The following is a 50,243-nucleotide window of genomic DNA, read 5'->3' as shown; positions in this document are numbered from 1 at the left end:
CGGGGGGGGGGGGGGGGGGGGGGGGGGGGGGGGGCGGGGGGGGGGGGGGGGGGGGGGCGGGGGGGGGGGGGGGGGGGCCGGGGGCCCCCCCCCCCCCCCCCACCCCCGATCTGTGCGGACTGCCCCCTCAGTGGGTCACCAGCGGATCTGCCGACCAACAGGCTCGGCCGGCGTGCCGCGCGGTACATGGGCGGTTCGCCGGGACGCACGGTGCCCGGAAACGAGCGGCGGACCGCCGGCGCCGGTGGCACCTCTCGTCAGGCCTCCGCGTCCCGTCCCGCGTCGCCGGTCCCCGCCAGCGTGAAACAGGCGACGTGAATGGCCAGCCGGTGCTCCGGATCGTCGAAATCCACCCCGCGGGCCCGGACCCGCTCCAGCCGGCCCGACACGGTGTTCCGGTGCACCCCCAGCCGTGCCGCCGCCCGGGTCGTGGACCCCCCGCAGTCGAGCACCGCGCCCAGCGTCTGGACCAGCACGTCGCCGTCAGGCGCGGACAGCAGCCCGGACAGCACGGAACGGGCGGCCGAGCCCAGTTGTTCCTGGGGGAGTGAGGCCAGGACCACGCGGGGACCGAGCGCGCCGAAGTACTCCACGGTTCCCGGTCGGCCGCGGACGCCCACCGATGCGGCGAGAGCGGCCTCGTGCAGCGAGCCACGCAGGTCTCCCGGCTCGCCCAGGCCCGCGTTCAACGCCAGCGCGCAGCGCACCTTCGGCAGCCGCCGGCGCAGCACCGCGCACACGCGTCGGGCGTCGGTGTCGCCGAACCAGCTGACCCATCCGTCCTGATGCGGTACCAGGGGCTGGTCGCCGAACTCCTCGTACCACCCGGCCAGTACGCCGGCCGTGGCGACTTCGGGCGCGACCTCCGGCGCTCCCAGGGCGGGGCGCACGAAGACGGCGATCACCTTCTGCGCCAGGTGCCAGCCCAGCTCCTGCGCCTGCCGCTCGGCCTCGTTGCCCGGCTCGTCGGTCAGCAGGGCGTCCAGGAGCAGTCGCTCCTGGGCGCCACGGCGTGCCAGCGACAGCCTGGGCCGGGCGGCGTTGGCGGCGAGCTGCGTCCGGGCGAGCCGCAGGATGGTGGTGACGGTCTCCTCGGCGGAGGCCGAGGGCGCTCCCAGCCGGGCCACCAGCCGCGCCCACGGCCTGCCGTCCACGTCGGGCACGGGGACGGACACGTCGCCGTCGACCGCGGCGGACCTGCCCGCCAGCAGCCGTCCGTCCTCGCCGACCAGGGCGACGGTGGCGCCCGGGAGTTCCGTGTTGATCACGCCGACGATGCCTCGGAGACTGGACTGCTCGCTGATGGCCGCCGCACAGCGGGCCGCGAGCTGGGCGCGTGCCGCGCCGGGCGCCGCCACCGCCGCGGCCAGGTCGAGGGCGTACTGGGCCGGGTCCTCGTCGACCATGAACAGCGGGATGCGGAGCCGCTCTGCGAGCGCCACGGCGGAACGGTTCACGGTGGCCTCGGCCGGGCCGATGACGCAAGCGGCACCTCGCTCCCAGGCGGTGCGCAGCGCCGACTCCAGAGCCCAGCCGCCCTGCGCGGCGGGCATGTGCAGGACGAGCGCGGTATGCGGCCGACAACCGCCCACCTGTTCGAGGTCGGACACCAGAGCGACGTGGTGCACCGGCCCGTCCGGTTGGGCGGCCGCGAGCATCCGGGCCCGGCCGAGCGGGCCGTGGTGGGCCAGTTCGGCGACGGTGAGGACTTCCGGCAGGCGCGGGCGGTTCAACTGCGGGCCTCCCCTGGGTGGCGGACGCGTCCTTCCCGCGGGTGGCGGATCGGGAAGCCGAATGCGCGCGGGCCGACCAGCGCGAGCCCCTGCGGGGTGTGCCACACGGGTGCGGCCGGCACCGTCACGACCTGGACCTCACGGCCGACCGTCACGGCTTCTATGTCGATGACGGAGCCGTCGTGCGGGTCGATCAGACAGATGACGTCCGGGACGGCCGCCGCGAGGGCGCCGTCCACAAGGGCGAGCAGCAACTCGTTCTGTGCCTCCAGCCGGATGGAACGCACCGGTGGGGCATGGGTGCGTACCACGATGCTCGACGGGTGGGCCGGGTAGTGCGCGTCCGCGGGCCGGGTGCGGTGCTCCAGGTCGACGACTCGGCCGGTACCGAGCACCCGGCTGGCGGTCTGCGCCGCCAGCCGTACGGCGATGTCGTCGACGTCGGCGGCGTCCAGCAGGGCCCGGCCCACCGCCAGGGCGCGGCTGACCGCCCCGACGATCCCGGCCCGGGGCAGGGTCCCCGTGGTGGTGGGGTACAACGCGGTGAACAGCCAGCCGCCGGAGACGTTGACCGCCGCCCGCAGCAGGCGTTCGGCGCGTTCGTCGGTCGCGTCCAGCACCACCGTGTCGCCAGTGGCACCGACGGCCGCCAGCGGGGTGAGGGGCACCCCGGCCAAGGCGTACGAAGTCTGGTGGATGAGCGGGAAGACGCGGCCCATCCCGTCGCAGTCGACCAGGGGCAGCCCGAGCAGGGCCGCGGCGGCCACCGGCAGCAGTGCGTTGACGGTGGCGGCGTCCAGGACGGTCACGGCTCCCAGTTGCGTACCGAGCCGGGCCTCCAACGCTCGTACGGCGCGCTCCGGTTCGTCCCCGGCCATGGGCAGTTCGGCCTGCGCGGTCACCGAGCCGACCAGTCCGACCGCGGCGCAGACGGTGTCCTCGGGGACGTCGTCCGGCCGGACCAGGGGGACCGGACCGTGCTGGGCCAGCAGCGCGGACACCCAGTGCAGCACTCCTTCGATGTCGGCCTGTCCGGCACCGGACACCAGGAGGTGGGCGCCGGCCGCGAGCGCCGGCAAGTCCTCGATCGTCACCTCGCTCATGTGGCGGCCCGGGCGGTGGCGCGCACCCGCAGCCGGTACGTTCCGGCGCGTACGTACGACAGGGCCGTGGCGGTCGATTCGGCGATCCGCTCCGAGCCGGGGGCGGCGCCGCTCAGGGCGAGCATGCCGCGGGCCCGCTCCTCGGTGTCGCGCTGCCGTCGACGCATGTCGTCGGTGGTGTCGGCGTGCACCACACTGTCGAGCCAGGCGGTCGGCGGGCAACAGGCGGCGCCGACCGTGGCGGGGTCCTCGTCACCGTCCGTGAAGACCGCGGGGATCTCGGGCGAGCCGGGCAGCCAGCGGGACCGGTGGGCGGCGAAGGTCTCACGGCCGACGAGAGTGAGGACCGGCTGCGGCGCTGCGAGCCGCACGCCGAGGCTGCCGGGGAGATCCGCGGCCACCTGCGGCAGCCCGTCGCGCACCTCGCCGATGGTGCACACCTCGTCGCTGCGGGCGACGATGGCCGCGGTGTGGTGTCCGTGCAGCGCGGCCGCGCCCAGCAGAGTCATGGCCCACTTCGCCTCAAGACCGAGCACGGGCAGCGCGCGCAGCCGCTCGGCCGAGACCCGGCCGCCGTCGCTCGTGGCGAACCAGCAGGGTACGGAGCCGGCGGCACGGCGGCAGCGGTCCACGAGCCGTCTGGCGGCGGGCAGCAGTACGGCGTTGAACACGGCGGCCGTCTCGCGCATCAGCAAGCCGACTCCGCCGACTTCGTGGGAGAGGCAGACGCGCAGTTCGGGGACTGCCTCCAGGACCGCTTCGGCGACCGCCCGCTCATGGCCGGCAGCCCCCACCGCTCCGGTGGCGATCACCGCGACCGCGCCGAGGCCGAGTTCCCGGGCCCGGTGCGCGGCCTCGACGGCGGCGGGCAGGTCCAGCGGCGCCAGGGCCGTACCGAACAGGTCGTGGCCGCCGCGGACAGCGGCCCGGTGCGCGACGAACGACCGCAGGGTGGGCGAGGGGTGACCGGCCAACGCAGCCGTGTGCGCGGGACGCGGCAGCACCCGCAGCACGGAGACGGGGGCGGCGTCCCGGCGGGCGGCGTCCAGCAGTGGATCACTGATGTCGAAGGTCACCGACCGCACGGGGGCCGGAGCCAGCCCGCTGAGTTCACGGACCACGCTGCCGGGCGCGCGGGCTCCTTCGCCGGTGCTCCGGGCGAGCACCTGACCTTCGTCTACGAGGACGGCCCGGACCCCGCGACCGCTCAGCCGTGCACCAATGCGCAATGCAACCTCCGGCCGCAGCATGCCACGTGATCCGGGCCTCTTCGATCAGTGAGTGACCGAGATCACCCGCGAGGAGGCCAAAGCGGGGATGAACCGTTCGATGTCGGCCTGTTCCGGTCCTTCGTAGCCGACCAGGCTGCTGTGCCTCCAGCCGAAGCGGCCGGCGAGATCGGCGAGGAACTCGGCGTACTTCAGCGGCGCGACGGTGGCGTCGACGACCGGCACGCCGATGCGTTCCTGGACCTCGCGGTAGAAGCCGAACTCGATGGTGCAGCCCAGCACGACCACGTCCGCTCCGTCGTTGGTGACCGCGGCGGCGGCCTCCTCCAGGATCCGCCGCTCGGTGACCGCGGGGTCGGTCTGGAAGTCATTCACGCCCATGCCCAGCACCCGGAACGAGGCGAGCCGATCGGTGAGACCGTACTTGTGGACGTTCTCCGTCATCTCCGGGATCCACTTGCGGCGTCCGACGAGCACGGAGAACTTCTCCCCGACGGTGGAGGCGACCTTCAGGGCGGCCTCGGCCGGGGCGGTGACGACCATGCGGTTCGCGATCTCGCGGGCGGCCCGCAGGAAGGGGTCGTAGAAGCAGCCGACGACGAGCGCGTCGTACCCGCTCTCCTCGGCCCAGCGCACGGTACCCAGCAGGTCGGGGGCGACCAGCGCCTCGTAGCTGCTGTACTCCAGGTGTGTGGGTCCGGGACGGTCGAAGGAGACGACGTCGACGGACGTCTCCGGGCCGACGGTGTCGGAGAAGGATTCGGCCAGCGCCTTGTCGTAGGCGTCGGTGCACAGCGGGTTGACCCAGAGGATGCGGCTCACTGGAGTTCCTTTCCTTCGGTCTCCGGCAGCGTCAGCCCGAGCAGGGCGGTCGCCACCAGGAACAGATCGATGAAGACAACGGTGGTCGAAAAGCCGCCGGCGTGGGCGAGCAGGAAGCCCACCAGGCTGGGGGCGACGGTGTTGGCGGCGCGCTGCCCGAAGACGCCCAGGCTGTACCCCATGCCCCGAACGGGTGACGGATACAGCTCGCCCATCCAGGTGTCCCACACGCCCCAGGCGCCGAGGCTGAAGAACGACAGCAGGAAGCTGCCCGCGTACAACTCGGTCAGGGAGCCCGCGCTCGCAAAGTAGAAGCCGCCCAGCGCGGCCGCGGCCACGTAGACGATGAAGACCTTCTTGCGCCCGAACCGTCCGGTGAGCACGGAGGCGCTGACGTAGCCCGGGATCATGAACACGGCGCTGATGGCGACGAATCCGAGGCTGGAGGAGGGTGAGAGTCCACGGTCGGCGAGCAGCGTCGGCAGCCAGGTCTGCAGGCCCCAGTAGCCCCAGGAGAAGAGGAAGTTGACGGTGGTCTGGATGATAGTGACGCGCTTCAGGGAGCCGCGCAGCATCGTCGTGAGCGACCCGGGCCGCAGGTCCGGCACCGTGAGGGTGGCGCGGCGGTCCAGGCCGGTGACGCCGAGCCGGGCGAGCACTTCATGGGCCTCGTCGGAGCGCCCCTGCTGGGCCAGCCAGTACGGCGACTCGGGCACCCAGCGGCGTACCACCAGCATCCACAGGCTGGCGCCCGCGCTGACGGCCACCACCCAGCGCCAGCCGTGAGCGCCGACCAGCGCCGCGGTGCCGACGGCACACAGCACACCGAACGGCCAGCCGGAGGCCAGGAACACCGCCGCACGGCCCCGGTTGCGCACCGGAAGCATCTCCTCGAAGTACGGGAAGGTGATCGTGAAGACACCGGCGAAGGCGAATCCCGACAGCAGCCGGGTGGTCATCAGCAGTTCGTAGTTGGGCATCATGCTGCCGGCCAGTGTGAGCACTCCGTAGCCGGCGAAGCTGTACATGCAGGTCCGCCGCCGCCCGATCCGGTCGGCGATCGACCCCCAGACCAGCGCGCCGGGGATCATGCCGAGGAAGAGCGCCGAGATCACCAGGCCCAGCTGGGAGGTGCTGATGCCCAGGTCGCGCTCAATGTCGGCGGACACATAGGTGAGGGTGAGCATCTCCCAGGACTCGATGGCGAACGCCACGAACAGCGCGATGCCGATCTTGACGTGGGAGGCGCCGAGGGTCATGTCGGCGAAGGCCGCGCCGACGGGCAGCGTCGGCGTCGCCGACGGAGCGGGACGGGACTGCACAGCATCATCGGTGCTCATCGAACACCTCCATTAAGGGCTGGACGGGATCGGGTACCCGATGAGTCGGGGACTGTAGGCAGCGCCGCGCGGGAGGCATTGTGCGCGGTGAACAGTTCGCGGCGTGGAAATGTGCGGGCCGCAGCATCTAGGCCGCTTCTGGACCGCCCCCTTCCGGACCGCCCACTTCCGGCGCTCGGCCCCGTGAAGCCCTCGGGCCAGCCGGGTTCCCGCTGCGCCGCGGTGTGCGTCCGTCGCGCCGGCGCATCGAGCACGATGGGCGCGACCTCAGCGGCGACGGTCACGATCGCAGTCGCTTTGGCGTGCGCCCGGTCCCGGCTCGGCGACACGCGTCTCAGGTGGTACTGGCCGCGCTCCCCCGCTTCGACCGGGCCGGGCGGGACTGGTCCCTGCGCTTGCCGAAAATCCCATCCGTGCAGGTCATGCACGGCATGCCGGTATTCATGGAGGATGCCGCCGAGGCGATCGCGTCTTCGTATGTCGAGGCCAGCGATTTGGCCCGGATCGGTGATCGGTGCGGGTAACGGGTGCAGTGGCCGGGCGTTCGCGAAGCTCTGGTGGGGCCGGTGAACGTTGTAGAACTGCTCGGACTCCCGAGTGCATGGAGCAGGTGCCGCTGGTTCCAGATCAATGTCCGGTCCAGCAGTTCGCGCCAGCAAGTCTGCACCCACCGCTCCATGACCGAGTTCATTCTCGGCATCCGAACACCGCTGAGAACAATGCAATCCCCGCATCAGTAAGGACAGCATCGAACAAGGCGGGGAACTTCCCATCGCGGTCACTGATCAGGAACCGCGCCTGGCAGCCGACATCATCGAGGTCCATGGCCAGGTTCTTCGCCGTCTGCGCCACCCAGGAGATGGTCGGGTGTGAGGTGGCACCCAGGATCCGGATGCGACGGCTGCTGTGCTCGATCACCGCCAGTACGTACACCGCGCGCCGGACAAGGTGACCCTCTCAAAGAAATCGCAGGCCAGGAGGGCGTTGGCTTGGGAGCGCAGGAAGCCGGCCCACGTGCTGGAGCTCCGGCCGGGCGCTGGTTCGACGCCGGCATCCTTCAGGATCTTCCAGACGATCGAGGCGGCCACCTTCACTCCCAGCACGAGCAGTTCGCTGTGCAGACGTCTGTAGCCCAGTCCGGATTCTCCCTCGCCAGACGCAGTACCAGAATCCGGATGGAGCCCACCGTACGAGGCCGACCGGGTCGCTTGGGCCGCGATAAGGCGGCATGACGACGCCTGACGAGATCGCGATGCGAGCGCAGCAGCATGTCAGGACGTACGAGCAGTCGCACACGTCGCAAGGCGGGCAACGGCATCAGGCGCAGCAGCGCCGTTAGGAACACCTGGTCGCTCGGGCTGAACCGGGCTTTTTCTTGCCGAGTTGGTGTTCCAGGACCGTGATCTGATGGCGCAGGGCCAGGATCTCCGCGTCCTTGTCCCGGTCGCTCATCGGCAGCAGACGCAGCAGGGCGAACGCGTTGGTCACGGCCAGGTAGGCCAGTCGCAGCAGCACGGTCGATCATCATGACGCGTCGACTACCGGCTACGCGAGAGCACCGACTCGAGCGACGAGGCTGACGACCGCCAGTCCAGGTGCAGGCCTCCGACCAGGGCGGATGACATTCTCGGCACGGGCACTCGTCGGCTGGCTGGTTTCAGGACCGGAGGTGGTTGTTGGTGGGCCTGGGGAGGTAGTTGGTGTCGGGCTCGGTGGGGGCGGTGTGCGTTGTAGTGCCTCTGGTATTCGGCCAGGACATGGCGGGCGTGAGCTTCGTCGAGGATGAGTATGTGGTCGAGGGCTTCTCGGCGGAGGGTGCCGATCACTCGTTCGCAGTGGGCGTTGGCTTTCGGTGCGCGGACCGGCGTCTTGATGATCTCGATGTCCTCGGCTTGGAATACGGCGTTGAAGGCGTCGGTGTACTTGCTGTCGCGGTCTCGGATGAGGAAGCGCAGTGAGTCCATGCGTCTGCCGAGGTCGGTGGCGAGGTTGCGGGCTTGCTGGGTGGTCCAGGCCGCGGTCGGGTGTGCGGTGACGCCGCCGATGTGCAGGCGCCGGGTGTGGTGCTCAAGGAAGATCAGGGGTACAGGCGTTGCAGGCTGATGGTGTCGATGTGGAGGAAGTCGCAGGCGATCAGACTGGTGGCCTGCGCTGAGAGGAACGCGCGCCAGGTTGGGCCGGTGCGGCGTGGTGCAGGGTCGATTCCTGCGGTGTGGAGGATCTGCCAGACGGTCGAGGCGGCGATCGGATGTCCGAGCCGGGCAAGTTCACCTTGAATCCGGCGGTGGCCCCATTGGCTGTTCTCGCGGGCAAGGCGCAGTACGAGGTCCTTGACGGCGGCCTGCGTGGGCGGCCGTCCGGGACCGCGGCATTGTCGGGAGTAGTCCCAGCGGTGGGCGACGAGTTTGCGGTGCCAAGCCAATAGCGTTGTAGGTGCCGGGAAGTACGTCCGTGCAGGTCATGCGGCGTGGTGGTACTCGTGGAGGACGCCGCTGAGGCTGTCCCTGCCGAATACTTCATCCGTGCAGGTCATGCTGCATGTTGGTATTCGTGGAGGATGCCGCCGAGGTGGTCGTGGCGGCGTACGTCCAGACGGCTCAACTTGTCCCGATCGTTGATCGGTGTGGGCAGTGGGTGCAGCGGTCGGGCGCTGGCGATGCCCTGGTGGGGTCGGCGGGCGTTGTAGAACTGCCCGTACTTGTGCAGGGCGTGCAGGAGGTGGCGCTGGTTCCAGATCAAGGTCCGGTCCAGGAGCTCACGTCTGCAGGTCTGTACCCACCGTTCGATGAGCGAGTTCATTCTCGGCATCTGGATGCCGCTGAGAACGACTGTGATCCCCGCGTCCGCGAGGACGCCATCGAACAGGGCGGGGAACTTCCCGTCCCTATCTCGGGTCATGAATCGTGCCCGGCAGTCGACGTCTTCGAGGTCCATGACCAGGTTCTTCGCCGCTTGTGTTACCCAGGATGCGGTCGGGTGTGCGGTGGCGCCAAGGATCCGGATGCGGCGACTACTGTGTTGGATCACCACGAGTATGTACATTCGCGCGCCGGACAGTGACCGTCTCAAAGAAGTCGCAGGCCAGGAGGGCCTGTAACGCATCGGTGTCCGTGCAGTGATAATTTCGCCTTACTGCTCCTCCGTGTTGGCTCGGCGCGCTGTGCTGAAGCGGCGCTGATAGGCGGCGGGGCTGAGTGACAATTCTCTAACGAAAACTCTCCGCATACTCTCGTAATTCGGGAATCCGGCAAGGGGTGCCGTCTGCGTCGCAGTATGACCTTGGTCGAGTAGAGCTTTGGCCATGTCGAACCGGATCATTTCCACGTACCGGGCTGGCGTGGTGGACAGCTCGTCGCGAAAAAGCCGCGTGAGATGCCGAGGGCTCACATTGAGGTGCTTGGCGAGTTCGCCGAGTGAGTGGTTTCCCCCAGGATTCGCCGTGACCAAGTCGGTGATTCTGCGGAGGGCCGGAGATCGGGGCGGCGGTCCTTGCAGTGGGGCGGAGAACTGTGACTGGCCGCCCGAACGCTGCAAATAGACCACCAGGGCGCGGGCGACATCGCGGGTTAGATCAGGTCCGTGATCCTCCTCGACGAGTGCCAGTGCCAGGTCGATGCCGGCGGTCACGCCCGCCGAGGTATAGGTGGTGCCGTCACGGACGTAGATCGCGTCGGGTTCGACGCGGCTGGCCCGGCAGCGGGCGGCGAGCTCATGGGCGACCTTCCAGTGCGTGGTCGCGCGCTTGCCGTCCAGGAGGCCGGCGGCGCCGAGGATGAATGCTCCGGTGCAGATGGACGCGACCCGGTTGGCCCGGCCCGCCAGCGTTCGCGTGGCCTCGATCAGATCACGGGGCACAGGTGTGCGCGGGTAGAGGTCAGCGCCGGCCACCAGGAACGTGTCAGGAGCAGGCTCCTTGGCGGCGGCGTCGACCGCGATCCGGATACCGATGGACGAGGTGACATCGGCACCGGTCGGTGACACCAGCACGATCTTGTAGTCGGCACCGAGCCGGTTCGCTTCCCCGAATACCTCCGCGGGGCCGACGATGTCCAGGAGTTTGACCCCGTCATAGGCGAGGATCGCAACCCGATGTGTGGCAGAGCCCACAATCCCGCTGCCCGCCTGTCCGGATTCGGGTGACTCATGGCCGGACCGAGGGAGCGCCGGGCGCCGGGTGGTTGGCAGTGTGGAAGACGGATGCACCGTTCATTCGTAACACACTGATATCAGAAGGAGCAGAGGTCATGAGCGAGATCATCGCGGGGGTAGAGATCCCTGAAACGGCGGCGGTCGCCGAAGCAACCCGCCTCATGCAGGAGATGACCAACCCCCTCATCTACCACCACTCCCGGCGCGTTTTCGTCTTCGGCGTCATTCATGCTCACAGGCTCGGCTTGGAGCCCGACCCGGAGCTTCTCTACCTGTCCGCCATGTTTCATGACACCGGCCTCCTGACGCCGTTTTCCGACATAGAGCAGCGCTTCGAGGTCGATGGAGCCGACCACGCACGTAAGTTCATGCTCGATCGCGGTTTCCCGGCCACGGCCGCCGACGTGGTGTGGACGGCGATCGCGCTGCACACGACCCCGGGAATTCCCGGGCGGATGGGCCCGGAGATCGCCATCACGAATTTTGGGGTTCTGACCGACGCGCTCGGCTTGGGCCTGGATGAGCTGGATCGCAGCCAGGTGGACGAGATCACCGCCGTCCATCCGCGGGGTGACTTCAAGAACGAGTTTTTGCAGGCCTTCGTCGAGGGACTCAAGCACCGCCCGGAGACCACGAACGGAACCGTGAATTCGGATGTGCTGGAGCATTTCATTCCCGGCTTCCAGCGCACAACCACGGTCGAGCGCATCATGGGCGCCCCCTGGCCGAGCTGATCAAGGCGCCATAAAAGGCAACGTGATGAGACGTGTGAGTGGCCCTCGCGACGGGCGTCGTCTCGGGCGAGGTGCGACCTTCGCCGTGCTGGCCTGCGCAAATGTGGTGGTGATGGCCACAGCAAGCGCACCGTCGCCGCGCGCGAACGCCTCCTCACCGTCTTCCGCGCCGCCTACGAGGCCGGAGACCTGGCCGGCCTGGTCAGGCTCCTGCACCCGGACGCCGTCTATGTCACCGACGGCGGCGGCAAGGTCCCCGCGGCACGCAAGCTCATCCACGGCGGCGAGCGCGTCGCCGAGGTCATGGTGCGTACGGGGCGCCAGTGGCACCCGGACCGCATCGACTTCACCGAGGTCGGCGGCGAGCTCGCCCTCGTGTTCCGCCGGGAAGGCCGGGTCTACTCCGTCGACACGATCCAGATCACAGACGGCCGGATCACCGCATACCGCAGGGTCCTCAATCCCGACAAACTCGTGCGCGTCTGAGCTGTCACACCCGAAGGGGCTACCTCGTCTCCCTGGTGAGAACGGAAAACGGGCGACGAAGGAAGACGCCACAGCAGGTTAGATCGATCATGCGGCACGGCATACATCCGCCTGCAGCCGCTATGGGCCTTGCGCGCGAACGGGCTGTGCGCTCGGGTCGCGCCTCCCCAAGTAAGGACGATATGCAAGCCGTCACTGTGCGAGACCGTAACGCCGGTCTTGCCGGGATGCCCCTGACAGACATGCCTTACCCTCGTGCGGCCGAGAACGACGTCATCGTGCGGGTGCACGCCGCCGGGTTCACCCGTGGCGAGCTGGACTGGCCCGCCACGTGGACCGATCGTGCCGGTCGCGACCGGACGCCGAGCGTGCGCGGGCACGAGCTGTCCGGTGTCGTCGTAGAGCTGGGGTACGGCACCACCGGCCTGAGCGTCGGACAGCGGGTGTTCGGCCTGGCCGACTGGACCCGTAACGGCACGCTCGCCGAGTACACCGCGGTGGAGGCCCGCAACATCGCCCCGCTGCCTGCGGACATCGACCACACCGTGGCCGCCGCGCTGCCGATCTCCGGGCTGACCGCCTGGCAGGGCCTGTTCGACCACGGTCGCCTCACCACAGGCCAGACCGTCCTGATCCGTGGCGCCGCGGGCGGCGTCGGCTCGATCGCGGTACAGCTCGCCCGCGAGGCCGGCGCCCGCGTCATCGGCACCGGCCGGGCCTCCGACCGGGACAGGGCACTCGCAATTGGCGTCGACACCTTCATCGACCTGCAGACCGAGAAGCTGGAGGACGCCGGCGAGGCCGACGTCGTGTTCGACGTGATCGGCGGCGACATCCTCGACCGCTCGGCCGCCCTGGTCCGCCCCGGTGGCACGCTGGTCACCATCGTCATGCCGCCCAAGGTCCAGCCCAAGGACGGGCGGGCAATCTTCGCTGCTCCAGCAGGCCCTTCCGAATGTGAAGGGCAAGGCGTTCATCTCGGTGATCGTCGACTTCCCGCCCAACGCACGCGCGATGCCGCACCGGCACGGCCAGGCGTTCCTCTACGCCTACGTCCTGGAAGGCACCGTGCGCAGCCAGCTCGCCGGCAAGCCCGTTCGCACCTACCACCAGGGCGACAACTGAGTCGAGCCGCCGGGTGCCCACCACGTGTTCACCGAGAACACCAGTCCGACCAAACGGCCAGGCTCTTGGTCGTCTTCGTCTCCAACACCGGAGAAAAGCTCAAGGTCGACGACCCGGCGTCGTAGCACGGGGCACGCAGTGGGCGGACCGCCCCGCCCACCACTCGACCCCTGGCGCAATACACCCGACCACCACCCCGAGCCACGCGAAGTGCGCGGCGCAGGCCACACGAAGGAATCGAAGGAATCATGACCGACCCCCAGCGCGTCAACATCGGCATGCAGCACCCGGCCGCCTACAAGACGCTCATCGCCCTGTCGTCACAGGTGGAAGAGGCCGCCGCCGCAGCGGGCCTCGACCCTCTCCTGGTCGAGCTGCTGAGGATCCGCACTTCGCAGATCAACGGATGCGCGTTCTGCCTGCGCATGCACACCCGCGACGCCCTCAAGAAGGGCGAAAACCCGGACCGGATCGCCGTGCTGCCCGCCTGGGCAGAGACCGGCTACTTCTCCGAGACCGACCGCGCCGCCCTCCGCCTGACCGAGGCGATCACACGGGTGCCGGACGGACACGTCAGTGACGAGGACTTCAACGCCGCCGCGGCCGTACTCACCGCAGACCAGGTCTCCGCGGTCGCCTGGCTGGCAACCGTGATGAACGCCTTCAACCGGGTCGCGATCACCAGCCGGTACCCCGTCGGCAACTGACCTCGACGGTGACAAACCGGCGGGATACGGGCTGCCGAAGCCTCCACCGTCTGCCCCGGCCCACACGGGCGCGGAGGCGTCCGACGGCGTACGCGCAGGAACGGTCAGGGGGTCGAGCTGCTTGTCCATGTCGAGGCGGAAGGTGCCGTATGGGCTGACGTTGGACCAGAACAGGGCGGCCAGGCCGCGCCGGTTCCGTCCGATCTTGAGCAGTGGTAGTCGAACGTGGTTCCCGGTGAGGTGATCCTGGTCGGGCGAGAGCATGGAGACGGGGCCTCCTGAACAGCTCGTGGGTGTTGAATCCATAGAGCATCAGGAGGCCCCTGTGCTGCAGCCTTCAGTGTCGGTTGTTGGGCGGTCCAACTCAGCTCCTCCATCGTGTGATTGCCTCGCGCACGAGTACGGCAACGCGGGTCGGCCCGCGCGTCCCCGCGGGCACACTGGCCAGCCTGGCTGCGACCACACCGCGACCACCCGAACAGGCCCCGGACACGCCTCACACTGCCCTACTCCACCGCCCCAGCCGCCAGTTCACCCAGCGCCTCCACACCCCAAGGCGCGCATGCGACCACCATGCGACCACCACCCCGCACAACACGAAGAAGGCCGCCTTCTCATCTCTGGAAAAACGGCCTCCGACCTGCGAAAACGCTGGTTGGGACGACAGGGTTTGAACCTGCGACCCCTTGACTCTGCTCCGCTTGGCAACAAGGAGACATAGCCGATAGGCATGATCGCTGTCGCCGGTCAGCGGCAGATGCGCTCCCCCGCTGCTCCATCACGCCCAGCGGCTAGACCGCCGTGCCCACACTTCGTCGCAACGTCCGCGATATCAGGCGAGGTCAGGCACTCAACTCTCAACCCGCCCACGTGGAGCGACATCTCCCTTGCCTTGATCGATATCGACGTGTTAACGCAGATTGTCCGCCACTCCTCGCGCCCTGCACGCGTGACCGAGAGGAGCGGACCCTTCAGTTGGTTACTGACCGCTAACGAATCTGGCCTCACTCTCGGGCCTTGACCTCGCTCGGGCCCACCCCATACGTTATTGCCGAATAACATTCGACGGAAGGGTAGGTCGGTATGGCCTTCATCCTCGTGAACACCTGCAACGCCCCTGCCTCCCAAGCTGCCCGCGAGGTGTGAAATGACTGAGCAACTGCAAGGGGTGGACGCAGCTGCCTTCCGCTCGGCGCTGTCCCGCTTCCCCTCAGGCGTGACAATCGTGACGACTCGCAGTGCCGGGGGCACGTTGCACGTATTCACCGCGAGCTCCTTCGCGGCGTTGTCGCTGGATCCGCCGCTTGTTCTCGTGTGTCTGGGCCAGGGAGCGGACCGCTTCGCTGCTTTCATAGCGGCTGAGCAGTTCGTCGTGAACATCGTTACGCCCGCACATGCGAAGTTGGCGAAGAAGTTCGCCACGAAGGGCGCGGACAAGTTCGCCCGCGGAACCTTCGAGTCTGACGAGGGCGGCTACCCGGCCCTGCCCGACGCAGCAGCGGTCATCCGCTGCGAGCTGGAGCAGGCTGTGCCCGGCGGAGATCACGTAATTCTTATCGGCCGGGTCCACGGCGCACAGATAGGCAGCGGCGAGCCGGTGACACGGTACAAGGGCGACTTCCTCCGCCTTGGGAAGAGTGCTACATGAAGTACACCGGGCAGTGCGACCCTCCGCTCGGCCCGGTGAATGATCCCGTGAAGATCGGGAGCGTGCTGCGCCCGGTAGCCGACGTCGACGCCGCTATGCGCTTCTACATCGAAACGTTCGGATTCGCTATGAAGTTCGTTGATGGCGACCGCTACGCCGCACTCGACGCTGGCGGCACAACCTTGGCCCTGGCCGGCCCGACCGAGGACGTTACGGGCGGCATGCCCGCCGCATCATTCAAGGTTCCCAATGTGAACTCCGTGCTCGGCGCCCTCGTCCAGGGCGGCGGGGCCATTGTTCGGGAACCGGAGCAGGGCGCCCACGAGGTTCGGGCCGTGGCTCGAGACCCATGGGGCAACACCGTGGTGATCTACGGGCCGCGGTAGGCGGTCAGTTCCGGTCCCGGGGGCCCGAGCGTGCGAAGCCCAACGCGCTCAGCATTTCGTCCTCATGCATCTTCCCTGCGCTGATCTACACCTTCTTCTGGCCGAGGTTCAATCGCAGAGTGCTTCTCTGGTCGGTCTATGGAGGGCTGGCACTGTGTCCCCTGTTCACGATTGGCTCACCGGCCGTCTCAGGGACTGAGAGTTCGCTATGGCCGACACTGGACCTCAACTGGTACCCCTATTGCAACTATTACAACGCAGGATTGTTTTCCACGCCAGCGGCACTCTTTCTCGGATGGCTCGGAACTCTCACCTCGTCGAGGCGCAACGGAACAAAATCGCGTGAAGCGTATAGGGCAGAAAGGGGTGTCGGGTCCGTGGCCACGGCTAGGAACTATTGATTCAACTCCGGGCTTGCGCGGATACGCGCTGCCCCAAGCAGCAAGAAGATCACGCCCTACTAGAGGCCGAACACCCTCCCTCATTACGGGAGGGCAAGTTGGCCTAGTCATACGGGATAATTGTTGTCTGCATGTCGGGAGAGCCATAAAGTGAACGAGCATCCGTCAATCGCCAAACTCAAGGAAGAGCGCAGGTTCGCACCCCCCGCCGACCTGGCCGCAGGCGCCAACGTCACCGCGGAGGCGTATGAACAGGCCAAGGCTGACAGGCTCGGCTTCTGGGCCGAGCAGGCCCGCCGGCTGACCTGGGCCAAAGAGCCTACCGAGACGCTGGACTGGTCGAACGCGCCGTTCGCGAAGTGGTTCAAGGACGGCGAGCTCAACGTCGCGTACAACTGCGTGGACCGGCATGTGAAGGCCGGACACGGCGACCGGGTCGCCATCCACTTCGAGGGCGAGCCCGGCGACAGCCGCGCGATCACCTACGCCGAGCTCAAGGACGAGGTCTGCAAGGCCGCCAACGCCCTGCTGGAGCTGGGTGTCCAGAAGGGCGACCGGGTCGCGGTCTACATGCCGATGATCCCGGAGACGGCGGTCGCGATGCTGGCCTGCGCGCGTATTGGCGCGGCGCACTCCGTCGTCTTCGGCGGCTTCTCGGCGGATGCTATCGCCACCCGGATCCAGGACGCGGACGCCAAGGTCGTCATCACTTCCGACGGCGGCTACCGACGCGGCAAGCCGACTGCGCTCAAGCCGTCCGTGGACGACGCGGTGGCGCGCGTGGAGAACGTCGAGCATGTACTCGTCGTCCGGCGCACCGGTCAGGACGTGGCCTGGGACGACAGCCGCGACGTGTGGTGGCACGAGATCGTCGAGCGGCAGAGCGCCGAGCACACGCCTGAGGCGTTCGAGGCGGAGCACCCGCTGTTCATCCTGTACACGTCCGGGACGACGGGTAAGCCGAAGGGCATCCTGCACACGTCCGGCGGCTACCTCACCCAGACCGCATATACCCACCACTCCGTCTTCGACCTCAAGCCGGAGACGGACGTTTACTGGTGCACCGCCGACGTCGGCTGGGTGACCGGGCACTCGTATGGCGTGTACGGGCCGCTGGCGAACGCCGCGACGCAGGTCATGTACGAGGGCACGCCGGACGCACCGCACCAGGGCCGGTTCTGGGAGATCGTGCAGAAGTACGGCGTGACGATCCTGTACACGGCGCCGACCGCGATCCGTACGTTCATGAAGTGGGGCGACGACATCCCCGCGAAGTTCGACCTCGGCAGCCTGCGGCTGCTGGGTTCCGCAGGTGAGCCGATCAACCCCGAGGCGTGGATCTGGTACCGCAAGAACATCGGCGCCGACCGCACCCCGGTCCTCGACACCTGGTGGCAGACCGAAACCGGCGCAATGATGATCTCGCCGCTGCCGGGCGTCACCGAGACCAAGCCCGGCTCCGCGCAGAACCCGCTGCCCGGCATTTCCGCGACCGTCGTCGACGACAAAGGCAACGAGGTGCCCGACGGTGATAGCGGCTACCTTGTGCTGACCGAGCCGTGGCCGTCGATGCTGCGCACCATCTGGGGCGACGACCAGCGGTTCCTGGACACGTACTGGTCGCGGTTCGAGGGCAAGTACTTCGCCGGTGACGGGGCGAAGAAGGATGACGACGGGGACATCTGGCTGCTGGGCCGGGTCGACGACGTCATGGTGGTGTCTGGGCACAACATCTCCACCACGGAGGTGGAGTCGGCGCTGGCGTCGCACCCTTCGGTCGCCGAGGCGGCCGTCGTCGGCGCAACGGACGAAACGACCGGGCAGGCTATCGTCGCCTTCGTGATCCTGCGCAGTACGGCCGCCGAGACAGAAGACCTGGTCGCCGACCTGCGCAACCACGTCGGCGCCACCCTCGGCCCGATCGCCAAGCCGAAGCGGATCCTGCCGGTGGCCGAGCTGCCGAAGACCCGCTCCGGCAAGATCATGCGCCGGCTGCTGCGGGACGTCGCCGAGAACCGCCAGCTCGGTGATGTCACCACGCTGACCGACTCGACCGTCATGGACCTCATCCAGGCGAAGCTCCCGGCGGCGCCGAGCGAAGACTGAGCGAGGAACGCGTCCGGAGGGCACCCGGCGACCGCGCCAGGTGTCCTCCGTGAACGTATGGCGGAGCCCGCCGATATAGCGAGTTGGTGCGTGATAGCGGGTGAGGCGTCGTACCTGGCCGGTGGCATGATCCGTCTGTGGCGATCGGGCGATGCTGGCGCACCGGCTGTTCACGGGGATCTCTCGGCGTCATCTTGCGTGTCTGGTCGAGGAGCTGGCGGTGCCGTGGCAAGCCGGGGTCGAGGGTCGCCGTCATGCTGCACGAGGTGGGGCCAGAAGGCGGGCCGCGGGAGCCGGCGCCCGCCACCAGCTGGTCTTCGTCGACCGGCTGGTGGCCACGCTGATCCATCTGCGGCACGACCTGCCGCACTCGGTACTGGGGCTGCTGTTCGGCGGCGACCGCTCCACCATCACCCGTGCGATCGCAGAGATACGTACGCTTCTGGCCGAGCGGGGGTGCGCAGTCCCCGGCCGCCCCGACTTGCGATTACGGACTATGGCCGACGTGTTCGCCTACGCCCGGACCGAAGGCATCGAGCTGCGGCTGGATGCCACCGAGATCCAACGCCGGCCACCGCGACGGACGGACATGGCAATCACGATGGAACCTGTGCTCTCGTCCCGAAACCGGATCCCTGCGGCCTCCTCGGCTCGAGGGCAGTACAGCGACGGATACGCGTTCCTGAGCCCCCTTGTGATAGCCGGCTTGGATTGGCAGGTGCGGGAAGATTCGTCAGTAGGCGATGAGGAAAGGTCGGATTCAGCACCGCTTGCCGGGGTACGACGACCAGATCGTCGGGCCATAGAATGGCCATAGGCAGGCCGCTGGAGGGTGTTCGGTTCTTTGCTTGCACATCGAAGTGGAACGCCCTCCTCCAACGCCTTCAAGATCGCCTCCAATCAAGCGACTGTCATGAATGAGCCAGCTAATTCGACTTTGAGTGCACGTGGTTCGCGATCGCCGCATCGTCGTTAGCGCCGTACATTTCGTCGATCAGTGCTGCGAAAGAGCGGACGACGGCATTACGCTTGATCTTTCCGTTCGCAGTCCGCTCGCCATGCTCGACTTGCAGGGACCGTGGTAGAACGCGAAAGTCCTTCAACTGCTCGACACGCGAAAGGTCTGCGTTGACCCGAGCAACCTCTGCTCGCAGAAGCTCAGCCACCGCCTCTGTCGACTGGCCGTCTGCTGATGTGCTCGGCTCAATTAGGACGGTGAGGTACTTACGGGCGTCTCCGACGACGATGGCTTCGTTGATGAGCGAACTTTCCCTCAACCGGGTTTCGATGGGCTGAGGATTGATCGTTTTGCCGCCCCGAGTGATGATTACGTCCTTCTTCCGGCCAATAAGCCGGATGTCACCATTCGGTGCACGCTCTGCCAGGTCACCGGTGCAGAACCAGTCATCTTGGAAGACCGCTTCGGTCTCCGTGGGGTTGCGCCAGTATCCGTCGAAGAGCAGCGGCGCTCGGAGCAGCATTTCTCCGTCTTCCGCGATCTTCACCTGGAAGCGCGGATCCGGGAAAATCCTGCCGATGAAGCCTGGCCGGGGGAACGGCTGGTTGAAATGCGCGATGGGGGCTCCGGTGGTCTCGGTGAGGCCATAACACTCACGCAGATCGAGCCCCCAGATCTGCCAAATCGCGATGACGCTTTCAGGCATTGCCGCAGATGCCGTGTAGGCCACGCGGATGCGATCCATCCCGACCTTTGCCCGCAGTGGCAGAAACACTCCACGAAGTGCGGCAGCGTATGCGATCCGCAGCAGCACTGAGGGCGTGCGACGAGACCAGCGGTCCTCAGCCACCCTGCGGCCAACCCACATGGCAGCGTCATAGACAGCGCGGCGAAGTCGTGGCCAAGTCTCCGTCTGTGCGATCATTTCGCCGGCGATTTTCTCGTAGAACCGCGGAGGCCATAGCACTGCCGTTGGCCGGACTGAGCGCAGCACTCTCTCGTAGTCACCGATGCTGCAGTATGTGACCACCAGATGTGAGAGTAGAGGCGCGAAGATCGACACAAGGGCTGGCGCTACATGGGCCAACGGCAGGAAGCCCACAACATCGTGCTCCTGGCGGCGGCTCTGCGGATAGAGACCGACAAAGGTCTGGACCGCGTGCTGGAGTGTTCGATGCGAATGCGTGACGCCCTTTGGTGCTCCCGTGGACCCGGACGTGTAAAAGAGCACGGCGGCATCGTCGAGGGATCCCGCAGCGACCAACTGAGCGAGGAGATCTGAGCCGTCCTCCTGGTGTCGGGCGCCTTCATCGGCCAGGGTCTGCCACCGTGTTCCTTTGACACCCTTGGGCAGTGTCGGCGGATCGGCATCGACTCCGACCACAAGCCGCAGATCCGGGGTGCGAGCGGCGACCTCAGCTACCTTGTTGAGCTCCGTGGCCGTCTCACCGACGAAGGCCACCGCTTCGCTATGTACAAGGGTCTGCTCTATCTCGGCAGGCGAGTTGGTGGGATACACGCCGATTACGACACCGCCGACACTCTGCACGGCAAGCGCTGCGCACGCCCACTCTGGGCGCGCGCTGCTCATCACTGCTACGCGATCGCCGTGCTTGACACCCTGAGCCACGAGACCGAGTGCAACCTCGCGCACACGATTGGCGTACGCGCGCCACGTGATCGCCTGTACAGATCCATCACGCCAGTAGCGCAGCGCAACGGCATCGGGATCCTTGCGCGCGCGATCGAGGAGCAGTCCCGGTAGCGTCCGGGTCGGCTGGAAATTGATCAGATCCATGAGACGGCCTCTCTTCCAGAGCAGGCAAGCCCGTGCTCAATGAGACTCATGCAGCTCGCTCCCCAAGGGGAAGGAAGCCACCCCGGTACCACGTCACCGGCTTGCCGGCACCTGTCCGTGCATCGCGTAGGCGACCGATGAGGATTACGTGATCTCCGCCGGGCACGGCCTGCTCCAGCTCGCAGCTGATGACTGCTGCCGCATCCGGCAACAGCGGATTGCCTGCCTCATCGAGTTCGAAATTGCCGTCCGCGAACTTGTTCTCACCCTTGGTGGCAAACTTCAGCGCCAAGTCGGCATGGGCGTCCGTCACAATGTTCACGACGAAATGCTTAGCTGCCATGAAGACGGGAAAGCAGTCCGCTCCTCGGTCCAGACATACCAAGATGAGCGGGGGATCGAGAGACAACGCGGCGAAGGAACTCGCGGTGAATCCGTGCAGTGTGCCTGCCTCGCTTCGCGTCGTCACGATCGTCACACCTGAAGGGAATTGAGCCAATGCCGAACGGAAAGCGGCAGGGTCCAGTTCCTGAAATTGATCAACCATTGTACCCCTCGTGGGCAGCTCGGGCGGCAGGGTCGTTGAAGACCGTGCGCGCATCAGCCAGTGTGACGCGAAGCTGCTCTTCGTCTGGCCAGCCGGTCGTATCCGAGTGCAGGGCCCGCTTCAGTGCTGCGAATACGGCAGGCGGCTTCGCCGCTGCTGAGCGCGCATCCGCCACCGCGGTCGCAAGTAGTTCATTCTGCTCGACGACCTGGTCGACAATCCCGATTGCCTCCGCAGTCGCTGCGTCGACGGGCTCTCCGCCCAGTAAGAGACGCCGAGCTGCACGGTCACCCGCGACCGAACGCACTCGCGAGATGCCCTTCACAGCTGGCAGCATCCCATGTTTGATCTCAGGGAAGACGAAACGCGCTCCCACCGCCGCGTAGACCACGTCGGTGAACAGGGCCATCTCGATCCCGCCGCCGACGCACCACCCGTTGACCGCACACACCAGCGGCCGGGGATAGTTCTCCAGTGCGCAAAGCAGCGCGTGAAAGCCTGCCATCCGCTCGACCATGACATTGGCGTCGAAGTCGACGGCTTCCTTCATGTCACCACCTGCGCAGAAGAAGCGCTCGCCAGCTCCCGTCAGGACCACTGCGGGAGCGTTAGGGCCGGTAGCGAGCGTGACCAGCTTCGCTGTCAGCTCGCTGACGAGAGCGTTACTGAGCGTGTTGGCAGGCGGGTGGCTAAGGGTGAGTACAACCACCCCGTCCACTTCGTCTGATGCGTGGACGAGGCTTAGTGCTGTGTTGTGCGAACCTGCGGTCATGCTCGTCTCCGGTTACTTCGCGGGTGCGCCGGCGTTGCGCGCAGAAGGGAAGTCCACAGGGCGCTTCTCCCGGAAAGCCTGGCGCGCTTCGGCGTAGTCGGCGCTAGCGAAGTCGAGAATCTCGAGCGCTGTAGACAGCTCGTGCTGAGGCGCCGCATTGGTGAGCCAGGTGTTGAGAGCGCGCTTGGTGAATCGGAGCGCCTGCTGGGACCCACGTGCCAGCTGGGACGCGACCTCGAGGGCACGGGGCAGTACCTGCTCACGCGGAACGGACAGACTGACGAGACCAATCCGCTCGGCTTCGGCGCCACTCAGCTTCTCGGAGGTAAGGACGTAGTACTTGGTCTTAGCCATGCCGACGAGCAGCGGCCAGATAAGTGCGGCGTGGTCGCCAGCGGTCACGCCGACCTTGGTGTGCCCTTCGATCAGCACCGCGTCGTCCGCGGCGATGCTGATGTCGGCGAGAAGCGCCGTCGACAGCCCGTAACCGACCGCGGGCCCATTGATCGCAGAAATGATCGGCTTCTCGATCCGCAGGATCGTTGAAGTTCGCTTGCGTTCGGTCTCCATGATCGCAAGCGCGTCTTCGTGCGTGGGATCGGGCTGGGCAACGTCCATACCAGTACAGAAGGCCTTGCCTGCCCCGGTCACAACTACGACGCAGGTCTGGTCATCGCGTTCGACGTCAGCCCAGATCCGGTTCATCTCTTCGAACATCGGCAGGGTGAAGGCGTTGTACCGTTCTGGGCGATTGAACCTGGCGGAGTGCTTCTTGGTGGGCGGGGCGTGCGGCTCGGATGTCGGCGAGTACGTCGTCGGCGGGGCGGACGACGTTGCGGGGGTTTTTGAAGTGGGGGATGACGTATTTGCCGAAGAGTTCGATCGAGCGCATCAGCTGGTCGTGGGGCAGGCTGTCGACGCGTAGGACGAGTGCGTCGACGCCCATGTCGGCGTATCGCTGTATGTGTTCGATGCAGTGGTCGGGGTCGCCGACCATGAAGCCCTGGGAGCGTTCGAACATGTACTCTTCGTCGTTGAAGTCGATGTCCTTGACAGCGCCCATGTAGGCGTAGTCCTTCGACAGCTTCGACAGGCGCTCATATGCGTCGGTGGACAGCTTGGCCATCTCGAACAGGGGCTTCGCCTCGAGGCGGGCCTGGGCGGTGGTCTCGGCGCAGTGCATACCACCGGCGACCGCGACCATCTTGCGCGGCGTGATCGGGTAGGGGTGGTTGGTGGCGGCGAGAGTGTCGTCGTAGAGCTTGACCATGTTCTCGACGAGGTCGAACCCGAGGTAGAGGCCGCCCATGATGGCGCCGATACCCATCGAGGCGGCCGTCTCGACCGAGCTCGGGCTGCCGGCGGCAGCCGAAATGGGCGGGTAGGGACCCTGCAGGGGCTTGGGGACCAGGCTGCGCGGCGGAACCTTGTAGTGCTCTCCCACGTACGAGAACACGTCGTTGAGGAACGCGCTCCGGATCAGCTCGATGCCCTCACGCCACTGAGCCTTGTTCTCGGAAGGGTCCACCTCAAACGCGCGCAGGGCGAGTGTGGTGTTGCCGCGCCCGGTACCAAGCTCGACACGGCCGTTGGACAGGATGTCCTCGGTCGCCACACGCTCCGCGACGCGCAGCGCATGGTTCATCCGCGTCGGCAGCAGCGTCACGAGGTGGATGAAGCGGATCCGGCTCGTCAGAGCCATCAGGTACGGGTAAAGCACCTCCGGAGCGGAGACCGAAGCCGTACCCAGAGCAACATGCTGCTCGGAACTACCGAAGGCATCGAAGCCAACCCGCTCCGCAAGCAGAACCTCCTCCACCAGCTCCCGGTAGCGGTGCTCATGCGTAAGCCCGACCGGGGTGTCCCCCTCAGACATGAGGATGAAGTCCATACCGACCCTTCCGTCAAAGGTTATTGGCCGATAACGTAGGTCGTAGCTCAGCCCAGGTCAAGGCCCAAAATCTGTTAGGCATTGGTAACTTCGTGGGGTTGGCCAGGTGTGCACAGGAAGAGGAGACCCCACCATGAGTGAGTTGCGGATTGAGCATTTGACCTCGCCTGATATCGCGGAAGCCATGGCGAGGGGTATGCGTACGGCGATCTTGCCGCTGGGTGCGACGGAGCAGCATGGCGCGCATCTACCGCTGTCCGTCGACAGCGATCATGCTGACCGGCTGGGTGTCCTTGTCGCCGAGCGGCTTGGTGACGCGCTTGTGCTTCCGACGGTGCGGATCGGTTGTTCTGCGCACCACCTGGGGTTCGCCGGGACACTGTCCCTGCAGGCCGGTACGCTCGAGGCGATCTGCGCAGACTGCTGCGAGAGTCTTGCTGTGCACGGGTTCCGTCGCGTTGTGATCTTCTCGGCGCACATCGGCAACTACCCGCTGCTCAAAGACATCGAATCGAGGCTTGACGAGCGGCTTTCCTGCGACCTAGATGTCATCGCCTACTCAGACTCGACAGCAGTCCTCCAAGCGTGGCGCTCCGCAGCCCAGCAGGTCGCCGGCCTCGCCGACCACGTCGGAGGCCATGCCGACGTCGCGGAAACTTCGATCATGCTGGCTGTGCGGCCCGAGGTGGTGCGAAACGATCGAGCTGCTGCGGGCTTCACCGGGTCGATGAACGATGAACTGCTGGCTCGCGTATTCACGGACGGCGTGAGAGCAGTCGCTCCCAACGGAGTGCTTGGCGACCCGAAGGGCATGTCGTCTGAACTGGGATTTTCATGTCTAAGCGCCGTAGCCGACCTGATCGCTGCCCATGCAACGGCACGTTATCAGCCGCTCACTTAAGGTAGGTACTAGTAGGACTCCGTTAGGTCTTTGTGTCGGTTGTGTTCAGCGGCATGGTGGGCGTGTGGATGCACATGAAGTGAACCGTGTTCGGGCGGCGTTGGCGTTATTCGTGGCGGATGTGTTCGCCTCGATGCCGCGCAAGGACCAGCGGGCCAAGAGCGACTGCTATCTGCGGGGGCTGATGCTGGACGGCCGCCGCAAGTCGGTCCAGGCCATGGCCGCTCGGCTGCCGGACGGCAATGAGCAGAACCTGCAGCAGTTCGTGAACCAGTCGCCGTGGGATCCGGTACCGGTGCGGCGGCGGATCGCGGAGCGGATGGTGCCGCGGATCGTTCCGGATGCCTGGGCAGTGGACGATGTGTCCTTCCCCAAGGACGGATGGATGTCGGTCGGTGTCGGGCATCAGTACTGCGGTGCGCTGGGCAAGCAGGCGAACTGCCAGGTCGCTATCAGCGTGCACGCGGTGTCCGACACGGCCTCGTGCCCGCTGAACTGGCGGCTGTTCCTGCCCCGGGAGTGGGCGGAGGACGCCGTCCGGCGCCGGCGGACCGGTGTCCCGGAGGACGTCGGGCACCGGGAGAAGTGGCGGCTGGCCTTGGACGCCGTGGACGAACTGGCCGCATGGCGCCTTGATCAGGGTCTGGTCCAGGAGTTGGTGTCTGCAGGTCTGCACCCACCTTTCCATGATTGAGTTCATTCTCGGCATCTGGATTCCGGTGAGGACGACCTCGATCCCCGTGTCCTTGAGGACGGCGTCGAACAAGGCGGGGAACTTCCCGGCCCTGTCCCGGATTATGAATTGTGCCCGGTCACCCGTGAGTACGTACACCGCGCGCCGGACAAGGTGACCGCCTCAAAGAAGTCACAGGCCAGGAGGGCGTCGGCTTGGGAACGCAGGAAGCCGGCCCACGTGCTGGAGATCCGGTCGGGCGCCGGATCGACGCCGGCATCCTTCAGGATCTTCCAGACGGTCGAGGCGGCCACCTTCAGTCCCAGCCCGAGCAGCTCGCCGTGAAGGCGCCTGTGGCCCCAGCTTGGATTCTCTCTCGACAGACGCAGCACCAGCATGCGGATGGAGCGCACGGCACGCGGGCGACCGGGTCGCTTGGGCCGCGATAGGGCGGCATCCCGGAGCCTGGCGAGGTCGCGGTGCCAGCGCAGCACGGTGTCAGGACGCACGAGCAGCCGCACACGCCGCAGAGCCGGCAACGGCAGCCGGTGCAGCGGCGCCGCCAGGAACGCCCGGTCGCCCGGGGTGAACCGTACTCGGGTGCCTCCGAGTTGGCGTTCGAGCACGGTGATCTGATGGCGGAGGGCCAGGATCTCCGCATCCTTGCTTCGGTCGCTCATCGGCAACAGACGCAGCAACGCGAACGCGTTGGTCACTCCCAGGTAGGCCAGTCGCAGCAGCACGGTCGATCATCTTGCCGCGGCGAGCACCAGCCTCGCGAGAGCGCCCGTTCAGGCGACTTCTCCGGTCGACCTCCCGTACACGGCGCGCACCTCCTCCCACCAGGGCGGATGAGGTTTTCGGCAAGAGCAGTGCTCTACGCCCTCTACCTGCGCACGAAGCGTCCCGAGATCTACGCGAAGCTCGGGCGCGAGAGAGTCTGATGGTGCCTGTAAGGCTCATGGAGAACTTGGGGTTCTGGGCCCGCCGCGTGGGCGGTGGGGCCAGACTCGTTGTCCCCGGCGGCTTCACCCTCGATGAATTGGCCATCGACACCACCGCCGCTCCGGTGGCAGACCTGGCGTACTTTCCTCCGCGCCCAGGCCCACACGCTGCTCGCCTGTGACTTCATGCACGCGGAGACTGTCTTCCTCAGACGTCTCCACGTCTTCTTCGTCAACAGAAGTGGGGGAGTGGGGGCCTTGAGTGGGCCGCGGTGCTGGTCGTAACTCCGTGCCCTTGGCGGTCTGTCGGCGCAGAAGCACAGCCGGGATCGACAGGAGCTTCCGCGCCACCCGACAAGTCAGTGGTCCGCTGTGCCCGCCTCCACGACCCACTTCATGGGCTGGCCTGTTATCGCGGCAATCATGTCGTAGTCCTGGTCGTAGTGCAGCACCGTCACCACATGCCGTTCGGCCGCTGCGGCGATCAGCAGGTCCGGCATGGACAGCGCGCGGTGGTCGCCCTTGGCGATGGCCTGTCGCTGGACGTCTTTGGCACGGTCCCACACCTCGTCGGTCATCGGCAGGTAGTCGAAGCCGGCCAGGAACCAGTGCAGGCGCTTCGCGTCGTTCTCGTTGCGCGCGGAGTACATCACTTCCATCTCGACCGGTCCGCACACAGCCAGTACGCCATCCTCGTGGAGCGGGTCGAGGACCTCCGCCACCTTCGGCCTGCGCCATCGCTGGAGGGCGGAGTTGTCGATCAGGAAGCGCTCACTCACGCCACGTTCCTGCTGTCGGGCTCTGTCCGGCTGTCGTAGGTCAGGTCCAGGTCACCGGACTTGATCGCGTCGATGCCCTCCTGCCGCAGTCGACGCTTGACGGCCTCCTCCATGGCCATGCGCACGGCCTTGGCCTTCGTTTTGACGCCGTACAGGCGCATGGCGTGCTCTACCATCTCATCGTCGAGATCGATCATGGTGCGCGACATCAAGTTCCTCCTGCCGGGCGCAGTGACACCCGAAATGATAGCAGTATGAGGCACTGAAATGGTGTCGTTTTGAGGTCGATGGTCGTGCGGGTATCGCCGAGGGGTCTGGACGGGTCTGTTTCGGGGCTGGTGATATCGAAGTGGGGGCGGTCGGGGTCCTGGGGTCCGAGTTCCGCAGGCTCGGTGTTCGGGGTGAAGGGGTGCGGGCGATGGCGGCGCCGAGCTGGTGAATGGTCGTGCCGTCGGCGTGGAGCGTTGCGTAGCAGGATTGGTGCGCTCGGGAGCCGGTTGCTGGTAGCGGCGTTCTCCTGCCCTGTACGGCGGTGTACGACCTCGAGCCGAGCGCTACGGTGCGGTACGGGTCGTCGCGGAGAGTGGTCGCTGGGGTGGGGGTCAAGGGGGCGCAGGTTCAAATCCTGTCGTCCCGACCAGCGTTTTCGCAGGTCGGAGGCCGTTTCCGCAGGTAGCGGAAGCGGCCTTAACTGTTTCCGGGCAGGGAGCAGCGGGGAGCCCTCTGGGAGCCCTCGTGCTCCCAACTCGCAGACGTGTTAACGGTGCCCGATTTGCCCGTCACCCGATCCGGTAGACCTACAGCGCCATACCGCGCCCCCACGCGCCGTCGGCAACCACAGGCCCCCGACGTCACCCCATCGATTCGGGTGCTCTTCGCATCGAGAGGCATAAGGGCCCCTTGTCGGCTCTCGAGCACCTTTCGGGGTGAGAGCACGGTGTCGTGCTCCCCATGCGACAGGGGCAGGGGAGACTTGCCCTTGCCGGAAACCTCGTCCGTGCAGGTCACGCCGCGTGTTGGTATTCGTGGAGGATGCCGCCGAGGCGATCGTGTCGGTGTATGTCGAGGTGGGCTAACGTGTCTGGATCGTGGATGGGCGGGGGCAATGGGTGCAGCGGTCTGCCGTTCGCGATGCCCTGGTGTGGTCGGTGTCCGTTGTAGAAGTGCTCGAACTCGCGTGAGGTGTGGAGGAGGTGTCGCTGGTTCCAGATCAAGGTCCGGTCCAGGAGTTCGCGGCGACAGGTCTGTATCCACCTTTCCGTGATCGAGTTCATCCTTGGCATCTGGACGCCGCTGAGCACGACGTCGATTCCCGCGTCGTTGAGGACGGCATCGAACAGTTCGGGGAACTTCCCGTCTCTGTCCCGGATCATGAACCGTGCCCGGCAGCTGAGGTCTTCGAGGTGCATGACGAGGTTCTTCGCCGCTTGCGCTACCCAGGAGGCGGTGGGATGCGTGGTGGCGCCCAGGACGCGGATCCGGCGACTGCCGTGTTCGATCACGACGAGCACGTACATCCGCATCCCCGACAGGGTGACTGTTTCCATGAAGTCGCAGGCCAGCAGGGCATCAGCCTGAGTGCGAAGGAAGGTGGCCCAGGTACTGGAGTTCCGCTCGGGTGCTGGGTCGATGCCGGCCTCCTTCAGGATTTCCCAGACGGTGGACGCGCCCACTTTCACCCCCAGCACGAGCAGCTCGCCGTGCAGGCGCCTGTACCCCCAGCTCGGGTTCTCCTTCGCCAGGCGCAGCACCAGGGTGCGGATGGAGCGCACGGTGTGTGGCCGTCCCGGGCGTTTGGGCCGGCGGGAGGAGGCATGGCGGCGTGCGACGAGGTTGCGGTGCCAACGCAGCACCGTGTAGGGGCGGACGAGTAGCCGTAACTGTCGCACGTGCAGTGGCAGCCGGTGCAACAGTGCCGCCAGGTACGCTCGATCGCTCGGCGTGAACCGGATCTTGTCTTTGCCGAGTTGGCGTTCCAGCACGGTGATCTGGTGGCGCAGGGCGAGTATCTCCGCGTCCTTGTCCCGGTCGGTCATCTGCAGCTGGCGAAGCATCGCGAACGCGTTCGTCACACCCAGGTAAGCCAGTCGGAGCAGCACGATCGATCATCATGGCGCGCTGACGGCAGCTGCGCGAGGGCGCCAACTCAAGCGACCGCCGTTAGATTTCGGGAAGCGCGATGCACCGGCTCCCACCAGGACGGATGAGGTTTCCGGCAAGGGCAGGAGTCGGCGAGGACACCCTGGTTGCCGAAGCCGGCCTATGGGGAGAACCGGTTGAACGACTCGACCCAGTTCGTCGCGGCGCCCGTCGGCGAAGCGGCGCGTCCGAGACCCCTATCGCGCGGCGCCGAGGTCGCCCGGGGCTGGTCCTGGAGCGGTCCGGTCCTGCGCCGAATCCTGGCTATGCAGTGGGGGTGGCGTGGGTGGTGGGTGCCAGGGTGCGCAGGACGTCGAATTCGTTGCCCTCGGGATCGGCCATGACCGTCCAGTTGCGGGCGGGGTCCTGGCCCGCGTCCACTGTGGCGGCGCCGAGGCTGAGCAATCTGGCGACTTCGTCGTCGGTGCTGGCGTCGATGGGACTCACGTCGAGGTGGAGCCGGTTCTTCACGACTTTACCCTCGGGTACCTGGACGAACACCAACGTTGGCGTCATCTGGCCGGCTCGGACAGCTTCGACGGTCGGCTCCCAGGAGCCGATCTCGACTTTGCCCTCGCTCCGGTCGAGCACGGTGAAGTCCAGGACTGCGCACCAGAAGGCCGCGAGCCGCTGCGGATCGTGGCAATCGATGACCAATTCGGTGAACCTGCTGGTCATGGCTTCTCCAGGTCGGTGGTGGTGGAGGCGGGTGTACAGAGGATGCCGTCGAACGCGTCGATGACCGGGGTGTGCTGGTAGATCCCCTGCATACGGATGCGGTCAGGGGCGCTAGGGTTCTCGGCCCGCGCCTGACGGAGACCGGCGACGGCGAGTCCGAGGCCGGTCTCGGCGAAGGCCGCTTCGATGCTTCCCGGTGCGGGTGGCTCCAGCGGGGTGTCGTGGACGGTGAATCCGAAGGGAGCGGCCTCGTCACGACGCATGTCGGCGGTGTGGCCGGTGACGCTGGTCAGACCGATTGCGAAGTACGAGTCACCGAGGGCGTGGTGCAGGTGCTGCCCCATGGGGAGCCCGGTGAGGTGGCCGTCGAAGGAGATCGGCGTCTTCTGGATGTGGGCGTTGTGCGCCATCAGTACGACGCGGGCCGTGGGTTCGAGCCGCTTCAGGTGCCACAGAAGTGACTCCGCCATGTAGAGGTCGCGGGCGGATGTGTCGGCTGTGAGGCCGTCTCCGGCGAAGAGGGCGGCCATGGCGCGGAAGGTGTAGTCGCCGTGGCAGGCGGCCTCCAGGCATCGCAGGGCGGTGTCGTAGCTGTCTTGGTCTCCGCGGGAGAGGTACAGCGGTTTCAGGGAACGGAATCGGATGAGCAGCCTCGCCAGGAGCGCGCTGAGGGTGTCCTGGTCGGCGGTGGTCAGACGCGCCCATGCGGGTGCGGCCACGGCTGCCGAGTCACCGGCGAAGGACGCGGCGATCGTGGTCGCGCTCTGGACCGTCGGCAGGGTTTCCGGGTCGATGTGGCGGAGGTAGTCGGCGACCGGGGCCAGGGCGGGGAGCAGCGACCCGCCGGCCGCCGGGATATCAATTCCTGCGAAGCGGACCGGTTCCGCGGCGGTGCGGTTGTGCCGGCGGATGTAGCGCGCCGGCTCCTGGAGTCCGATGGGGACCGCGGTTGCCAGGAGCGCGGAGAGGTCATGGTCCGCTCCCGTGCCGCGGGTCCAGGCATCAAGGGGTATGGCTTCGCAGAAGCCGTACTCGAAAGCCAGGACGGTGAAGCCGCAGCTTTCGACGAGGAACCGCAGGATGCGCTGGCGCAGCGCGGCGAACTCGTTGATGAAGTGGGAGTGTTCGCCGAGGGCGACCACGCGGGCACCGTCGAGAATGTCGCGCAGCGGTTCCAGGTCGTCCAGGGGAGCTGCCGGGTCGAGGTGGCTGAGCGGGGTGGCATGGCCTTTGAGCCAGTCGGTGAAGGGGGTTCGATCGGTGGCGGCGGGCATGGTGGCGGCTCTCTTCCGAAGGGTGATGGCGAAGCGCGCGGGCGCAAGTGGATCAGGGGTGCTGGAGGGAGGGTGCCGTGTCCCGCAGTTGGTCGACACTGCCGGACATAAGGGTCCGTACGTGCTCGCTGATGTGCTCCGGGGGCCAGTCCCACCGGGCCGGCACGAGGAGCCGGGCGATGCCTGGGTCACTGTAGCGGGTGCGGATGAGACGGGCCGGGTTGCCGCCGACGATGCCGTAGTCGGGGACGTCCTTGGTGACCACGGAGGCGCTGGCGATGATCGCGCCGTGTCCGATGTGTACGCCGGGCATGACGGTCGTGCTGTGGTCGAACCAGACGTCGTTGCCGACGACGGTGTCCCCGCGGTTGGGCAGGCGGGTCAGCAGATCGAAGTGGTCGACCCAGGAGCCGCCCACGGTGAGGAAGGGAAAGGTCGAGGGGCCGTCCATGCGGTGGTTGGTGCCGTTCATGATGAACCGCACCCCCGTGCCCAGCGCGCAGAAATTGCCGATGACCAGCCTCTCCGGTCCGTAGTGGTATAGCACGTTGCGGGTCTTGAACGCGGTCGCGTCGTCGGGGTCGGTGAGCCGGAACAGGCCCGGCTGTTCAGAGACGGGCTCGAACTGCTCCCGTACGAGGAACCGGGACAGCAAGTTCACCGCCGCGTTCGACGCCGTCTTCGCCGGCAACGGCACAGCCGTCATCCCGACGCCGCCGCAATGCCCCCGGTCCAACGCCTTTGCCGAACGATGGATACGCACAGTCCGCACCGAGTGCACCGACCAACTCCTCATCACCGGCGAACGGCACCTGCGTACTGTCCTCACCCAGTACGCCGAGCACTACAACTCGGGACGGGCCCACCGCAGCCTGGACCTGCGTGCTCCAGACGACGCCCCGAACATCATCCCCCTGCCCGCCGCCGCGGTCAGGCGTCGCCAGGTACTTGGCGGACTGCTCAACGAGTACCGCAGCTGGGAGCCATCCGGGCCGCTGTCTTCGAGGTGGGCCGCGCCGCCGCCCTCGTACACGGCAACCTGCCACGCACCCCGTCGGACGCGGCGCCGGAGACGGCGCTGTTCGCCGCCGAGGTCCGCGACCACCTCGACCGGCTCGCCGAGGCCCTCGCCCTGGACGCTCCGCCGCGAACCGGTGACCTGCGCGCGGCCTTCGACCGCGTCGCGACCGACGGCCGTCTCGCCCAGCTCACCGACCCGACGGTACCCGGCGGCATCTCCCACGCCCGCAGCCGTGCGCTGACCGCGTGCATGCACACGGTGACGTCGGTGGAGCGCTTGGAGCGGGCGGCACTGGGCCGCGCGGCCTGACGCAGGGCCGGGGGCTCGGCTCGTCAGCGGGAGGTGGAGAGGTTCCGGCGCAGTGACCCGGGCGCGTGCAGCGCCCGCTCGATGTCCTCCAGCCGCCTGTTGCGTGTCTCGGGCACCTTCCACAGCACGAAGACGACGCACAGGACGTTGAGCGCCGCATAGCCGAAGAACGTCCCCGACCTTCCCACCGCGTTGATCGCGCTGAGCGCCGTCACGGCGATCAGAAGATCGAAACCCCAGACCGTCAGGGTCGCGAGGCTGGTCGCCGGTCCACGCACACGGAGCGGGAGGATCTCCGGCGCGATCAGCCACACGACGGACTGCATGCCGATGCCGTTGAACAGGATGTAGGCGAACAGCGCGATGATCACAACCCAGTGCTGCGCGGCTGATCCCTCCATGAGGAAGGCGCCTCCGAGTACGGCCATGGCCAGACCCGAGAGCGGTATGAACCACAGCATGGTCCGGCGGCGGCCGATGGCGTCCACCGCGATGGCACCGGTGATGCCCGCCACGACGAGCATCGCCCCGATGCCGATGCCCGTGATGAGCGCGACCGATTTCCCGAAGCCGGCGTCGGCGAGGATCGTCGGGGCGTAGTAGACGATCGCGTTGATCCCGGTCAGCTGGGAGAACGCGGCCACGCCGAGCGCGACGACCAGCGCCGGACGCAGCCAGGGCTGCCACAGCGCGCGGCTGTCCTGCCGCGGGGTCGACTTCACGACCTCGCCGATGCCCGCGATCTCGTCGTCGATGTCGGCACCCGCGGGGCGAAGCCGCCGCAGCACCGATTGGGCCGCCGCGGTGTGCCCCTGCTCGACAAGCCAGCGGGGGCTCTCCGGCAGTTTCGTCATGCCGATCAGCAGTACGGCGGCCGGAACGACGGCCAGACCGAACATCACCCGCCACCCGCCGCTGCCCGCCAGGAGCCAGCCGCACAGGTACGCGATCAACTGCCCGATGGCGACCATCAGTTGGAACAGCACCATCAGCCGGCCGCGGATGGCGGGCGGCGCGACCTCGGCGATGTAGACGGGCACCATGTTGGAGGCCCCGCCCACGGCCAGGCCCAGGACGAGGCGTGCCGCGACCAGGGTGGCGGTGTCGGGCGCGACTGCCGCACCGAGTGCTCCCGCGGCGAAGACCACCGCCACCCACAGGACCACCCGGCGCCTGCCGTGCCGGCCGGCGAGCGATCCGGACACCAGCGCCCCGATCATCGCCCCCACGAGGATGACTCCGACGACGATCTCCTGTTCCCGGGAGGACAGCTGGAGGTCCTCCCGGAGATAGAGGAGGGCGCCGGAGATGATGCCCGTGTCGTACCCGAAGAGCAGGCCGCCCAGGGCGGAGACGGCCGCGACCGCGTAGACCTGGGCCGGCTGGCGGACGGGAGCACGCTCGGCGGCGACCGCGACCGCGGTGTCCTCAGACATCGCCCATGACCAGACCCTCGATGGTGTGCTTCTGCGTGACCGGGACCAGCGCGTCCACCACCGGGCAGTCGAGGTGCTCGCGCACGCGCTCCGGCAGCGAGTCCCAGAAGGCCCGGGTGACCGCCGTGTCGTGCCGGTCACCGTTGTCCGCCTCCGGGCCGTCGACGCCCAGGACCAGCACCGGCCGGGACTTCGCGGACTCGTTCCTCGTCCCGCGGTGGATGGTCAGCGCGGTGCGGCAGGAGAGGTCCCCACGCTGAGGGTACTTGCGCACGGCGCGCTCCTCGTAGCGACCGTAGTGCGACTTCGGCGGGAACATGCCGTGCTCGAACTCCGGGCTGTCGTCCCACTGGGTGCCCGGCGCGATCTCGAAGGGGCCCATGTCCTCCTCGGTGTCCACGCCGGTCACATTGAACGCGAGCGAGGTCAGGCGGCGCTCACGCCGGGTTTCCTCGGGGATGGGGAAGTCACGGTGCCACGGCTGGTTGGCCGCGCCCTCCAGGGGAACGTCAAAGCCGAGTTCCACGATGCGGTAGTCCGGGCCGAGCACCGCCGTGCACAGCGACCGTACCCAGGGGTGGTCGACCAGTTCCGCGAACCCCCGGAGCTGCTCGGGGTGGATCTCGACGTAGTAGCGGTTGGGGCCGCGGCCCACGGCGCCGTCGGGGCGCGTCAGCGCCTCGGCGAACGCCTCGTCGATGTCCTCGCGAAGCCGGTCCGCCCACTCGGGGGTGAAAGCACCCTTCCGGGCGGTGATGCCGTCGGTGTACAGAGCCTCCACGTCGGCCGACACGTCGACGTCCAGGTGATCCGGGCTGATGCCGGGATATGCCCGCATGGTCATGTGCGCCTCCTTGCGCTGCGGCGATCCCCACATATTGCAACGTTGCATGCAACGTTGCAATAGCCATCCGGTCACCGTATTGACGTTCTTGGCCCATCGCTGCGAGGCGTGCCAAGATGGCCACTGTGAGCAGTCGCCTGAAGGACGTGGCAACCCTGGCCGGGGTGTCCATACGCACCGTTTCCAACGTGGTCAGCGGCTCCGCCTCCGTGGCCGAGGAGACGCGGGCGCGGGTCCAGGCCGCACTGGACGAGCTGGGCTACCGCCCTAACCTGGCCGCCCGCAACCTGCGCGCCGGCCGCACCGGGCTCATCGGGCTCGCCATCCCCGAGCTGTACTCGCCGTACTTCGGAGAACTCGCCAGCCTGATCGTCGAGGCGGCCCAGCACCGCTCGTGGACGGTCGTCATCGACCAGACCTTCGGCAGCCCCGAGGCGGAACGCCGACTGCTGGAAGGCACCGGGGGACGCATGGTCGACGGGCTCATCATCAGCCCGTGGTCCCTGCGCCCGCAGGAGCTGACGGCCCGCGCCCGCGACATCCCCGTGGTCCTCCTGGGGGAGCAGCGGGCACCGGGAGTGGCGGACCGCGTCGCCGTCGACAACGTCCTCGCCGCCGACGAGGCGACGACCCATCTCCTGGAGACCGGACGCCGCCGCATCGCCGCGATCGGCCTCCAGCCCCACCTCCACAACGACACGGCCCGCCAGCGGCTGGAGGGGTACCACCGTGCGCTGCGACGCGCCGGGCTCCCGCCCGACGAGGCACTGCAACAGCCGGTACGGGCACTGCACCGCGAGGACGGGGCCCGGGCGATGGCCGCGTTGCTGGAATCCGGCGCACGGCCGGACGCCGTCTTCGCCTTCAGCGACGAACTCGCCCTCGGAGCGCTGCACATGGCGCACGAACACGGGCTGCGCGTCCCGGACGACCTCGCCGTAGTGGGCTTCGACGGCATCGAGGACGCCCGCTACGCCCATCCGCCCCTGACCACCGTGGTGCCCGACAAGAAGCAGATCGCCGAACGCGCCCTGCAATGCCTGGCGGACCGCATCTACAGCCCCGCCGCGGCCGTACCACCACTCGACATCGCCGTGCCCCACCATCTCGAGGTCCGCGCCAGCACGAGCGCGGCCACGCCGCCCACCGGCTCAGTACCGGCGGGCCCCGCACCGACCGGCTGACGGGCCTGGCGCGGCCGCCGCGAGAACGCGACGCGGATGTCGACGACGTCTTTGGCGGGCGCCGTTCTCGACGTGTGGCCCGACACCCAAGCCGTCGCGCTCCAACAACGCGTCCGCACCGCTATCCGCGCCGCCCGCGGAGACGGCGCGCCACTGCACGACGGCGGCCGGCTCCACATGTCCCTGGGGTACAGCTACGCCGCCGCGAACTCCGACCCCCTCAACAGCCGACTGCGAAGCATCACCCCGCTCCGGGCAAGGGGCGGGAAATCCGCGAGCAGTGCCCGGCATTTGCATCCGGTATCGACGACGTAGCGGATCGCGTTGACGATCTCGCGGCGAAGGTGTTTCTCCGGCCGGCCGCCGCGGTGGGTCTCGCAGGCCGGGGTGGGCAGCAGCGGTTCGATCAGGGCCCATTCGGCGTTGGTGGTGTCGGAGGGATAGAGGCGGCGGCGCATGGCGGCTTCTCTCCCTCCGGGCAGGTGAGGGGCAATGATGGCGAGGGCCAGTTCCGGCGGTGCGACCCGGTTGGTGAGGCTTGGGGGGCGGATACGTCGGCCTGGCGCTGCTGCTGTTTCCCTGCCACCGCATCGCGGCCGTCACCGTCTGCCCTTGCCGGAAACTTCATCCGTGCAGGTCACGCTGCATGTCGGTACTCGTGGAGGATGCCTGAAGGGTGTCTTTATTGCCGTACGGTGGTTGACCTGCGGCTTTGCGGTCGTCTACGTGTGGGCGTGATCAATGATTGTGGGTCTGCGACTGCTCTACCTGAGCTTCTCTCGACTACTGGGCTGCTTCCTCTTGCTGGGCCGGTCGACCGCCGTGAACCATGCTGAGATCCTCGTGCTTCGTCATGAGGTCGCTGTGCTTCGCCGGCAGGTCGAGCGGCCGCGGTTTTCGTGGGCTGATCGCGCCGTGCTCTCCGCTCTCGCGCGGCACCTGCCATCCGCCTTGCGCCGCTATCGGCTGGTCACCCCGGGCACGCTGCTGACCTGGCACCGGCGTCTGGTGCGCTGGAAGTGGCGCCAGACGGCGGTCGGCCCCCGTCGGCCACCGTTGCCGGAAGAGACGGTCGCGCTCATCCAGCGCTTGGCGCGGGAGAACCCGACCTGGGGGTACGTCAGAGTCCAAGGCGTGCTCCGACGGCTCGGGCATCGGGTCGCCGCTGCCACGATCCGGCGCGTCCTGCGCCGTTCCGGTCTACCGCCCGCGCCGCAGCGCCTCCCAGCGGACCTGGCGCTCATTCCTGCGCTCACAGGCCCACACGCTGCTCGCCTGCGATTTCATGCACGTGGAGACCGTCTCCTCGAACGACTCTGCGTCTTCTTCGTCATGGAGATCACCACCCGGCGCGTTCATGTCCTGGGCGTCAGCGCACGCCCGACCGGCGCCTGGGTCACCCAACTCGCCCGCAACCTGCTCATGGACCTCGGCGACGGGGCCGGGCGCTTCCGATTCCTCATCCGTGACCGGGACAGCAAGTTCACCGCCGCATTCGACGCCGTCTTCGCCGGCAACGGCACGGCCGTCATCCCAACACCGCCGCAGAGCCCACGGTCCAACGCGTTCGCCGAACGATGGATACGCACAGTCGGCACCGAGTGCACCGACCGCCTCCTCAGCACCGGCGAACGACATTTGCGCACCGTCCTCACCACGTATGCCGAGCACTACAACGCGGGACGGCCCCACCGCAGCCTGGACCTGCGAGCCCCAGACGACGACCCGAACATCATCCGCCTACCTGCTGGCACAATCAGGCGCCGCCAGGTACTCGGTGGACTGCTCAACGAGTACCACACCATGCCACCCCGGCTGCCTTACCATCCGCAGGAAACACCCAGCTCAGCAGCCTGATCGGAATATTGACAGCCTTCAGGGGCTGTCACTTCGTGTTAGCCTCATGCTTTTGCGTGCTCGTGACGGTTGGCGATCCTGCCTGTCCGGTTCCTCTTGTTCGTCGACTGCTCATTCCTACCGGGCCTTCCTCGGTACGTTCGCATGCGGAAGGCTCTTCATGAATCACCCTGACCTCCCCGGCACCTCGCACAGCGATCCCGCCCCGCTCATGGCCACTGCGCCAACGGTGCCCCCGGTCGCTTCCTTCGCCAGCCTGGAACTACCAGCCGAGGTGCTGCGAACGCTCAGCGAACTCGGTGTGCGCGAGCCCTTCCCGATCCAAGCAGCCACGCTGCCCAACGCCCTTGCGGGACGCGATGTCCTGGGGCGCGGGCGCACCGGATCGGGCAAGACGCTCGCTTTCGGCCTACCGCTGCTCGCACGGATGGCTGGGCGGCGCGCGGAACCGAAACAGCCCCTGGCTCTGATCCTGGTGCCTACCCGAGAGCTGGCCCAACAGGTCACCGAGGCGCTTGCGCCGTACGCAAAGGCACTGCGGCTGCGGATGGCCACGGTCGTCGGCGGCATGTCGATCGGCCGGCAGATCGCTGCGCTGCGCGATGGAGCCGAGGTGGTCGTCGCCACCCCCGGCCGTCTGCACGACCTCATCGAGCGCAGGGCCTGCCGCCTGGGACGGGTAGGGATCACTGTCCTCGACGAGGCCGACCAGATGTGCGACATGGGCTTCCTGCCGCACGTGACCGAGGCGCTCGACCAGGTATACCCCGACGGTCAGCGGATGCTGTTCTCGGCCACTCTGGACCGCGACGTCGACCACCTGGTCCGCCGCTACCTCCACGATCCCGTCGTCCACTCGGTCGACACGTCCGCGGGCGCAGTCACGACGATGGACCACCATGTTCTGGTCGTCCACGGCCCCGACCGGTACGCCGTCACCACGGAGATCGCCGCCCGCGACGGCCGCGTACTGCTGTTCCTGGACACCAAGCACGCGGTTGACCAGCTCACCCGGCATCTGCGAGCCAGCGGAGTGCACGCCGCGGCCCTGCACAGCGGCAAGTCCCAGCCGCAGCGCACACGGGCCCTGGCGCAGTTCAGGAACGGCCAGATCACCGTCCTGGTGGCGACCAATGTCGCGGCCCGTGGCCTGCACGTCGACGACCTCGATCTCGTGGTCAACGTCGACCCGCCCACCGATCCCAAGGACTATGTGCACCGCGCGGGCCGTACCGCCCGGGCCGGTGAGTCCGGCAGCGTCGTCACGTTGGTGCTGGCGGGCCAGCGCCGCGAGATGAGCCGACTGATGGCAGAGGCCGGCATCGAGCCGACCATCACCAAGGTACGCTCGGGCGAGGCGGAGCTGAGCCGGATCACCGGGGCCAAGGCCCCCTCCGGGACCCCGCTCGATGGCGGGTCGGCCGCGCCCCGGCCCAAGAACACCAACGCTCCCTTCCGCGGCCTGGGCACCAGCAAGGACACCTCCCGCGGCGCCGGCGGCAAGTCCCGAAAGGCTGCCGAGGCCCGCAAGCTCGCCGAAGCCCGCAAGGCGGCCCGGGTGCGTCGCGGCGGCTGAGAGCCGTCGCCCTGATAGTCGAAAACTTCCGACCCCGGAACGGAAAACCTCCAGCCCGGCCCGCAACCCTCCGGTGCATACACCTACGAGATGAACGCCCTCGTGGTGTGCTCGGCATGACAAGCTGTGCTTCCCACTGCCCTAACCCAGGAGGTCGCCATGACCGCAGAGTCTGTATCCAAAGAAGGTTCGGAGCCGACCGACCCCGAGACGTCCGCCCTGGTGCCCGACAGCGACGGCCACTACGACCTGAAACGCAAGTTCCGGGAGGCCCTGGCGCGCAAGCGCAGTGTGCAGGCGGACGCCGCTGACCTCGCTGCGAACGTCGAGGCGTCGAAGGTCCGTAGGGCGAACGGCCCGGCTGCGAGCCAGCGGTCGTTCCGGCGCAAGAGCGGCGGCTGAGTCAATGAGCTCTCTTTCAGTATTGCCGCTGTAGAAGCTCTCGATCCCGAAGTGCGACCTGAAGGCGATCCATCGGTCAGTCTCCACCCTCGCCCGGCTCAGCCCCAGCACCTGGGCAACGGCGGCCTTCAGATTGTCGTGGCGGACTTTGCTCCGCGGGACACCGCCCAGCGTCCGCAGCGCGTGCAGTGTCCTTCGAAGAAGGCTTCCTGACCGCAGGAGGCGAACACGCGGTGGACGGCCTTGCCCGAATACGACAGGCGGAAGGAGAACCCGGACCATCGGATAGGACACGTCGGCGCCGTGTTCCTCGACCAGGCGGTGGAAGATCCGCGTGACCGTGTGCCGCTGCTTGCGTGGCGCGTCCAGATCTGCCCGCAGGATCGCATCGATCACCGATTTGTACGGATCCAGCGCCGTCGGCCGCGGCGGCAGCTTCTTCCGTGGCTCAGGCCAGACCGAGTCCACCGCCTTGCGGACCGTCCGCCACGACACGTTGTACTTGCGTTCGACCTCCCGCATCGTCATGCCGCCGCGGTGGTCGCGCCGGATCGCGGCGTACCGCTCGACCTTCGACATCTGCGGCATGACCAGGGCCTTTCACCAGGAGCACCTCGATGCTCCCGTGGCAAGTGCCCCAGTGACTTCAAAACTCGTGAACATCACCTGACCGTGGATCTGGGTGCCTCCCAAACCCGTGTACAGCCGAGGTCACGACTCGTGAATAAAGCCACTGGAGGGCTACTTGTTGGGGATGCCGATCTCGAACCAGGTGGTCTTGCCGCGGCCTGAGGGCGAGCTTCCCCACGTCTGGGTGAGTGCGTCAACGATCAGCAGTCCGCGCCCGGACTCAGCCTCTTGGTTGCGGGCGTCGTCGTGGAGGAGGGCGGTGGGCACCGGAGGATATGGATCGCTGTCGCGGACCTCCACCCGTATGCGGTCCGGATATGCCCGCAAGCGCAGGTCTACGTCACTTTGAGCGTGGATCAGCGCGTTGGTGACGACCTCGGAGACCGTCAGTGCCAGCTCGTCGAAGAGGGGCAACACATTCCACTGGTGTAGCAGATCCTGCAGGAAGTCTCGGACAGACGAAACCCCTTGCAGATCGTGGCGCTGTACGGACGCTCGTGCGATGCGGGAGTGTTTGTGGGACTGCCCTCCTTCGTAGCGCACCAGGACGAGTGCGGCGTCGTCGTGTGCCTGGCCTCCGCCGTGGTCGCCGATCATCCGATCGGCCAGCGCCTCCAGATCCTCGCCGTAGTTTTCAGCCAGCAGACGGGCGAGCCGCCGAATCGCGCCGTCGGTGCCCAGGCGTCGAGATTCCAGCAGGCCGTCCGTGAAGAGTGCGGCAACCGCTCCTGGCGGAACCTGGGCTTCGCTCTGTTGGTAGGTGGCACGTTTATCGATGCCCAATGGTGGGCCGGGCGTCAAACACGGTCGGATGGGCCGTCCGCCAGCGTCGGTGATCAGCGGCTCCGGATGTCCGGCGGTGGCCGCGGTCACCGTACCCGTCGCCAGGTCCAGCCACATGCAGCAACACGTGGCGTACAGGTCGGTGTCCAACTCGGTGAGCAAGCGGTTGCTTCGTTCCAGCACAGTAGCGGGCCCGTGACCCTCGGCGGTGTAGGCGCGGACGCTGCTGCGCAGCTGGCCCATCACGGCGGCGGCCTCCATGCTATGTCCTTGCACGTCGCCGATGACGAGCCCTAGGCCACCGTCCGGCAACGTCACCACGTCGTACCAGTCACCTCCGACTTCTGCCTGCTCGCCAGCGGGGAAGTAGCGGGCGGTGGTGACTGCCTCGGGCAGGTGCGGAAGGCTTCTTGGTAGCAGACCGCGCTGCAAGATGTGCTTGAGGGCATGGTCAATCTCGTAGGACCGAGCCCGCTCGAGGGAGTGGCCCACCTGCTCTAGCATGATCATCAGGAGGGCGATTTGTTCAGCAGACAATGGGGCGCCGGGACTGTCGAATTCCAGCGAGCAGCAGCCCACTGCGCGGCCGCTGGAAATCAGGGGGAGATAGGCGCGTGCGCAGCGCTCCGGATCGATGCCGAGGTGGGGATACTTCTGCCGGAATTCTTCGATCGACGTGAAGATATTGACTTCGACGTTATTAATGGTGTCCGTCTCGGGAGTGTGCTGGCCCAGTGATGTCCCTTCGACGTAGTGGACTTCCTCCCTGGACAGCCCGGCGGCGCCGAGTACGTGCAGGCGTTCTTCTTCCACCAAGCACAGTGTCATTGTTTGTCCGCCGAAGGGCCGGACTATGTGAGCATAGGCTATGGCCAGGATGTCGCGTACGCGGGCCGCGGCGGTGAGCTCCGTGGATAGCCGTTGGAGTTGGTACAGGTAGCTGCTACCCGTTACCGATGCCGCAGTCGCCTCCGGTCGACCGTGTTGGCGCCCCTCTCCCTCACGGGCCGACGATCCTGGACGGTTGGAGATAAAAAGCGGAACCGAGGCCGCCTCGATGGGCAAGCCCTGGTCGGCTAGGTTCTCCAATTCGACAGCCAGCTCGTCAGCGATGCTCAGCACGTACGCCGACTCTTCCTCGGCGATCGGCCGAGGAGGTACGCAGCGCAGTCCAATAATCCCGAAGCGATGCCGAGAGGTGCGTAGCGGCGCGCACACGACTGTCATGGGAAACGCGACGCTGACCACGGCCGCCGGCGAATGGCGGGCGACGCGACGCGCCTCTCTCTCGTTGAATACCACCACTTGCCCCATCCGGTATGCGATGGACGTCGGCCAAGCAAGATTTTCCGGGTCGATCGCTGGCGTGATGGAGAAGCTCAACGGTGAGTCCACCGTCATGGCGGCTTCCAGCATCCTGCGTTCTGTGGACATCAGGTACACAGTGCCAGTGCTAGCTCCCAGTCGATCGTACGTACGCCTCAGTGCAGAGGTCATGGCCTCATTCCGCCGTTTGATCAGTCCGGCGTGTCCATAAACCGCTGAAGCGAAAGACTTGGAGCGCGTAAATTCCACGTAGTTAAGAATAACATAATCTGTTATCTATTAGTAATTACACCGTGTTCTATATGGTCAGTTTGAGGAGGCGTTTGTAGCAGCAGAGGGCGGCGGCGGCCTGGAGGAGCCCTTCCTGGTGCAGAAGCTGCCCCGCATCCCCCGAGTGGTCGACGTCTCCACGCACTGCGTCCTGCATGTGTTCTTCGGTCAGGACCTCGGCTTTATCAACAAGAGCGGACCGCTGACCGACGCACAGGTCGCCGCACTGACCCCGCGGCCAACGGACGGAGGCCGAACAGCCGGCTCGGAACCCGTCGTGCTGGACGACCGCGACCGACTGCTGCTCGACCTGCTGGCCCGCGACGGAAGGGCCCCGGTGGGCGAACTGGCCACGGCCACCAGGCTGTCCGAGTCCACAGTGCGCCGCCGCATCAATGATCTGCGCGCCGAAGGCGTGCTGTACCTTGACGTGGACTACCACCCCGACGTCCTGCACCGAAAGCTCAGGATCGGGCTCTGGCTGGAGATCGATCCCGCGCGGCTGGCCGAGGCAGGCGAGGCCCTGGCGGCACATCCCGAGGTGTCCTTCGCCGCGGCGGTGACCGGCGCGACGAACCTGTATGCGAGCATCCAGGTGGACTCGGCACAACTCTTGTACCGCTACCTGACCCAGACTGTGTCCGGACTGCCCGGACTGCGGCACACAGTAACCACGCCAATCCACCGAACCCTCAAGGGCCCGGGTCCCTACCCGCTGCCACTGGAACTTTGACTGAACGTGTTGTGATGGTCTGGCCGGGCGACCATCCACTCCTGCTCGGCCTTGAGCGGCCGGGCGTTCTCCGCTCGCAACCGGGCCAGTTCCTCAGCCGCACTCACGCTGCCGTCGCGGCCCTCGGGCACAGCCTGGGCCTCGTCCTTGCGCACCCACGTCCGCAGCGACTCCGCGGTGATGCCGAGATCTGCGGCCACCGCCGCGTACGTCCGCTTCCCGGCCGCAGCGCGATAGAGCGCGACCACGTCCTTCCTGAACTCGTCCGGGTACGGAGACTTGCGTCCCACCTGGACATCCCTCCCTGGACCATCAAGATCCATTGTCAGGGTGTCCACTCCAAAGGTTCAGCCGCAGTGGCGTTCTTCGCGTTGGTCAGGGTGGCGACGTGGTCAATCAGTGCATGGTTGGCGGCGAGGTTGTCCTGGTCGAACCGTGGGATGGTGGTGCGAATGTCGCCGTCGGCGAACGCGGTCGTAGTATCGACGGCGCCGGTGAGGAAGCCCTTGCCGAGCGGGCTGAAGGGGACGAATCCGATGCCGAGTTCGGCGAGGGTTGGGCAGGACTTCGGGCTCGGGATCACGGTCACCAGGGGGTACTCGCTCTGTACCGCAGTCACGGGGTGGACGGCATGCGCCCTGCGGATCCTCGCGGCACCGGCCTCGGACAGGCCGAAGTGCCGTACCCTGCCGGCCTGTACCAGCTCGCCGACCGCGCCCGCGACGTCCTCGATCGGCACGTCGGGGTCGACCCGGTGCTGGTAGAAGAGGTCGATCGTGTCCGTGCGCAGGCGGCGCAGTGAGGCGGCGGCGACCCGCTTGATCTGTTCCGGCCGGCTGTCGAGTCCGACCGAGGCGCCGTCTGAGAGGGCGGTTCGTGGGTTTTTGAGTCGCTTTGGGGTCTCCTGATGGTATTGGGGCGTGGGCGGAAGCCGTGGGTCCGCAGTGCGGTGTCTGCTGGTGCCGGCGGGGTGAGTGAACGGAAGCCGTATCCCAGCGACTTATCGGACGAGAAGTGGTCGTTGATCACCGCGTGTCTGAACTTCCCGAGGACGGACTGGTGACCATGGCGTTGGGGCTGCACGGGCCGGAACTGGACCCCATGGCCACCGTTGCCCAAGAGCTGAAGTCGGCGGCCGAAATCTGCCATGCCTCTGCGGTGCGGGCACGATGCTGCAGGAGCTGATGCGGTGTGGCCACCGGGTCGGTGCGGAGGCCGACTCTCGCCATGTGTCGCGAAGCCGCCACCAGCAGTGCGGCTACCGGGTTTTCCTTGCGCCGCCGTTGACGTTGAGGACTTGCCCCGTGATGTGGCGGGCGGCCGGCGAGGCGAGGAAGGCGACCGCGCCCGCGATGTCGGCCGGGGTTCCGGGACGACTTGTGGAGGTGGCGGCGATCAAGGTGGCGCGGCGTTCGTCGGAGAGCTGGTTGCGGAAGAACTCGGTGTCGGTGATGTAGCCGGGCGCGACCACGTTGGCGGTGATGTCTCGAGGCCCGAGGGCGTCGGCAAGGCTCAGGTTCCAGGTGGCGAGGCCCGCCTTGGACGCTCCGTAGGAGTCGGCTCCCTGGTCGGCCGCGATGGAGCCGATGTGTATTACCGCACCGCCCGGGGCGAGACGGTTGTCGAGGGCCCGGGTCGTGAGGGCGGCACTGATGAGGTTCGCGTCGAGATTGGCGCGGAAGTCGCGGGCGAAGGCGGCGAGATCGGTCTTGCCGTCGGCATCGAAGACGATGTTGCCGCCCGCGTTGTTGACCAGCACGTCGACGCGCTCGGGGAGTTCGGTCACGAGGTGAAGGAGGGCCTCGGGGTCGGTGTGGTCGCAGACCAGGGGGCGGACGCTGGTTTCGGCCGCAAGGGCGTCGAGGGGGCCGGGACGACGGCCGGTGACGATGACAGTCTCGTTCTGGTCGGAGAAATGGCGGGCGATGGCGCGACCGATGCCCGTGCCGCCGCCGGTTACCAGGATCGTGCGTGACATACGATGAGCCTCCAGATTCAGGTCTAAATTTAGAGCTAAACATAGCACTGGAGAGGGTCGGTATGGCGAATGAGCCCACCACGCCGAAGAGCATGAGCTACCCGACGGACGGCGCCTCCACGTACCCCGTGCAGGACATCGCTGCCGCCTGGGAGCGCGAGCGGCCCGGCACGCCCGTTACATCGATCGGGATCGTCACGCCCATCTGGCGGCTGGCGAAGCTGCTGGGCGACGACCGGCGGCGGGTCCTCGCGCAGGCCGGAGTCGATGCCGCGACCCTCGACCTGCTGAGTGTTCTGCGACGGAGCGGCGAGCCGTACACGCTGAGCACACGCGAACTCAGCCGGCGGTCGCTGGTCACCGCGGGCGCCATCTCGCAGCGCGTCGCCCGCGCGGAAAGCGACGGGCTCGTCACCCGCCGGCCCGGGCAAGGGCGGCCTCGCACAGTCCTGGTCTCGCTGACCCAGGCCGGACACGACCTGGTCGAGGCCACCGTCGACCACGTCCTGGGCCGGGAGGCCGAGCTGATCGGCGGTCTGACGTCCGAGCAGCAGGGCCACCTCACCGAACTGCTCCGGGTACTGCTCCAGCATGTTCAGCACCGACTCGGCGACGACCGCATTTCCCATGTCGGCGATGAATGACAGGCGTGTCGTCGGGCGGCGAAGTCCCGCGGGCGCCGATACGCCCAGCAGCGCTTGCACTGCGACCCTTCACACCGACGCGGTGGTCGCCGCCTCATAGCGAGGCGGTTGTTCGTGCGGTAATCCGTTTCACGTGATGCTTGGGGCAGGGGTGCTGGCCGCGGCGCCGGCAACTGCTTCCTGTGAAGTTGCCGGTGTCGGCTTCGGTGAGGATGCCGAGTTTGACAAGGCGCTTCAGCTTGGCCCGGGTGCCTTCGACGCTGAGGCCAGTGTGATCAGACGGCCGGACTGAGGGTGATCGCGCCGCTGTCTGCGCCAGCCGGTTTCGCTGTGACGCCGGGGACGTCGCCAGCCGACATGGAGAATCCGCGCTGTGGCTGCCGCAGGCCACCGAGCTTCAGACGAGGTTCCTACATCTCCACACTGCCTCTCACCAGGGCAGATGGGTTTTCCGGCAGGCGCAACCCTTCAGGTCTACCGTGCGCTGTAGCACGGCGAGTTGGTGGCGCAGCGCCAGAATCTCCAGATCCTTCTCGCGATCGCTCATCGGCACGAGTCGCACGAACGTGAACATTGTCGACAGGGCGAGGAAGAGGAGTCGCAGCAGCACCGTCAAGCATCTCGCCGGTTGGCGCGGACGCGCTACACCCAGTCTTGGCCCACGGGAGGAGAGGAACGATTGTCTTGACCTTTCTCAAGCTCACCGAGTGCGTGTGACCTGCACGGACGTAATATCCGGCACCTACACAATGTCCTGGCCGTGGGCGCCGGATGGGAGGTCTTCAACGGTGGGCACCTGCCCCAGCTGCGCATGTGGGCGGGCGAACACTGGCAACTCGCCTACTGGACCACCGGCGAGGACCAGGCCACCCCACCACGCTGCCCTGTGCCGCTCGAAAATACGATTCGATGCTGTGTACTGCGGCGATGCCGTTCAGGCAGCCTGGCGGTACTCGTTGATCAGGCCACCGAGAACGGGCCGTCGTTCGATTCGATGGGGTGTGAGGTCGTTGACGTAGGCCAGGTGGACGTGCCGGGTGGCGATCTCCATGACGAAGAAGACGTAGAGACGTCTGAGGAAGACGGTCTCCACGTGCATGAAGTCGCAGGCGAGCAGCGTGTGGGCCTGGGCTCGGAGGAAGGTGCGCCAGGTCTGCGGGGATGCGCGTTGCGGCGCGGGTGGCAGGCCGGAGCGGCGCAGGACGCGCCGGATCGTGGCGGCGGCGACCCGATGGCCAAGCCGTCGCAGTTCGCCTTGGACTCTGACGTATCCCCAGGTCGGGTTCTCTCTCGCCAGGCGCTGGATGAGCGCGACTTTCTCTTCCGGTAACGGTGGCCGACCGGAACTGACCGCCGTCTGGCGCCACTTCCAGCGCACGAGACGGCGGTGCCAGATCAGCAGCGTGCCCGGGGTGGCCAGCCGATGGCGACGTAAGACGGGTGGCAGGTGCCTGGCGAGAGCGGAGAGCACGGCACGATCAGCCCATGAGAGCCGCGGCCGCTCAACCTGCCGACGCAGCACAGCGACCTCATGACGAAGGGCAAGGATCTCGGCGTTCTTCGCGGCCGTCGAGCGGCCCACCACGAGGAGGCCGCACAGCAGGCGGCAGAAGATCAGGTAGAGCAGTCGCAGGCCCACGATCACTGATCATGCCCATACTCGGGCGATCGCAAAGCCGCAGGTCAACCACCGTAGGGCAATAAAGACACCCTTCAGGGGTCATCGTGTGAGGCGGGCGTGGATGGTCTTTCCCTGTCCGGGGCCGGGGGTGATGGTGAGGGCCCCGGTGAGGCGGCGGATCGTGGGCCATCCGAAGCCACCGGTGCCGTCGTTGAGGTCGTGGGTGCGTTCGCGCGGGGGCGCCGGGGTGAGGTCGCTGACGGCGACGTTCACCGCGTCGGCGGTGGCGCTGAGGTGGAGGGTGTAGTGGCCGCCGCCGTGGCGCAGGGCGTTGGTCGCGAGTTCGGAGACCCCCAGGGCCAGGGTTTCCGCGGTCTCGGGGGCCGGGGCCGGGTCGAGGGCGTCCGCGAAGGCACGGGCGACGTCGCGGGTGCGAGGGATGCCGGCGGGGCTGCCGTCTTCGACGACAGGGGGCCTGGGGGCTGTCGTGTTGGCTGTCGTCGTGTCGTTCACGCGCTCACACCCCGCCTGGGTCGGTTGTGCCGCCGGGCCGGGCTTGTGCCCGCTGGGCGGTTCGTCAATCCCGGATGGCACTCTTCCGTGCGCGCCCGAGGCAGAAGTCCCCTCACTGACTGTGGAGAAAATCTGTCATGGCGAGAGTAGACATGAGTGCGTGCGGGGGTTAGTGTTTCCTCGTACCCAAGAAGTCGAAGAGGGCACGGCAGAGATGAACTGCCGTGCGAGCAGGTCGAGCAGTATGCGGAACGGCAGTGGAGTGGCGGGGCCGGATGAGGCTGGGTTCCGTCACTGGCTGCCGGGCCGAGCGGCCTCAGGGGCCGCATGCAGTACCCGTGGTATCCAGCAGTACAACCGAGTAACCGAATGAGGTAAGGAGCAGACGCCATCAGGATCGCCCGGGCGAGGCAGAACACCGCTCGGGTACCGCAGGCCCCGGATTGGAAGGTGGTCCCCGGTCACGCATCCGCGATCCCCGCACTTCCGCCCTCCCAGGCGGACCAGCGGAACAAGAAGGCCGGCGCAGTCAGCCGGTAGATGGTGTTGAAAGCTCGGGGCCCGGGTGCCAGTACGGCACCCGGGCCCCTCGACGCGTCCGTATGGAAGAAGAGGTCTATGCCCCCTCGCAGTACCCGCCCCGTCGACAAGTTCGACGACGATGACTACCCCGCCTACACCATGGGCCGGGCCGCCGACATGCTCGGCGCCACCCCCGCCTTCCTCCGCGCCCTGGGCGAGCACCGCCTGATCACCCCACTGCGCTCCGAAGGCGGCCACCGCCGCTACTCCCGCTACCAGCTGCGCATCGCCGCCCGCGCCCGCGAACTCGTCGACGCCGGCACCCCCATCGAAGCCGCCTGCCGCATCATCATCCTCGAAGACCAACTCGAAGAAGCCCAGCGCATCAACGAAGAACTGCGCACCGACAGCGCCACCTCGTAACGGCGTCTCGACACCGACCTGCCCGAGATCACAGCTGCGGGCACGACCTGAAGCACCCGCGGCCCGCATCACCGCTGGCGCACCGACGCCGGGTCACCACACCTCATCGAGCCCTGTCGCGCACGTAGCCGTCCAGGATGCCCTCCGGGACGCGCCCGCAGGATCGTGTGTCCCGGCGCAGACTCCTTGAAAGGTGTCAATACTCCCTGCTCCCGTGGGGCGGCCCGGCAGTCGATGCTGGTGGTCGGTTCGCAACCTTCCACCTGGCTGGCGGTGAGCCGCCATCCGAAACGCTCACCTCCCCGGGGCACGGATCCCTCAGCGAGTTCCCGGCCGCCCTGGCCGAAGCCTTCACTCAAGGCACCGGCCCGTTGATGGCCGCAGTTGTTCCTGGGTTTTCACCGGGGCGCGCTGGTGTGGGGCCCTTTGCCGGATGACGGTGCTCCGTGGACGTCGGCGCACCCGGACACTCGCGGACGTGTCAACGGGTGCCCCATAAGGATCCCTTGTCGGCTCTCAACCCGGTCGACGCCGTCATCCGCGGTCGGCCGCCCAGTCTGCGCCGGGCCCTCAGCATGTGGGGCTTAGGGGGCTTCCAGGCACTGGTGCGCGAAAGCAGGGTCACGGGGAGACGCACAGCAGCGTGAGCCGGACGTTCGCTGCGCGCCTGGGCCGGCCCGGCTTCCCGATCGGTGCCCGGTCGTGCGCGCACCGACGCGGGCGGGCCCCCCCCCGGGGGTGGGGGGGGGGGCGCCCCCCCCGGGGGGGGGGGGGGGGGGGTAGGGCCCCCCCCCCCCCCCGCCACCCGGGGGGCGGTTATAATTTGACCCCCCGCCAACTCCGCGGTG

The 50,243-nt window shown here is 67.3% G+C and carries 42 protein-coding genes and 9 pseudogenes; 20 read left to right on the top strand and 31 right to left on the bottom strand.

The features are described from left to right. Window positions 1-257: 257 nt before the first annotated feature. From ACFYOY_RS33910 to ACFYOY_RS33870, 9 genes and pseudogenes are all read right to left on the bottom strand, one after another. Window positions 258-1,733, bottom strand: a complete 1,476-nt coding sequence (locus tag ACFYOY_RS33910) for a helix-turn-helix domain-containing protein (RefSeq protein ID WP_351905798.1) — start codon at window positions 1,731-1,733, stop codon at window positions 258-260. Next, entirely contained in the window at window positions 1,730-2,836 is a 1,107-nt protein-coding gene (locus tag ACFYOY_RS33905; protein ID WP_351905795.1) for a DUF917 domain-containing protein, read from the bottom strand. Before ACFYOY_RS33905 ends, ACFYOY_RS33910 begins: the two co-directional genes overlap by 4 nt. Beyond that, complete coding sequence (locus ACFYOY_RS33900; RefSeq protein WP_351905792.1) at window positions 2,833-4,002, bottom strand: hypothetical protein; 1,170 nt, start codon at window positions 4,000-4,002, stop codon at window positions 2,833-2,835. The genes ACFYOY_RS33905 and ACFYOY_RS33900 overlap by 4 nt, the downstream gene beginning before the upstream one ends. Before the next feature lie 108 nt (window positions 4,003-4,110). Further along, entirely contained in the window at window positions 4,111-4,887 is a 777-nt protein-coding gene (locus ACFYOY_RS33895; RefSeq protein ID WP_388591299.1) for an aspartate/glutamate racemase family protein, read from the bottom strand. After that, on the bottom strand, window positions 4,884-6,227 hold the full coding sequence (locus tag ACFYOY_RS33890) for an MFS transporter (RefSeq protein WP_351905786.1): 1,344 nt from the start codon (window positions 6,225-6,227) through the stop codon (window positions 4,884-4,886). The genes ACFYOY_RS33895 and ACFYOY_RS33890 overlap by 4 nt, the downstream gene beginning before the upstream one ends. 428 nt (window positions 6,228-6,655) lie before the next feature. Continuing rightward, a pseudogene (locus tag ACFYOY_RS33885) lies at window positions 6,656-7,742 on the bottom strand (integrase); the annotation flags it as partial. Between the two features lie 23 nt (window positions 7,743-7,765). Beyond that, window positions 7,766-8,661 (bottom strand): annotated as a pseudogene (locus tag ACFYOY_RS33880) (integrase core domain-containing protein); the annotation flags it as partial. A 95-nt stretch (window positions 8,662-8,756) separates the two neighbouring features. Next, entirely contained in the window at window positions 8,757-9,161 is a 405-nt protein-coding gene (locus tag ACFYOY_RS33875) for an integrase core domain-containing protein (protein ID WP_388591297.1), read from the bottom strand. A gap of 195 nt (window positions 9,162-9,356) precedes the next feature. After that, entirely contained in the window at window positions 9,357-10,334 is a 978-nt protein-coding gene (locus ACFYOY_RS33870) for a GlxA family transcriptional regulator (RefSeq protein ID WP_388591295.1), read from the bottom strand. 137 nt (window positions 10,335-10,471) lie between these two features. On the opposite strand from ACFYOY_RS33870, the gene ACFYOY_RS33865 reads away from it, so the two are divergent. The 8 genes and pseudogenes from ACFYOY_RS33865 to ACFYOY_RS33830 form a co-directional block, all read left to right on the top strand. Beyond that, window positions 10,472-11,110 carry an HD domain-containing protein gene (locus ACFYOY_RS33865; RefSeq protein ID WP_388591293.1) on the top strand — a complete coding sequence of 213 codons (639 nt, stop codon included), beginning with the start codon at window positions 10,472-10,474 and terminating at the stop codon, window positions 11,108-11,110. Window positions 11,111-11,203: 93 nt separating this feature from the next. Further along, window positions 11,204-11,596, top strand: coding sequence for a nuclear transport factor 2 family protein (locus ACFYOY_RS33860; RefSeq protein ID WP_388591341.1), 393 nt, complete (start codon window positions 11,204-11,206; stop codon window positions 11,594-11,596). Window positions 11,597-11,778: 182 nt separating this feature from the next. Continuing rightward, entirely contained in the window at window positions 11,779-12,846 is a 1,068-nt protein-coding gene (locus tag ACFYOY_RS33855; RefSeq protein ID WP_388591291.1) for an NADP-dependent oxidoreductase, read from the top strand. Between the two features lie 123 nt (window positions 12,847-12,969). Then, window positions 12,970-13,428, top strand: a complete 459-nt coding sequence (locus tag ACFYOY_RS33850; protein ID WP_351905771.1) for a carboxymuconolactone decarboxylase family protein — start codon at window positions 12,970-12,972, stop codon at window positions 13,426-13,428. Window positions 13,429-14,575: 1,147 nt separating this feature from the next. Continuing rightward, the gene (locus ACFYOY_RS33845; RefSeq protein WP_351905768.1) at window positions 14,576-15,076 is read left to right on the top strand and encodes a flavin reductase family protein; all 501 of its coding nucleotides are present in this window, start codon (window positions 14,576-14,578) and stop codon (window positions 15,074-15,076) included. Further along, window positions 15,073-15,462, top strand: a complete 390-nt coding sequence (locus tag ACFYOY_RS33840; RefSeq protein ID WP_351905765.1) for a VOC family protein — start codon at window positions 15,073-15,075, stop codon at window positions 15,460-15,462. The genes ACFYOY_RS33845 and ACFYOY_RS33840 overlap by 4 nt, the downstream gene beginning before the upstream one ends. Before the next feature lie 551 nt (window positions 15,463-16,013). Next, window positions 16,014-17,969: an acetate--CoA ligase gene (acs, locus tag ACFYOY_RS33835; protein WP_351905762.1), complete on the top strand. Its 1,956-nt coding sequence runs from the start codon at window positions 16,014-16,016 to the stop codon at window positions 17,967-17,969. Window positions 17,970-18,120: 151 nt separating this feature from the next. Beyond that, window positions 18,121-18,546: pseudogene (locus tag ACFYOY_RS33830) on the top strand (transposase family protein); the annotation flags it as partial. A gap of 349 nt (window positions 18,547-18,895) precedes the next feature. On the opposite strand, the gene ACFYOY_RS33825 reads toward ACFYOY_RS33830, so the two are convergent. From ACFYOY_RS33825 to ACFYOY_RS33805, 5 genes are read right to left on the bottom strand one after another with little or no spacing between them, the layout of a single operon-like run. Continuing rightward, window positions 18,896-20,725 (bottom strand): AMP-dependent synthetase/ligase, encoded by a 1,830-nt coding sequence (locus tag ACFYOY_RS33825; RefSeq protein ID WP_388591288.1) that lies wholly within the window; start codon window positions 20,723-20,725, stop codon window positions 18,896-18,898. Between the two features lie 46 nt (window positions 20,726-20,771). Continuing rightward, the gene (locus ACFYOY_RS33820; RefSeq protein ID WP_351905756.1) at window positions 20,772-21,272 is read right to left on the bottom strand and encodes a flavin reductase family protein; all 501 of its coding nucleotides are present in this window, start codon (window positions 21,270-21,272) and stop codon (window positions 20,772-20,774) included. Continuing rightward, complete coding sequence (locus ACFYOY_RS33815) at window positions 21,265-22,044, bottom strand: enoyl-CoA hydratase/isomerase family protein (protein WP_351905753.1); 780 nt, start codon at window positions 22,042-22,044, stop codon at window positions 21,265-21,267. Before ACFYOY_RS33815 ends, ACFYOY_RS33820 begins: the two co-directional genes overlap by 8 nt. Before the next feature lie 12 nt (window positions 22,045-22,056). Then, the gene (locus ACFYOY_RS33810; protein WP_388591285.1) at window positions 22,057-22,761 is read right to left on the bottom strand and encodes an enoyl-CoA hydratase-related protein; all 705 of its coding nucleotides are present in this window, start codon (window positions 22,759-22,761) and stop codon (window positions 22,057-22,059) included. Then, window positions 22,730-23,935, bottom strand: coding sequence for an LLM class flavin-dependent oxidoreductase (locus ACFYOY_RS33805; protein WP_388591283.1), 1,206 nt, complete (start codon window positions 23,933-23,935; stop codon window positions 22,730-22,732). The genes ACFYOY_RS33810 and ACFYOY_RS33805 overlap by 32 nt, the downstream gene beginning before the upstream one ends. Window positions 23,936-24,068: 133 nt before the next feature. On the opposite strand from ACFYOY_RS33805, the gene ACFYOY_RS33800 reads away from it, so the two are divergent. Further along, entirely contained in the window at window positions 24,069-24,836 is a 768-nt protein-coding gene (locus ACFYOY_RS33800; RefSeq protein ID WP_388591281.1) for a creatininase family protein, read from the top strand. A gap of 64 nt (window positions 24,837-24,900) precedes the next feature. After that, window positions 24,901-25,527 (top strand): annotated as a pseudogene (locus ACFYOY_RS33795) (IS701 family transposase); the annotation flags it as partial. Here ACFYOY_RS33795 and ACFYOY_RS33790 read toward each other — a convergent pair. The 7 genes and pseudogenes from ACFYOY_RS33790 to ACFYOY_RS33760 form a co-directional block, all read right to left on the bottom strand. Continuing rightward, window positions 25,471-26,252 (bottom strand): annotated as a pseudogene (locus tag ACFYOY_RS33790) (helix-turn-helix domain-containing protein); the annotation flags it as partial. The pseudogenes ACFYOY_RS33795 and ACFYOY_RS33790 overlap by 57 nt on opposite strands. 560 nt (window positions 26,253-26,812) lie before the next feature. Then, the gene (locus ACFYOY_RS33785; RefSeq protein ID WP_351906397.1) at window positions 26,813-27,232 is read right to left on the bottom strand and encodes a PIN domain nuclease; all 420 of its coding nucleotides are present in this window, start codon (window positions 27,230-27,232) and stop codon (window positions 26,813-26,815) included. Next, window positions 27,229-27,441 (bottom strand): type II toxin-antitoxin system VapB family antitoxin, encoded by a 213-nt coding sequence (locus ACFYOY_RS33780; RefSeq protein ID WP_014059306.1) that lies wholly within the window; start codon window positions 27,439-27,441, stop codon window positions 27,229-27,231. Before ACFYOY_RS33780 ends, ACFYOY_RS33785 begins: the two co-directional genes overlap by 4 nt. A gap of 795 nt (window positions 27,442-28,236) precedes the next feature. Further along, window positions 28,237-29,331, bottom strand: a complete 1,095-nt coding sequence (locus tag ACFYOY_RS33775) for an integrase core domain-containing protein (RefSeq protein ID WP_388591278.1) — start codon at window positions 29,329-29,331, stop codon at window positions 28,237-28,239. Between the two features lie 304 nt (window positions 29,332-29,635). After that, complete coding sequence (locus ACFYOY_RS33770) at window positions 29,636-30,049, bottom strand: VOC family protein (RefSeq protein ID WP_388591276.1); 414 nt, start codon at window positions 30,047-30,049, stop codon at window positions 29,636-29,638. Next, window positions 30,046-31,323, bottom strand: a complete 1,278-nt coding sequence (locus ACFYOY_RS33765; RefSeq protein WP_388591274.1) for an erythromycin esterase family protein — start codon at window positions 31,321-31,323, stop codon at window positions 30,046-30,048. Before ACFYOY_RS33765 ends, ACFYOY_RS33770 begins: the two co-directional genes overlap by 4 nt. Before the next feature lie 52 nt (window positions 31,324-31,375). Then, a complete protein-coding gene (locus ACFYOY_RS33760; RefSeq protein WP_388591272.1) occupies window positions 31,376-32,020 on the bottom strand; it encodes a CatB-related O-acetyltransferase in 645 nt (214 codons plus the stop codon). Here ACFYOY_RS33760 and ACFYOY_RS33755 point away from each other — a divergent pair. Then, window positions 31,908-32,201, top strand: a pseudogene (locus ACFYOY_RS33755) (integrase core domain-containing protein); the annotation flags it as partial. The gene ACFYOY_RS33760 and the pseudogene ACFYOY_RS33755 overlap by 113 nt on opposite strands. A gap of 128 nt (window positions 32,202-32,329) precedes the next feature. After that, entirely contained in the window at window positions 32,330-32,653 is a 324-nt protein-coding gene (locus ACFYOY_RS33750; protein ID WP_388591345.1) for a hypothetical protein, read from the top strand. A 23-nt stretch (window positions 32,654-32,676) separates the two neighbouring features. On the opposite strand, the gene ACFYOY_RS33745 is transcribed toward ACFYOY_RS33750, so the two are convergent. Continuing rightward, window positions 32,677-34,089 (bottom strand): sugar porter family MFS transporter, encoded by a 1,413-nt coding sequence (locus tag ACFYOY_RS33745; RefSeq protein WP_351906394.1) that lies wholly within the window; start codon window positions 34,087-34,089, stop codon window positions 32,677-32,679. Next, window positions 34,082-34,927, bottom strand: a complete 846-nt coding sequence (locus tag ACFYOY_RS33740) for a phytanoyl-CoA dioxygenase family protein (protein WP_388591339.1) — start codon at window positions 34,925-34,927, stop codon at window positions 34,082-34,084. The genes ACFYOY_RS33745 and ACFYOY_RS33740 overlap by 8 nt, the downstream gene beginning before the upstream one ends. A gap of 131 nt (window positions 34,928-35,058) precedes the next feature. On the opposite strand from ACFYOY_RS33740, the gene ACFYOY_RS33735 reads away from it, so the two are divergent. After that, window positions 35,059-36,117 (top strand): LacI family DNA-binding transcriptional regulator, encoded by a 1,059-nt coding sequence (locus tag ACFYOY_RS33735; RefSeq protein WP_388591270.1) that lies wholly within the window; start codon window positions 35,059-35,061, stop codon window positions 36,115-36,117. 260 nt (window positions 36,118-36,377) lie between these two features. Here ACFYOY_RS33735 and ACFYOY_RS33730 read toward each other — a convergent pair. Further along, window positions 36,378-36,575: pseudogene (locus ACFYOY_RS33730) on the bottom strand (transposase); the annotation flags it as partial. Between the two features lie 289 nt (window positions 36,576-36,864). Between ACFYOY_RS33730 and ACFYOY_RS33725 the strand changes: the two are divergent. The 4 genes and pseudogenes from ACFYOY_RS33725 to ACFYOY_RS33710 all read left to right on the top strand — a co-directional run bounded on the left by ACFYOY_RS33725 (window position 36,865) and on the right by ACFYOY_RS33710 (window position 40,622). Continuing rightward, window positions 36,865-37,974: pseudogene (locus ACFYOY_RS33725) on the top strand (integrase core domain-containing protein). A 160-nt stretch (window positions 37,975-38,134) separates the two neighbouring features. Beyond that, window positions 38,135-39,550 (top strand): DEAD/DEAH box helicase, encoded by a 1,416-nt coding sequence (locus ACFYOY_RS33720; RefSeq protein WP_351904811.1) that lies wholly within the window; start codon window positions 38,135-38,137, stop codon window positions 39,548-39,550. A 159-nt stretch (window positions 39,551-39,709) separates the two neighbouring features. Continuing rightward, window positions 39,710-39,952 (top strand): DUF5302 domain-containing protein, encoded by a 243-nt coding sequence (locus ACFYOY_RS33715; protein ID WP_059148108.1) that lies wholly within the window; start codon window positions 39,710-39,712, stop codon window positions 39,950-39,952. Window positions 39,953-40,286: 334 nt separating this feature from the next. Next, window positions 40,287-40,622: a hypothetical protein gene (locus ACFYOY_RS33710; RefSeq protein ID WP_351904815.1), complete on the top strand. Its 336-nt coding sequence runs from the start codon at window positions 40,287-40,289 to the stop codon at window positions 40,620-40,622. A 71-nt stretch (window positions 40,623-40,693) separates the two neighbouring features. On the opposite strand, the gene ACFYOY_RS33705 is transcribed toward ACFYOY_RS33710, so the two are convergent. Further along, window positions 40,694-42,799, bottom strand: coding sequence for a SpoIIE family protein phosphatase (locus ACFYOY_RS33705; RefSeq protein WP_351904819.1), 2,106 nt, complete (start codon window positions 42,797-42,799; stop codon window positions 40,694-40,696). A gap of 259 nt (window positions 42,800-43,058) precedes the next feature. Between ACFYOY_RS33705 and ACFYOY_RS33700 the strand changes: the two genes are divergently transcribed. Continuing rightward, on the top strand, window positions 43,059-43,694 hold the full coding sequence (locus tag ACFYOY_RS33700; RefSeq protein ID WP_388591267.1) for an Lrp/AsnC family transcriptional regulator: 636 nt from the start codon (window positions 43,059-43,061) through the stop codon (window positions 43,692-43,694). 23 nt (window positions 43,695-43,717) lie between these two features. Here the strand turns inward: ACFYOY_RS33700 and ACFYOY_RS33695 are convergent. The 3 genes and pseudogenes from ACFYOY_RS33695 to ACFYOY_RS33685 all read right to left on the bottom strand — a co-directional run. Continuing rightward, window positions 43,718-43,984, bottom strand: a pseudogene (locus tag ACFYOY_RS33695) (transposase); the annotation flags it as partial. 35 nt (window positions 43,985-44,019) lie between these two features. Further along, the gene (locus ACFYOY_RS33690; RefSeq protein WP_388591337.1) at window positions 44,020-44,685 is read right to left on the bottom strand and encodes an aldo/keto reductase; all 666 of its coding nucleotides are present in this window, start codon (window positions 44,683-44,685) and stop codon (window positions 44,020-44,022) included. A 267-nt stretch (window positions 44,686-44,952) separates the two neighbouring features. Then, on the bottom strand, window positions 44,953-45,672 hold the full coding sequence (locus ACFYOY_RS33685; protein ID WP_351904824.1) for an SDR family oxidoreductase: 720 nt from the start codon (window positions 45,670-45,672) through the stop codon (window positions 44,953-44,955). 62 nt (window positions 45,673-45,734) lie between these two features. Here ACFYOY_RS33685 and ACFYOY_RS33680 point away from each other — a divergent pair, with 62 nt between their 5' ends. Next, window positions 45,735-46,316, top strand: a complete 582-nt coding sequence (locus ACFYOY_RS33680; RefSeq protein ID WP_388591265.1) for a MarR family winged helix-turn-helix transcriptional regulator — start codon at window positions 45,735-45,737, stop codon at window positions 46,314-46,316. 430 nt (window positions 46,317-46,746) lie between these two features. On the opposite strand, the gene ACFYOY_RS33675 is transcribed toward ACFYOY_RS33680, so the two are convergent. The 3 genes from ACFYOY_RS33675 to ACFYOY_RS33665 form a co-directional block, all read right to left on the bottom strand. Continuing rightward, the gene (locus tag ACFYOY_RS33675) at window positions 46,747-46,926 is read right to left on the bottom strand and encodes a hypothetical protein (protein ID WP_351904827.1); all 180 of its coding nucleotides are present in this window, start codon (window positions 46,924-46,926) and stop codon (window positions 46,747-46,749) included. 324 nt (window positions 46,927-47,250) lie between these two features. Then, complete coding sequence (locus ACFYOY_RS33670) at window positions 47,251-47,955, bottom strand: IS3 family transposase (protein WP_351904830.1); 705 nt, start codon at window positions 47,953-47,955, stop codon at window positions 47,251-47,253. 81 nt (window positions 47,956-48,036) lie between these two features. Further along, window positions 48,037-48,450: an ATP-binding protein gene (locus ACFYOY_RS33665; protein WP_351904833.1), complete on the bottom strand. Its 414-nt coding sequence runs from the start codon at window positions 48,448-48,450 to the stop codon at window positions 48,037-48,039. A 618-nt stretch (window positions 48,451-49,068) separates the two neighbouring features. On the opposite strand from ACFYOY_RS33665, the gene ACFYOY_RS33660 reads away from it, so the two are divergent. Then, window positions 49,069-49,395, top strand: a complete 327-nt coding sequence (locus ACFYOY_RS33660; protein WP_351904836.1) for a MerR family transcriptional regulator — start codon at window positions 49,069-49,071, stop codon at window positions 49,393-49,395. Window positions 49,396-50,243 lie beyond the last annotated feature (848 nt).

It is taken from the genome of Streptomyces sp. NPDC007875, from assembly GCF_042868035.1.
In the GTDB taxonomy this organism is placed as follows: Bacteria; Actinomycetota; Actinomycetes; order Streptomycetales; family Streptomycetaceae; genus Streptomyces; species Streptomyces antimycoticus.
The sequence above is the reverse complement of the archived record's forward strand: the minus strand, read 5'-3'. Positions and strand labels throughout refer to the sequence as shown.

Bases quoted from the DNA above. Each gene is read 5' to 3' on its own strand.
- ACFYOY_RS33820 (WP_351905756.1), bottom strand. From the start codon at position 21,272: ATGGTTGATCAATTTCAGGAACTGGACCCTGCCGCTTTCCGTTCGGCA.
- ACFYOY_RS33825 (WP_388591288.1), bottom strand. From the start codon at position 20,725: ATGGATCTGATCAATTTCCAGCCGACCCGGACGCTACCGGGACTGCTC.
- ACFYOY_RS33660 (WP_351904836.1), top strand. From the start codon at position 49,069: ATGCCCCCTCGCAGTACCCGCCCCGTCGACAAGTTCGACGACGATGAC.
- ACFYOY_RS33720 (WP_351904811.1), top strand. From the start codon at position 38,135: ATGAATCACCCTGACCTCCCCGGCACCTCGCACAGCGATCCCGCCCCG.
- ACFYOY_RS33815 (WP_351905753.1), bottom strand. From the start codon at position 22,044: ATGACCGCAGGTTCGCACAACACAGCACTAAGCCTCGTCCACGCATCA.
- ACFYOY_RS33805 (WP_388591283.1), bottom strand. From the start codon at position 23,935: ATGGACTTCATCCTCATGTCTGAGGGGGACACCCCGGTCGGGCTTACG.
- ACFYOY_RS33850 (WP_351905771.1), top strand. From the start codon at position 12,970: ATGACCGACCCCCAGCGCGTCAACATCGGCATGCAGCACCCGGCCGCC.
- ACFYOY_RS33875 (WP_388591297.1), bottom strand. From the start codon at position 9,161: ATGGACCTCGAAGACGTCGACTGCCGGGCACGATTCATGACCCGAGAT.
- ACFYOY_RS33680 (WP_388591265.1), top strand. From the start codon at position 45,735: ATGGCGAATGAGCCCACCACGCCGAAGAGCATGAGCTACCCGACGGAC.
- ACFYOY_RS33855 (WP_388591291.1), top strand. From the start codon at position 11,779: ATGCAAGCCGTCACTGTGCGAGACCGTAACGCCGGTCTTGCCGGGATG.
- ACFYOY_RS33800 (WP_388591281.1), top strand. From the start codon at position 24,069: ATGAGTGAGTTGCGGATTGAGCATTTGACCTCGCCTGATATCGCGGAA.
- ACFYOY_RS33770 (WP_388591276.1), bottom strand. From the start codon at position 30,049: ATGACCAGCAGGTTCACCGAATTGGTCATCGATTGCCACGATCCGCAG.
- ACFYOY_RS33740 (WP_388591339.1), bottom strand. From the start codon at position 34,927: ATGCGGGCATATCCCGGCATCAGCCCGGATCACCTGGACGTCGACGTG.
- ACFYOY_RS33705 (WP_351904819.1), bottom strand. From the start codon at position 42,799: ATGTCCACAGAACGCAGGATGCTGGAAGCCGCCATGACGGTGGACTCA.
- ACFYOY_RS33845 (WP_351905768.1), top strand. From the start codon at position 14,576: ATGACTGAGCAACTGCAAGGGGTGGACGCAGCTGCCTTCCGCTCGGCG.
- ACFYOY_RS33840 (WP_351905765.1), top strand. From the start codon at position 15,073: ATGAAGTACACCGGGCAGTGCGACCCTCCGCTCGGCCCGGTGAATGAT.
- ACFYOY_RS33715 (WP_059148108.1), top strand. From the start codon at position 39,710: ATGACCGCAGAGTCTGTATCCAAAGAAGGTTCGGAGCCGACCGACCCC.
- ACFYOY_RS33865 (WP_388591293.1), top strand. From the start codon at position 10,472: ATGAGCGAGATCATCGCGGGGGTAGAGATCCCTGAAACGGCGGCGGTC.
- ACFYOY_RS33905 (WP_351905795.1), bottom strand. From the start codon at position 2,836: ATGAGCGAGGTGACGATCGAGGACTTGCCGGCGCTCGCGGCCGGCGCC.
- ACFYOY_RS33765 (WP_388591274.1), bottom strand. From the start codon at position 31,323: ATGCCCGCCGCCACCGATCGAACCCCCTTCACCGACTGGCTCAAAGGC.
- ACFYOY_RS33745 (WP_351906394.1), bottom strand. From the start codon at position 34,089: ATGTCTGAGGACACCGCGGTCGCGGTCGCCGCCGAGCGTGCTCCCGTC.
- ACFYOY_RS33810 (WP_388591285.1), bottom strand. From the start codon at position 22,761: ATGTTCGAAGAGATGAACCGGATCTGGGCTGACGTCGAACGCGATGAC.
- ACFYOY_RS33890 (WP_351905786.1), bottom strand. From the start codon at position 6,227: ATGAGCACCGATGATGCTGTGCAGTCCCGTCCCGCTCCGTCGGCGACG.
- ACFYOY_RS33780 (WP_014059306.1), bottom strand. From the start codon at position 27,441: ATGTCGCGCACCATGATCGATCTCGACGATGAGATGGTAGAGCACGCC.
- ACFYOY_RS33685 (WP_351904824.1), bottom strand. From the start codon at position 45,672: ATGTCACGCACGATCCTGGTAACCGGCGGCGGCACGGGCATCGGTCGC.